Below are 56,455 nucleotides of genomic sequence, written 5' to 3' on the forward strand. Positions count from 1 at the left end.
CAGCAATACGGTACTGAACGAGTACGACACATACAGGAACATTAGCCGTTTCACTGCGGCGGTGCCGGCGGTCGGCTGGGCCGGGATGGCAGCTGCCTGGCTGGCGCGGCAGCCTCGGTAGCGGTGGGTGGTCGTGGTGTCCACGGCGGTGGGTCTCCTTCGTCTGCCAAGTCTGGGGGCTGCCGGGGGCCCGGTGTTACCGGGGGACCCAGCCGCGGACTTCCTGAGGTACTGAATGTCGGCGTCCTCCGACGGCGCGACCGGACTCCACCAGCCACGCCCGCATCGCCTCGGTGACGTCGCCGTGGTGGTCGGCGACGCGCTGGGACCACTCGGCGGCGTCGAACCCGCCCGTGGACGCGGAGCCATAGGTGCGCTCCTCCGTGCCGTCCGCGCGCGGGACGAACCCGCGGCGCAGACCCGGGGAGTCCTCCATCGAGCCGGCCGACATCGTGAACTGGTCGGCGCGCATCCGTACGGTGAAGGCCAGGCGGCCGCCGGCCTGACCCGTCGCGTGGGTCATGCGGTGCGCGAGGTGGGAGGCGCCGGAACGGATCGCCTGCTTCCCGGCGCGGCCGGCCATCGACTCACCGGGCGCGCCGACAACGTCCTTGCCCCGCACCCGCGCCTTCTCCCCAGTCCTCGTGCGGCGGCGTTCCACGTTCTCAGCCGCGATCCCGGACAACGCCTCGGTGTCACGTTCACCACCTCGCACCGCCCGCACGACCTGGCGCAACGCGTTGACCGGAGCCGCGGCCCTTGCCTGGTGAAGAACGGGAGAGGACGAGCGAGGCATCACGGCCCAGAATCCTGGCGACCTGACGCCGGGTGAAGCCCTGGTCGATCAGCTCCTGCGTCAGGCGTGCGGCCTCGTTCGGCCGGTCCGGGTCAGCGGGACTCACCCGTCACCCCCGGCTCCTGCTGTAGGGCGGCGCTACCGGGAAGCCAGACCAGACACTCGGCGGCACGGGTCGGCCCGGCAAGCAAATCCAGCGACCCCATCCCCCAATGCCGGGCCAAGGCATCCACCTCATCCAGCGACCACGGCTGCGCCCCGGCGGCGACGGGGAGAGTTGTCCTGTGTCAGCCCGACAGCGGCGGCCAGCTCGCGCTGGCTCTCCCCCGTGCGCTGCCTGATCGCGGCCACCGTCAGCCGCAGCGTCTCCAACGTACTCAGCACCATGCGACGCATTCTATCAATTTTTGATGGATATATCCCATCAATCATGGACAGAATAATTCATTTGGGTGATGTGGTCGTACAGCGGTCGACGGCGAAACCGTCCAGGAGCCATGGGAAGACGCAGACGGCCGGGCCCGGGAACGAGGGGTGGCGTTCCAACGGGGCCCGGCCGGCGGGAGGCCAGCAGCGCCGCAGGAGGGCGGCTGCTCTGCTCGGACGGCCCAGTGGGCGCTGTGGCGGGGCCGCCGTGCCGGGAATGCTAGACCCGCCGATCAGGCGATGGCCAGGGCTTTGACCTGCGGAATTTCGGCCGCGAACATGCCACCCGGTGGCGGTCGCAGCCGCCTCAATGACTCACCGCCCTTCCGTGCGACACCGGCGCTCAGGGCCGGCTACGCCAGAACAGCCATCGCGGCAACCGTCTCGAAGCCGCCAGGGTGCACCACAGCGGGACCGGGGCCGGCCGTGCTCACGCCTGACGGCTGCGCCCACCCGACGCGGGGCAGGTAGCCCAGCGGCCCCGGCTCTTCCGCCGGGGCCGGTGTCCGGTCCGTCACGGCGGGCGACGGTGGGGAACCGGTATGAGCTGAGATGAAGCTCAAGCAGGCCGCTTGTCCGGACACCCGCAGGAAGCGGCTGCCGGACCGGCCACCCGTCCTTAACCGCTCAGTGCTGTCGGCGAGGCGGCGGCGACGCGGGGCGCTTCCCGGTTCTGTTGCTGGGTTCCCGGGCGGATTGGTCACCGACGCGGCCTAGGGCCTTTGTGGCGCTGCGGATGAATTGGCCGGCGGAGCTGAGCGCCGTGGCCAGTGCCTGCTGGTCAGCTGGGGTCACGCCGTGGCGAGCGAGCCGACAGGCGTTGATCATGTTGGCCGCTGTCATTGTGGCGTCTTCCGCCGTCAAGGCACATGGATCGTCGGTATCTTCGTAGGTGCTGATCTCGGATGCGGTCCTCACCAGCCGCAGGGCCAGCAACCGAAGCCGCATCTCCTCGGAGTTGGTGAAGGTGTTGTAGCCGCGGATCAACGCAGTCAAGCCCTCAGGCGGATCCATTCCGGGGTCGGCACGCACCGCCGCATCAAGCTCTGCTTTCGCCAGCAGGACACCCAGCAGCAGCGGTGCGTCGTCTGGTCGCAGTCCGTGGGGGCGGCTTGTACGGTCCAGCGTCGGGGCAGCCCCCAGTGCGGTCAGCGCACGGTGCAAAGCCGCAGCGCTGGCCGGCCGGGGACCTGATGATCGTGTCGTCATCTCCGCGCCCGCCTGCCCGAAGATCCTTCGTTGTCATGTGGCGCGAGCCGTTGTCGCTGCGCCGCGGCGGCGGCTCTTGGCCTTGACAGGCTTGGGCATGGACATACTGGCCTTTTGCATCCTCTCGGACAGGCGAAGCATGTGGCCGATCTCGTCCTGGTACATCGCCAGGACCTCGTGGTTGGCCACGTCCTCGCCCAGCGGATTGATCCAGCCGGACAGCAGCCTGCGCAGTTCGGTGTTGATGCGGCGCAGTCGCCAGCCGACGCTCTCGGCGATCTTCGCCGGGTCCGTCGTGATCAGGTATCCGTTACGGAAGGACAGGAATGCCTTGCCCTTTTCCATAGTGATGTGGTCACGGACGTAGCCCTTGAGTCGCGTGAACTGGCTTTCGGTCGCGTTGATGCGGCTGCTGACCGTCTCCTTGGAGACGAGGACGTCTTCACCTGCGGCCTCGAAGATGTTCCACGCGAGTTCGGCCAGGTGCTGGGTGGCGACGGGTGGCGTACGCCCAGATTTGACCTCCTTGGGCTTGTGTGCGGTTGTGGCGGAACGGGGTGTCATCGCTATTCATCGCCTTCGTCGAGGATGCGCGCCAGCTCCTCGTCCATGGTCTTCTCGCCGGTCGTGACGACGGTGTCACACCAGTCCAACGCAGCGCGGATGCGACGGTGGTTGTCCAAGATCGCGCGGACCTCGCGGTCGGTGAACTCCGCCACGTGCAGGCCCGGGATTAGGCGTTGCATCTCCACGAGGAAGCTCGTACCAACGCCGATCAGCTCAAGCACCTCGCTCGATGCCCTGGCGTAGTCCACCGCTGGCTCACGGCGTCGCACCTGCCGAGCGGTCGCCGGGGCTTCTGCCTCATCTTCATCGTGATCTTCGGCCTCGTGCGCCGCTGCGAAGCGGGCTTCGGCAGCCTGCATCCGCTGCTCATGGTGGGCTCGGTAGAGGATGCGCTGGTTGGAAGTGTTGCCCATCACGCGATGTGCGACGTCCGGCCGGCGGATCAGTTCGCTGACGGCCTCGGCAGCGCTCTCGTCCTGTTCCAGCAGCACCCGTACCTGTCCCAGCTTCCTCGGCCTTGGTCAGCGGCCGAGAAGGGAGCCGCCCTGCGTAGCTGAGAGCTTTGTCTTCCGTCCATTGGTCGACGCCTCGGGGCGGATTGGTGATCAGGTCGAACCGGTCGTCCAGGGCGTCCAGGGCGCGGTGGATTGACCAGGAGACCCCTTCTGCCGCTTCTCGGGCGGCCAGGCAGTAGACACATGTCGGTAGCCGAGCAAGGTGTGGACGTTGATCCCGATCGCGTCGGCAAACCGGTCGAGCACGGGGAACACACCACGGGTGTGGTTACCAGGCCGCTGAACCGGGACCATCTTCAGAGTCAGGTCGCCGAGCCGGAACTGGACCCGGCTCTCCTCTTCCACCAAGTCCCGCCCCTGCTTAACGAAGCGAGCCCACTGCCGGTCCGTGAACTGCTGCGGAAACGGGCTGGTGATCTTCTTCGTGGCCATGAGGCCTCCTGCGCGCGAAAGATGCAGTGAGTGGGGCGAAAAAGACCGCGGCCATCTTCCCGCCCAAATTTCAGACAAAACGGCTGCTTTCAGTCTGTCCCTGCACCCGAATCCCATCAAGCAGTCCCGCTCCGGCGCAGGCGCGGCCGCTCCAAGGGCCACGTGAAGGCGGCGCCCTCGACCGGGCCGGCGTGACCGGCCCGCGCCCGCAGGGCCGAACGGCCTCGTGCGCTGGTGGGCCGGCGGCTGGTTCTAGGGTGGTCCGGCCGGGGGCGCTCTCAGGCGGCGCACCCACCTCGGCGGTCCGGCGGCCGCGTGAGGACGTCGAACGTGCGCTTCCCGAGGTACCGGGGCGGCGTCCCGGTACCTTCGTCGTCGACCACAGGGGGAAGATGATCGGCCTCGTGAGCGTTCGACCGGCGCGACTCGGAACGGCCCGGTCGCATCCGCCCGGAAGGCGGCGACGCTGAGCTCAGCTACATGTTCCTGCCGACAGTGTGGGGGCGGGGGTACGCAGCCGAGGCGTGCGAAGCGGCGCTGCGCTGGTTCGCCGGGGCGCTGCCCGGGGAGCCGGTGGTGCTGTGTACCCAAGCCGCCAACGACCGCTCGGTGCGCCTGGCGGTGAAGCTGGGGTTCACCGAGGTGGAGCGGTTCGAGGAGTTCGACGCCGAGCAGTGGTTCGGCGTGTGGTCCCTGACCAAGTCGGCCCGTTGAGCCGGCCGCCCGCCGGGCCCCTGACCGAGCCGGGCGCCGCCCTCCCGGAAGGCGGTGCCCGCGGATGAAGCTCAAGCAGGCTGCCCGTCCCCCACGTCCGAGCCGGCGGCCTGATCCGCGGGTAGCACCATCGGCCGGGCTCTGGAACGGGCGGCGATCCAGAGCCCGGCCGGCGGGCGGGAGGCAAGCAGCGCCGAGCCGCGGCGCGGCTGCTCTGGCCGGCGGCCCCGTGGTGCTGTGGTGGGGCCGCCGTGCCGGGAATGCTAGACCCGCCGGCTGGCATGTGGCCAGGGCTTTGACCTGCAGAGTTTCGGCCGCGCACATGCCAGCCGGGAGCGGTGGCGCATGGCCGGCCGGGCCTGCCCGTACTGCCCGAGCCCGACGGCCTCGGGGCGAACACCAGCTGGGTGTCCGCACCGAGGCCCTCCATCGGCCGCCGTGGGCTAGCGGGCGTTGCGGCGCACGAGGACCGTGAGTACCTCCCGGGCGTCGCGGCGGCGGTCGGCGTTGCGGGCGGCAACGGCGGTGAGGGCCGCGGCGGTGATCGCCACGGCGTACCAGGCGGTACCGGCGGCGGTGATGAGCGCGGCGTTGTGCAGGACGGGGGACACGGTTCTTCTCCTGGTGGTCGGGGCGCGTTGTTGGCGGTGCTACTGGCAGACGAGGTCGTGCAGCTGCTCGGTGATGGTCTCGGTGGGCAGGACGAAGGCGCCCAGGCGGTCGTCCTCGCGTACGGCGTCGAGGTCGTCGACCGTGCTGCGCCAGCTTGGGGTCGGGCCGGGCGAGGTCGGTGGTGTCGCCGGGCAGGTGCTGGCTGTGCCAGGGGATGTTGAAGAGGTAGAGGTCGATTGGCGGGACGCTGGGCGGGGGCGGTGCGGTGGGCAGGGAGCGGTTCGACTGGTCGGTGAGCCGGGCGGTCTCGTGGAAGTAGTGCTCGGCGTCCCTCAGCTCGCCGAGGGCGGCGTGGTGGAGGTAGAGGGCGTAGGCGGCGTTGCTCTCGCCGCCGCCGGCGGCGAACTGCCACCACCACTGGGCGTTGTTGGGGTGCCCGCTGAGGTAGAGAAGGGCGGCGAAGACGAGGGCGCCCTTGGGGTCGCGGGCGAGGCGCAGTCCGTCGAGGTGTTCGGGAGCGTCGTCCTCGTTGATGATGCAGGTGGCGAGGGTACGCAGGTCGCGTTCGGCGTGCTGCTGGAAGGTGAGGACCTGTTCCTCGTGCTCGGGCTGTTCGGCCGGGTGCGGCGGGTCGTTTTGCTCGGACGCGGCCTGCTGCTTGAGGGCGGCGATCTTCGCGGCGATGCGGCGGCGGCCGGCCTTCGGGTCGTAGCCGGTGAAGCGTGCGTAGGGGGCGGCGGTGTGTGTCAGGTGGTCGAGTTCGGTGTGCACCGGTCTACTCCTCGTCGGATTCTGAGACGGCGAGCAGCGTGAGCTTGCGGAGCTTGCTGTGGGCCTGGTGGACGAGCACGCGGACGGTGCCCGGGTTGATGCCCATGACGGCGGCGGTGTCGGCGGTGCTGTACTCGAGGAAGCGGTTGAACAGCAGTGCGTCGTACTGGCGCTCGGGCAGGCAGCTGATGGCGTGGTAGATCCCGAGCCCGTCTTCCAGTGCTTCGAAGACGGGGCGGGTGGCGCGGTTGGCGGCGTCCATGAAGACGGACTGCCTCGACCAGCATGAGGACCTCGCCGCGTTGGCGGCGCTCGGTCTCCACCGCGAAGCGCAGCAGCCCCCAGGCGTAGCCGGTCGGGTTGGGCCGGGTGAGGACCTGGTCCCAGTCGGCGCCGAGGTGGGCGAGACGTCCTCGACCAGGCCCTGGATCTGCTCCGGCTCGCTGAGGGTGAGCTGGGCGCGGGCGTAGTCGAGGTAGCGCTGGTGGAAGAGCGCGAAGAAGGCGTCGAACTCTATGGATACCAGCGGCTCGTGGTCGTCGTCGGCTGCGTGTCGGCGTCGTGGCCGTCGTGGTTCACGCGGCGGCCGCCGGGTCGGAGGCGACGCGGTGGCGCTCGGCGGATCCGGGGTGGTCGGCGACGGGCCGCACCCAGTCCTGGCCGGCCATCACGGTGGGCTGGGGGCGGACTGGGCGGATGAGGGTGTTCACTGCGGGCCTCTCGCGCTCGGTGCTGTCATTGCGTGGGGGAGACGTGACGTCAAGTGACAGCTTTCCGGCTCGAGGCGGGTTTCGTAGCCCGGACGAGAAGAAAGTTGCGGAGCGTGTCAATCCGCCTACCGAGTGGTCATGAGCAGGCCGAAGTCATGGGGAGGCCGTCGAGGAGTCGGCGCGGGCCGACCTTTCGGCGCGGTGTCCGCCGCCCGATCGGCAGACGCACCGGATGGGCTGGCCCCGCGCGGCTTGCAGGTCTTCGCCCTCGAGCGGCGCGGCCAGCTCCTCGGCCCACGCCCGTGCCAATGCACGCCCGTCCTGATGGGGTCGTCTGATGAACAGCCAGGCGGAGCGCCGGCTACTCCACGTTCCTTCAGATCCTCAACCCACAGCGTCGATGGGCCTTTCGTCGACCTTCCGCGGCTGGCCGGTCAGCGCGCGGCGTTCCGCAGGTGGAGCCCACCAGGACCGGTCTGGGCAGCTGGGTGTTGCCGGAGACGTCGGCGAGGCGCCAGCCCTCGCGCGCGCCGCACAGCGCGCATCCGGTCCGCAAGCTCCGCCGACGAGGGGACACGGCGCCGCGCCGCCCCTGCATACCGCGGTGCAGTGCGTAGCCTCCCCAACCGTGATCCCCAGCCCGGACGGCAGCCCCGTCCCGCCGCACCTGACCAAGGCGCTCGACTACCACGCCATCGAGATCGCCAAGCTCCTCCACCAGGCTCTCGAAGCCAGCAGGTGCACCTCCACTCCCCCTGATCACGACCTGCTGGAACATACGCGCCTCGTCGGCTACGCATCCTCTGACCTGCTCAGGTACGCGAAGCTCCTCTGCGGACTACAGGCCGTCCAGATGCAGGCAATCGGCTACTCGACTACCGCCGTGGCCCGCTACCTCCAGATCCCCGTCGCCGACGTCCCCCAGCTGGCAACCGAGGAAGCGCGCCAGCTTGTTCGCCGGCCTCATCAACTCCCCCGACCCCCACCACGACAGCTGCGCCCACGCTCTCGGCCGCAGCATCGCCTCCTGGGAATCGGCCGACCGCGATCGCACCGAGGTCGCCCTGGCCGCGCTGTTCCACAACCCCGACGATCCGGACTCCCTCCGCCATCTGCCCACCCGACTGCAGGACGCGGTGCAGGAGGTCGCCAAGGCCCTCGACACCGTCGCCACGTGAACTGCCTATCGCTCCGGGGCCTCGGCAACTACACCGACACGGCCGCCGACACAGTCTCCGGGGCCGCGCCGGCGCTGACGCCAGCCACCGAACTGACCCCACCGTTCGCGTCCGGCAGCCACAGCTCCGCGCTGCGCGCCCGCACCGCCGACCCCCGCCCGGTCACGGTCACGGTCACCCGCCGGCCCGTCAGCTGCCCCCACCCGTCCCCCAGCCCGCTCCACCGACCCGCGGTCACCTCCAGGTACAGCCGGGCGCCGGGCCAAGGGCCGGGGGTGATGAGGACGGTGCCGGTACGGCGCAGGTGGGCGGCGAGCCGGTCGAGGGTGCGCGGAGGCAGATGAGCAGGGGCGGCGGCCAGGACGACGGGGCAGGCCGCCGCGAGCGCGGTGACGACCTCGACGATGTGCTGCCCCGGGTCGTCGGCGACGAGGAAGCGGCGCAGGTCCAGGCCGTAACCGGCTGCAGCCGCAAGGCCGAGGTCGGGCAGGCCTACGGCCGCCGTCCAGGCGCATGGGTCGGCGATGGCGGACCCTGCGGCGATGGCGAGCAGCAGACTCGCATCCCCCACCTCGGTCACCGTGCCCCGGGCAAGTCCACCACCCGGCACCAGCGGGCGCAGCGGTTCCAGGACGGGGAGGGTGCCACTGTGCGCCTGGTGGGCGCGGGTCGCGGGCGAGGTCGCGTCCATGAGGTCGGCCAGGCGCCGGGCGGGGTCAGCGGCGTGGTCGGGGACCGCGGCGAGCGTCATCGGGTCCGCCCATTGGGGGGCGCGGAGTCTGCGGTGGGGTCGATCAGCAGCAGGGAAGTGTTGTCCACGACGATCCACGCGGCCTGCTTGTCCTCGCCCCAGCGGGCGTGTGCGATCCAGGGCGCGCCCGGGGCGGGGCGTCGGCGGACGGTGATCAGGGCCGAGCGCCAGGCGCCGCCCGCGCGGAGCCAGGCGAGCCGCCAGCAGCCCTCGCCCGGTTCGAGACCGGGCGGGCCCGCGAGCTCGGCCGGCACACGGACGGCATCGCGCGCGAAGCCGGTGTCCGTGGCGGTACGGGAGGGTTCCTCGATCGGACGGATGCGGGCGCCGTCAAACAGAAACCAGCCCCAGGCCTCCTCGCCCGGGCCGCCGGCCTCGGGCCCCCAGGCAACGTGGACCACCCACAGCGGGCTGCCGGGCGGGCGCCGCCACACGGTGAGCAGCGCGGGTTTCCAGTGGCCGTCGAGCCGGATCTCCACCAGGCGCCAGCGGCGGACGTCGTGGTAGCGGCCGGGCAGCGTCATCAGTTCCCTGGGCGCCCGCTCGGCATCGCCCGGCAGAGCGTCGGGGCGGGCGGCGAGGGAGAACGGAACGTCGGCGGTCACGCCCCCAAACTTAGGTCGAACGAATTTTCGATTCAAGTCTTCGGCCTTGCGACTCCCCAGGTCACAGCCGCTTTGCTCCAAGTCCCGGCCATCACAGGTCAGGATGGGATGGAGGGGATGCAGTAGGACCGGACCCGGAGGTGGCGATGCCGAAGGCGATCGCCAAGCTGTCGATCAGCTTCTCGTTGGTGTCGATCCCCGTGAACGTGTACGCGGCGACCGGTCGGCACACTGTGCCGCTGCACCAGGTCCACGCTGCCGACGGCGGCCGCATCCGCCAGCGCCGCGTCTGCGAGTACGACGGCCAGGACGTCCCGCCGGACCAGGTGGCCCGCGGCTACCAGGCCCCCGACGGGCGCACCGTCGTCCTCACCCCCGACGACCTCGACCAGCTGCCTCTGCCCACCACCCGCGAGATCCGCGTCCTCGGGTTCATGCCGGCCGAGCGCCTCGACCCCACCGTCTACGACAAGCCGTACTACCTCGGCCCCACCACGAAGGCCGCCGCCCGCCCGTACGCGCTGCTGCGCCAGGCCCTGCTCGACACCGGCCAGGTCGCCGTCGCCCGCACCGCCCTGCGCACCCGCGAAGCCCTCGCGGTACTGCGGGTGCGAGGGCGATCCAGCCGACCGGCACGCCCTCCCGCAGCAGCAACTGCACGCCGCCCGCGTCGGGTGTACTCCAGCTGCCAGCCCCGCCGAAGGCGGCGGTGACGTCGTCCTCGCGGTCCGGCTGGCGCGAAGCGGGATAGCGGGTCGACGACCGCTCTGCGCACCGGTGCGCGATCGTCTGCCCCGGCCGTCGCGGCCGGGGCGCCTCTCGCACTCTGGCAGCGGCGGCCCCGGAGGAACCAGCCGACATACGGACGGTTGGTGGTCAGCTCGAAAATGCTTTCAGGTGCTTGCGGAAGACGGCGTCGAGCTCGGTCACCGTGTTCTCGGTCAGGGCCTCGTCGTGCAGCCTGAACAGGGCGGATGAGGTTTTCGGCAAGGACAGGGTCCCCAGGACGCAACAGTGAACGCCGGCCCGCGAGACATTGTCTCGCGGGCCGGCGTCGGGCAGGGCGGGCCGGGTCAGCGTCGATGGGCAGTGACCCGGAACCGTGCCTCCGGCATCAGCTTGAGCACGAAGCCGAGCTGAATGGCCACCAGTGGCCACAGCAGCCATCCAGGCCCACTGATCATCAGGATGAACAGCAGCGGCCCTGCCAGTGTGATACCGGCGACGGCCCGCAGGTGCGGGAAGAACCGTAGCGGCGAGAGGGCCAGCAGGAGCACCAGGGAGGGCACGCCGAACAGCGGGAAGAAGATGTACCCCAACCCGAGCAGCCCGTAGGGCACTTGGTCGTACGACGGGCGGAACAGCAGGGTGAGCACGCCGGCCAGCACGAACCAGCCCACGGCGAAGGCCAGGATGTACCTGACCGCCGCCCGGAGGAACCAGCGCAGCGCACCCTCCTCCCGCGCCTCGGCACCCATCAGCAGTTACCGGAGCATTCGAACTTGGCGTCGCGGCCGCCTGCAAGCGGGGGCGACGCGCCGAGCCCGTCGTCGATGGGGAAAGAGGTCGCCCTGTCCACACCTAGCATGTTCGGCGCCATCCCTCGACGATACTGCACCACCTCCATGTTCGGGTACCTGTCCCCCTTGCGCTCCACCGAGACGGAGTGCGTGCCGAGGCTGACCGTCACCGTCGCGTTGACGGAGAACGTGTCCATCGCGGAGTTGATCCCGTGGATGTCCATCTTGATCTTGTCCGCGGAGAGTTCGAGCGGGTTGATGTTGTTGTGCCAGGCCAGCGTCGTGTCCTTGCCGCTGTACGGGCCGACGTCCAGCGGTCGGGCGGGAATCAGTTTGGACTCGAAGCGATAGGGCCCGGCACCCCACGGATTTGAGGTCGACGGCGCGACGGTGAAGCTGATCTCGCCGGTCGCGGTGTCCCAGAACAGCGCCATCCGGTAGGCGGCCTCAGGGTCGTCGGAGGGGCCGCGGTCGTCACCACGCAATTGGAGGAGCGCTGCGTATTGGGTGTGGATGTAGAAGCGGACCATGATGATGCCGTGGTCCTCCGAGGACTTCGCGGTGGACAGCACCCTGCGCTGCGCCTTCGCCGGTGGGATGCATCCGAAACCGAACTGGCTGGCGTCGTCCACCTTGTCGGCCGGCGGCGTGTACGGGGCGGGCGTCGATGTGGAGGGCGCGGTGTCCGGGCAGCTGTTGACCGCCCATGGGCTGTAGCTGCACGAAGCCGCACCACCCGAGGAGTTGGTCGCGTTGCAGCCGACCTGGAAGATGCTGCAGGTGGGGCCGCCGCCGCAGACATCCTTGACGCCGTCGGCACAGGGTGCGAGTCCGCTCGGGTCGGTCAGGTTGACCGGATTGTTCTCGCTGTAGGCGTAGGCGTTCCACTGCTGCGGGCTGGTGGGCTGGGTGATCGGGTCGGGACTGATGAACCGTCCGGTGCCCGGCTGGTACATCCGGGCACCGAGCGTGGTCAGCCCCGTCGAGTCGTCCTTCAGACCACCCACGAAGCCCTTGTCACCGGCCCAGGTGCTCGGCTGGCTGCCGCGCGGGTTGCCGAACGGGTCCAGCGGACGCCTGGTCTCGGCCAGCGTGGTCGCATCGATCGACAGGATGTTGCTGCCATGGTTGTCCGCGAACTCGAAGCACTGCGACTTGCTCTGACGCACCAGCGTCATACCGCCGGGGATGGTGTAGTACCGGGTCCCGGTCACCGCGCCTGTGGTGCTGCTGTAGTGGAGCTCGTCGTTGCCGAGGTACACCGTGGTGCCGCTCGGGTCCTGCTTCTCCAGTTGCTTGCCGGCGGCGTCGTAGACGTAGGTCACCTTGCCGGCCGTCGTGTTGGTGAACTGACCGAGCTGGCCCTCGCTGTTCCAGGACAGGGTGGTCTGCTTCCCGGCGGCGTCGGTCATCTGGGTGGTGTCACCCGAGGCGTCGTACTGCGTGCTGGTGACCGACGGGGTGCCAGCACCGGTGACGGAGCTGGCGGAGACCAGCGCGTGTGGACCCGCGACCGCGCCGTTGAGCCCGTTGACCGTCCCCGGGGCCGGGAAGGCCTGGGTGACGGTGCGGTCGGCGGCGGTGTTGCCCGCCGGGTCGTGCTGGACGAACTGGGTCCGGTTACCGGTGGCGTCGTACTGGTAGCTCTGCCAGTAGGCGGCCGGCCCGCCGACCGTGGTCAGTGCCGGAGCCTGCGCGCCGCTGGTGGGCGTGGAGTTCCCACACGAGCCCTGTCCGCCGACCGAGGGTTGCGCGGCCAGTGCGAGCGCGCCGGTGTCGCTCCAAGCCGTCGTGAGGCGCCCCAGGTAGTCGTAGCCGAAGCACTGCAGGTCAGTGGAGGAGGGAACGTTGTCGGGAATGTTCCGCACGCCGGTGATCTGCCCGCTCTTGTTGTACGCGTACGTGGTCTGCTGCACCGCGCCGGTGCCGGCGGTCTGCTTGTCCACGAACTGCGAGAGCATCCGTCCGGTCGACTCGTCGTAGGTGTTGGTCAGGACGATCTGTGTGCCCCAAGGGTTGACCGTGGCGCGGATGCTGCGGCCGTATGCGTCCCAGTCCGAGGACAGGTCGTAGGTGGCACCGCCGAGGGCACCGTAGGAGCGCAGCGGGCCGTAGGAGTCGTAGGTGTAGTGGACCGTCTCCTCGGCGATGTCGCCGACTGCAGAACGGTCGTCGTCGGTCAGTGCGCCGGTGATCGGGTCGTATTGTGCCTGGTAGGTGTAGGTGAACGGGGTCGTCGCGCTCTGGCCGATGTCCGTGCCGGGGATTGTGGTGGTGGTTGTGGTGGGGTGGTAGGCGGTGTCGTAGGTCAGCACGGAGCTGGTGTAGGCCGGGCCGCCAGCGCCGTTGGTGTACCGGGTGGAGGAGCCGGGCTGGCCCGTCAGCACGGTGTCGTAGGTGTAGGAGGTCAGCTGGTTGGCCGACGCCACCGAACCGTTGTAGGAACCGGTCTTGCGACCCAGCAGGTCGTAGGTGTAGGCGATGGTCTGGTGACGGCCGTCGGTCTGGCTCACCAGGCTGCCGCCCGGGTTGTAGACCTGGGTCACAGTGCCGCTGTCCGGGTCGGTCGAGCTGGTCTGGCGGCCGCGAAGGTCGTAGCCGTAGCTCCAGACGTTGCCCACCGAGTCGGTCCGGGTGGCTGGCTTGCCGCTGGGGGTGGAGGTGAACACGGTGACGTCCGCGTCGGACTGCTTGCCCGTGGCGGTGGCGGTGCGGTACTGCCAGATCTGCGCCACCTTGCCGCGGGCGTCGGTCACCGTGCTGGTCGGCGTGGTGCCGGTCGGCGGGGTGACGTCGGTGCGGTCAACACCCGGGTAGCCGGTGGTCGTGGTGGTCTGCACCACGCCGTAGGCCAGGAACTGGGTGGTGACCGGTCGGCCCTGGCCGTCGAAGACGGTGTAGGTCTGTGCCGGGACCTTCTGCGTGGTGGTCAGGAACGGCGTGGTGCTGGGTGCGGCGTCGTTGTTGTACCAGGCCGCGTTGGAGCGCATGGTACGGCCCTGCGAGTCGTAGTTCGTGTCGGTGATCATGCGGCCCTGGTAGGCCGAGATCGCCGGGTCGGCCTGTACCTGCACGGTCCGTGCCAGGCCGTCCATGATCTGGATCGACGTGGTGTAGGTGTCGTTGGGCAGCAGGCTCTTGGTCGTGACGGTCGGCGGGACCGCCGCATTGTTCACGACACCGGGCACCGAGTAGGCGAAGGTCTTGCTGGCGTTCTGGCCGGTGGTCCGGCCCGGCTGCCAGACCGCGGTGAGCCGGCCGAGAGCGTCGTACGCCTTGGTGGTGACCCGCCCGTTGGGGTCCGTCACCACCAGCGGCAGGGCACGCCCAGGAGCCATGGTGGTGGTGGTGATCCGGCCCGCGCTCTGCGCGTCCGGGGCGCCGGCCGGCGCCGGAGTGGTCACCGTCATCGAGTTGGGCAGCTCGCCCGGGCCCGCCGCGGAGTACGCCGTCGTGAAGGTGACACCGCTGTGTGTGCTGTCGGTGTGGTTCGGGTCAGTCACCGTGGCCGAGCGCCCGTAGGCGTCGTAGGTGGTGATCGCCGAGGTAGTGAAGGTCGGGTTGCCCGAGCCGTCGATGCTCTCCACGGCCTGGGCACTGGTCACATCATGGGCGGCGCCGAGCTGGTTGAGCGGCCGGCCGTCGTAGAACGAGCGGGTCCAGGTCACCGTGTTGGACGCGGTCGGGGTTGCGGTGCAGGCGCTGCTACCCGAGACGGTCTGCTGCTCGGAGGGCAGCGAGGACACCTGCGGGTCGGAGCCGGCCGCGTACGAGTCCCGCTCGCAGCTGTCCGGCAGGCCGTCCGCGCTGTTCAGGACGGTGAGCACGCGATTGGCGTGCGCGGGGTCGGTGGTCGTGGTGGTGCTGGTGGCCCGCCAGGTGCCGTCCGCCTTCAATGCCTTGGCCTTGGTGACTGCGGTGGTGGAGGTGTAACGGGCGATCAGGGGCGGCAGGCTGCCGCGGCTGTGGGTCGCGGTGGTGCTCGGACCGCTGCTGGTGTTCACCGTGTACGCGGTGATCGAGCCGCCGGCGGCAGAGTAGGTGTCGGTCTCCAGAGCCCGGCCGGAGAGCCAGTCGGAGTCGGTCACCGAGCCGCTCTTCGGTCCCGCCACCGAAACGCTGCGGGCCGTGCCTCCGCTCAGCAGGTCGCCGTCCATTCCCTGGTGGAAGGTGCTCGAACTCTGCGCCTGCGGGCCGTCGTTGCCGCTGCCGGTGACCGTGGTCACCGAGGCATAGCCGCGGAACTGGTCCCAGGTGCGGTCCATGTCCTTGACCATCGGCGAGTCGTTGCGGTGCCAGGCCGCGTTGCCGTAGCTGTAGGAGGTGGTCTGCGGCGTGGAGCCGGCCATGTTGGGGTTGACCGTCACGGTGCTCACCGGGTAGCGCAGGAACCAGTCGTCGATCGGCTGGGCGTTCGGCTGCTCCGTCGACGGATGCCACTTGACGTTGTAGCAGGAGAGCGTGTCGGTGTCGGCCGTAGCGGGCATGACGTTGTTCACCCGCGAACAGGCCGCCTGGGCGTAGTTGACGCCGATCGTGCCACCGGTCTCAGTGGTGATCAGCTGGATGCGCGGGCGGTTGAACGCCGGCCGGGCGGGGATCAGGTTGGTGCCGTCCACCCGGTTCGGCAGCAGCTGCTCGGTGAAGCTGACCGCAGGCAGCGAGACCGAGGTGCCCGAGACGGTGGAGTCCTGCCCGGTGCGCTGGACCGAGCCGAGCCATGGGACCTGGGTGTTCTCAGTGGCGTTCTGCACGTTCACAAAGCGGTGGTTGAGGGCATAGCCGTCCACCGGGATGTACGTGCCCTTCGACCGGATCTGGGTGGTAATGCCGGTCAGCCACTTGCTGGTCCAGAAAGTCGGCTGGTAGTTGGTGCAGGAGCCGGCGGCGTCGCACTGCTCGTCCATCGGGACATCCGGCCAGTTGGCCGCGTTCGCCTTCGTGCGCTGCGAGGGGTCGCAGGCGGTCGTCGACGTGACACAGCGCTCGGCCGAGTTGAAGACGATCTGGGCCGCGGCCTGGTAGTTGCCACCCGCGCCGAGCTGGTCGGAGAGGCGCTGGCCGTAGCTGATCGCAGAGAGCACACCGGAGCGGGTGTAGGCGGTGTTGGTCCCGGTGCCGTTGTTCTGGCCGCCGCCGAGCGCGTAGTAGTTGGTCTCGGGGGCGTAGGTGTAGGTGGTCAGGTTGCCGTGCGGATCGACGACGTAGTCGAGGTTCCACCGCCAGCCCGCGTTGCACCAGGACTTCTGGCCCTTGGAACTGTCGTAGCAGGGGTCGCCGCTCTTGGGCGAGTAGACCGGGACCGTCCAGGCCGAGTTGCTGGCCGGACCGGTGCCAGTCGGATTGCCGTTCGCGTCGGGCAGGTGGTTCAGACCCAGGTAGTAGGCGTTGCCCGCGGTGTCGGTCACCTTGAGGTAGGAGCCGTTCCAGGTGCCGTTGGTGGCGCCGGTCAGGAACTGCACCTTGATTCCGTCGTCGCTCTTCAGCCGCCAGGTGCAGTTGGACTGCTCAGTGGCGCCCGGGGCGTTCGCCTGGCAACTCGCGTCGTCCGGCACCAGTTCGCCGGAGTGCCCGCTTAGGGACAGGGTCAGGTTGGCGCCCGCCCAGCAGTCGTCCCCGGAGTTGGTGATGCCGTCGTTGTTGCAGGATTGGTATGAGCGCTCCACGTAGCCGGGGCTGTAGCTCCAGCCGTCGCCGATCCAGGACGCCTGGGCGTTGGTGGAGGAGGTCAGGCCGTCCACGGAGGAGGAGTTGTAGGAGAGCGCGACCTGAGGCGTTGCGCCACCGAGGGTGGGCGGCGAAGCGATCGGGTAGCTGTAGGTGAACGAGCCCGAGGAGCCGCCGGAGGTCCAGGCCTGCGACGGGTTCAGACTGGTGGCCGCGTAGGTGCCGGCGCCGCTGGAGGAGCCGCTGACGGCGGCCAGCACCATCGGCGCGGCGGCCGTGGCGAGCGCGTCGGCCCGCGCTGCGGAGTTCGCAGCACCACGCGGCAGGGCACCATTGTGGGTGCCGCTCGCCGGCAGGGTGACGTCGGCGACCAGCTTTTTGATGGCCGGGTCGTAGTGCGAGGGGACCGGCTGCTGGGCGAGGCAACCCGGCTCCTGGGGCGTCGTCAGCGAGCAGGCCGGAAGCTCCACCACATGGGCGCGGGAGGCCCAGTCGCCGCCGATGCCGGTACCCAGCTGCGTGGTGTCGAGCGCCACCTCGACCCGGCTGCCGGGGGCGGAGTCGGTGCGGGAGAGGGAGAGCGCGAGGCCCGACAAGCCGGCGGCCGAGGTGGTCTTGGCATCGGCCACGTCCACCCGCACGTTCTGCTTGGCGGCCGGCGCGGCGGCCTGGTCGCCGGGGGTCGCGGCCAACGGGGCGATGGTCACGGGCAGGTTCTGCGCCTGGGCCGGGTCACCGGCGGGTGCGGGCGGCGGCGTGCCGTCCGGCTGCGCCTGGGCCGTCCTCGCACCGGTGGTCGGCGCGGCGCCGAGCACGACGTCGGCCGTGCCGTGCGGGTGCGGCTTCGAAGCGGTGGCGGCCGGCGGCTGCCAGGTCGGCGGCACCGGGTGTTCCGGCTTCGGGGCCGCCACCGGTGCGGAGTCCTTCCCGCCACGGAGGGGGTCGTCGGCAGGGCGGTATTCGGCGGGGACCACTTGCGTGAGTAGCTCAGGCCCGTCCGCTGCCGCGAGCGGCAGCGGACCGAGCATCGAGCCGAGGACAGCAACCGTCGTGACGGCCGCCAGCCGTCCACGCAGTCTCCCCCTCCTGCCCCTTTTGTTCCTTAAAATCGGTGGTCGTCCAAATGGCATGCTATTTACCCCCACGCAGCTTTTGGCCCTCCGAATACGGAAGGCACGTCCTGTATCCGAACTGGCGGAAGGTACGCCCGTTGGTGACGGAACGTCAAGACCTTGTGACTGGTGAGGATTCTCATAGGGAGTCCACGAATCGGCTTTATCGATGCAAGTATGGACTTCGGCATCGAATTGAACTGGCCGATGTCAGTGCGTCCCCCTACGTTGCCTCTGTCCTGTGTTAATCCAGGCCTACCGTTTCCTTTGGGGGGAGATTCCCGTTTTGAACAGAAAACGCCGCTACAACGGCGTGCCGCTCAAGGCATTGACCGCGGCAGCCGTTCTCGCACTCACCACCGGCCTCTCAGGTCTCAGCGCCCATGCCGCTGACACACCGAACGTGCCGTCGCAGGCCGCGATCGACGCCGCCACCGCGCAGAAGATGCAGGAACGACCACCCGCCAACGCGGTCGATCAGGCCATCGCTCAGGCCAAGGCCACGCAAAAGAACGTCCCGGTCGACTCGCTCACGACCGAGTACAGCGAGACCGTCGCCACCCCTGATGGCCACCTCGCACTGACCAGTCACCTGGAGCAGCAGCGTGTGCGCCGTAGTGGTGTCTGGCAGGGGCTGGACGCCACCCTGGTGGCCAATCCGGACGGCACGTTCTCGCCCAAGTCCGCGGCGGGTCAGGTGGCGTTGTCCAAGGGCGGGGACGGGCCGCTTGCGACCATGACCAGTTCGGACGGGAAGAAGCTCGCACTGTCCGCCCCGTTCGCGCTGCCCTCGCCGACCGTCAGCGGTGACAGCCTGGTCTACCCGTCCGTCGCCCCCGACATCGACCTGAAGGTCACCGCCACCAAGCTCGGCGGCCTGACCACTGTCCTGGTCGTCAAGACCCAGGCCGCGGCCGCCAACCCCGCCCTGAAGAACCTGCATTTCGGGACGACTCTCGACGGCGTCACCGTCAAGACCGACGAGCACGGCAACATCACCGTCGTCGGCGCCGACAGCCAACCCCGCTGGGTCTCCCGCAGCCCTCAGATGTGGGACAGCACCACCGCACCCGCCGCCAGTGCCCCCGCGACCGTGACGAAGACCGCCCTGACCTTCAGAGCAGCCGCGGCAGACACGCCCACACCCGCACCGACGAATGCGGGCCAGGCATCTGTCGGCAGTTCCGACGCCGGGCCCGGGACGGCCTCCAAGGTCTCCACCATGCCGGTCAAGGCCACCGACGCTGGCATCGACCTGACACCCGACCAGGATCTCCTGGCCCACGGCACCGCCCCGTACTACATCGACCCCGACTGGCTGCCCTGGACCCTGACGGGCAACTCCTGGACCTGGGTTCAGTCCGCCCACGACGGCTCCAACAACTGGATGCGCCAGGGCGGCACGGATGCTGATCACCCGGGCGTCGGCAAATGCGGCATCTACCCCGACGGCAACAACTGCTCGCCCGCTGACATCGAGCGCAGCTTCTACCAGTTCGACATCAGCGCGCTCGGCGGGGCGGTCATCAACTCCGCGACGATGACCATGCAGGAGTACGTCTCCGCCGACCATTCCTGCACCAACAAGTACCCACTCAACCTCTACGTCACCAACGGTCCGATCGGAAACGGCACGACCTGGTCCAACCAGCCCGGACAGCAGGGGGGCCAGCTCGGCGATACGGCCTGGGTGACCGGCTCCGGCAAGGACCCGTGCCACGACAACGTGCCGTTCAGTTTCGACATCACCGGCGCGATGAAGCAGTACGTCAACTACGGGCAGCTGACGTTCGGCCTCTACGGCGACGAGAGCAACCAGTACGCCTTCAAGCGGCTCACCTACCAGCCCGCGCTGTCCGTGATGTACGACCGGGTGCCCAACGTCCCCACCAACCCGTCGGTGTGGCCCGCCCCCACCACGGTCAACCCCGCGGCGACCAATCAGGCCTGCGGTGACAGCAACGGCAACGACTGGGCCTGGCTTGGAGCCGGCTCCGCCCAGAACAACGCCGTCTGGCTCAACGCCACCGTCTCCAGCCCCGTCCAGTCCCAGGTCGCGACCTGGGACCACATCTGGGACTACAACGTCCCCGGTGTCCCCGACGTCGCGTCGGGCATGACGGCTCCTGTCAGCAACGGCGGCGTCACGAGCTTCCAGCTCCCCGCCAACGTCATCCAAGACGGACACGCCTACGGCTACGGCATGCTGGCCAACGACACCGTGCGCAATATGCCGTCGTCCGCCTCCACCCCGGCCTGCTACTTCAAGGTCGACCTCACTCCGCCGACCGTCACCTTCCCCACGACCGTCGCCGACACCAGCAAGCAGTTCCCGCCCAGCGGCAACGGCCAGACCCCCCAGCTTTATGCCGGCCAGAGCGGCGGCATCCCCTTCACGGCCACCGACCCCAACCCCAGCGGCGGCTACACCTCCGGGGTGGTCTGCCTGCGCTGGAGCTTCGACCCCCAGCTCGTCGACTCCTCCTGGCAGTGCGGCAGCTCCATGCCCACCGGCCAGATCCAGGTGACCGCAGGACGTTGGGGGACCAACGTCCTCTACGTCCAGGCCGAGGACAACGCCGGCAACCTTTCCCCGGTGGCGCAGTACGCCTTCTACGCACCGTGGAACCCCAACAGCCCCGCGCCGACCTTCGGTGACGTCACCGGTGACGCGCTGCCCGATATCGTCACCGCCGACCCCGCCGGCGACCTGCGCGCCTACAGCATCCCCGCCACCGCCGCGAAGGCGCCGCTGGCCGCCCCGCAGGCCAACTCTCCTGGCCACGACTCATGGGCGAACTACCGCATCACCCATCGCGGCAGCCTGCGCGGCGGCAATAACGTCGACGACCTCATCGTCCACCGAGACGGCGACCCGAGCCTCTACTACTACCAAAACCCAGGCAACGCAGGCGTCACCGGGGTCTTCGACGCCAAAAGCTCCTTGGCCAAGCCAGCCTGTGATCCCAAGCTGACCGACTGCACCGGCTACAACGCCACCGACTGGTCCACCACGCTGCAGATCGCCGCCAGCGGAGACCCCAGCACCACCAACCTCGACACCAGCAAGAAGTTCCTCAACCGCACCGGTCTGTTCACCGTTGAGACCAGCCCGGACGGCACCGGCGCCCTCTGGTTCTACCCCAGTATTGGCAATGGCCTGTTCGGCTCGCCCACCAAGCTCGCCGCCACCGGCTGGAAGGGCTGGGACCTCATCTCCCCCGGTGACTGGGCCGGCCAGGGCCACCCCGGCTTGTGGGCACGCAACGGGGGCAACGGCGACCTGCGCGGCTACACCTTCAACACCGGCACCGTCACCGTCAGCGGTCCCTTCGGGCACAGCACCAACTACCCCACCCTCACCGGCATCGCCACCGACACCAAGATCGGCTACGGCGTCACCACCGCCAACTGGCCCATCATCGGCTCCGACGGCGACCTCACCGGCATCGGCTCACCCACCCTCTGGGGCATGGCCTCAGGCGGCGTCATCCAGACGTTTACCGGGCACTCCACCACCACCGACCCCTATTACACCTGGACCAACGGACCGACCAGCGTCCTCAGCACCTACGCCGACAACAGCCCCATCGCCTACACCGCCCAGACCGGCAAGTGCGTGGACATCGCCGGTGCCAGCACCGCAAACGGCACGGCCGTCCAGCTGTACGACTGCAACAGCAGCAACGCCCAGAAGTGGACCTTCAAGCCCGACGGCAGCCTCCGCGCCCTCGGCAGCTGCCTCGACGCCACGGGACGCGGCACCGCCAACGGCACCCCCCTGCAGATCTGGGAATGCGGCAACGCCGCCCCCCAGCAAACCTTCGTCCCCAGGGCCGACGGCAGCCTCTACAACCCCGCCTCCGGCCGATGCATCGACCTCCCCGGCGGCACCGCAACCAACGGCGCCCGACTCCAACTCTGGGACTGCAACGGCACCCCCGCCCAGAAGTGGACCGCCCTCGTACGAAGCTGAACCCCAGAATGAAGCGATGAGCTGACCAAAAGTGCCCCTGACCGGTTTCCGGTCAGGGGCACTTCAGCACGCGTCAACTGTCGAAAGTTGGCTGAACCCCGCTACATCACACGCAGTAGCGCTCGTGGCGCACAGAGATCGCATTCAACAGAGAACTACACCAGCTGGCGCCGCCCGGCCGAGGATCGTTCCCCGGCCAGGCCATGCACCGTCAGGCCGAAGCCTGTCCCTGCGACGCGGCGTCACGCGGGGCCTCGACAGGCGCGGGCGAGGCGGCAGCAGCCGAAGCCGACACCAGGGCCCGGACCCGGGCCTCCTGGGCGGCCCTGGCCGCGAGCGGGTTGATGCCGGCCCGGCGTGCCTGCTGCATGGCGGTCAGCCGGTTGACCACGACGATCGCCGCGATCGCCGCCACGACCCGCAGTGCTGACCCTGCGGCCTCTACCCGGATGGTGTTGCGCAGGCTCTCGAGGTCACCGGGGCCCAACGGGTTCACGTGACGCACCATGGTGCCTGCGATCCGGCCGACGATCAGCGAGCCGATCCAGGTGCACCACCACAGGGCGAGGACCTTCTCCGACAGTGTGCGTCGCCTTCCCTCCGCGTCCAGCGGTGCGCTCGCCCTCCAGCAGTCCACCATCAGCTGCCAGGGGAACCAGAGCTGGACGATTGGGGTGAACCAGGCCCCGATGGTCCAGCCGCGTCCCAGGCGGTGCCCGTTCGGCACCAGCAGGTCGGCGTTCCGGCGGATGCGGTAGAACCAGACGATGAACACCCCGGCGGTGGCCAGCGCCAACGGGATGAACATCCCGTTCACCGCGTTCGCCACGGACTTCACGGCGTCGAAGTCGTCGAGGCCGACCTCGCCCGGCCCGTCCACCAGCCGGCCCAGGAGCACATCCGACCAGAGATCGATCGCGACGACCACCGCCGCCATCGCGGCATTCAACGCAAGCAGGGCGTAGACCGCCACGGCAAGGCCGTTCGCCGGGCGCAGCGCCGCCGCCCATCCGGGAGCCGCCTCCGCGCAGCCGAAGCAGCGGCCGCTGTCCGTCCCCACGGGGCGTGTCCCGCACGCCACACACACCATCAGATCGTCAACTCCTGGAATCGCCGCGTGCTTGACCACGCATGCCGGTACGCCACCGCCCCGACCGGGTGGGCGCGCCGACTCTAGGGGATCCATGGCGTCGCCTGCCAGCAAGAATTCGCAGCTCAGCGGCGGTATCGCCAGATAACCGACAGATCACCCCGATGTCCGGGCCCAGGAGCCGGGTCCAGCTCGGCACGCCTGTCCGGCGCAAGCCCCGTCCGATCTGCTTATGTGCTTGACGAGTCGCTCTTGGGCAGGAGGCGTGAGCATGGAGAGAACCCGCCTACGTATTGGTCAGTAGGAAGGACTGCGCCCACGCCACCGATCATTCGCGCGAGGCTGTCGGCACCGCCCAGGTGGCGCAGCGCGCGGCCGCTGGGCTTGGTTCGCCGCGTTGGCTGGTGGTCCTGGCGATGCGTGAGGTGCGCGGCCGGGGGCTGCACCAGGGGCGGCCTCGATGCAGCGGCGACGGCCGTCAGTTGGTGCGAGGCCCAGCCTGCGGACGCTCCGAGGGCCTGACCACTCGGTGACGCCGGGAGCCGGTCCGCCGCCCGCTCGGGGGTTCGGGCGCGGACCGGTCCCTCCAGCGTGCGCACGCAGGAGCCTCGCTGCTGCCGGGGTTGGTCCCGGTGGTGGTATCAGAGCTGCAGACGCGGCCGGTGGGCGAGGCGATGTGGGCGAAGGAGGCCGGGCTGCTGGGCCGGCTGTTCACGTGGCTGGTCGAGGGCGGCTACCGCGAGCAGGTCCTGGTGCGGTCCGGGGCGGGCGGGCGTTCTCCGCTGGTGCGGACCGTACGCCGGGGGATGGACATCCGGCACCTGACGCTGGAGCAGTAGGTGTACTTCCGCGACGTGGGGCTGGGCGGCAGCAGGCGGACGGCGGCACGGCCCAAGGGTTTCGGGGGTGGGCACTGCTGCGGAGCCGGGCGGCGGCCAACGTTGCGCTCACGTCGGGGATGCGCGCCCAGGAGTGGTCGACGCTGCTGCTGCCGGAGCTGGGGCTCCCAGGGCGCCAGCCGGAGGATCCGGCAGTGTTCCCGTTGCAGGCGTGCGCGAAGTACGGGCGGTGGCGGGAGGCATACGTGCCGCCGGGGGCGCTGGAGCTGTTCGTCCTGCTGGAGCGGGAGGCAATCGTGCGGGCGTCGGCACCGCAGCTGGCACGGCGAAGCGACGAACTGTTTGTGGTGGACCGGGTCGCCGCGGACGTGGGCTGACTGTACGGGCGGCTGGAGGGGGTGCGGCGCTCGTTCCGGATCGAGGCGATGGAGCCCCAGCTTCGGCACCGCACGGTGTGCAGCCAGGTTGTCCCCGTTGCATGCACAGCCGGTTGTCCCGCGTTGCGCATGCGCAACGGCCGGCTGCTGCGCAGCGCTGTGCCGTCGTGTAGCAAGGGTCGCCTTGCTGCACCGTGTAGCAGCTCGCCCGACAGCCGCAGCCACCGGTGCGGTCGCGGCCAGAGCCGACGCGGCTAGCGCCGTTGCGGCCGCCTCCCGCGCGGCGCGCGGGAACGAGCACGAGGAAGGGCCGCACCCGGTGGGTGCGGCCCTTCCTCGTGCCGTCGGACGGGGGATCAGGCGCGGGCCGCGCGGAACACCAGGGTCCTGGTGCCCCAGAACCGCAGGGCGGTCGCGAGGGCCATGCCGATCACACTGCTGGAGACCAGGTCCGCGGTCGGGCCGGTGAGGCCGAGCAGGTAGTGCGAGAAGCCGAGGCAGCCGAGCTGGACCAGCGCGCCCACCAGGTTGACCGCGAGGAACAGCGCGGTCTCCCGGCCGGTCTCGCCGGCCGGCCCGTCGGCCCGGCGCTCCCGGAACGTCCAGTACTTGTTCCCGACGAAGGCGACCGCGGTCGAGGCGCTCAGCGAGAGCACCTTGGCCAGGACCGGACCGAGGGCGTCGCGCAGCAGGACGAACAGGACGACGTCCGTGGCGTAGCCGAGCCCCCCGATCACCCCGAACTTCAGCAGCTCCGGCAGTGCGGAACGGAGCTGTCCACGGCCGGCCATGTCAGACGGCACCCAGGACGGAGAAGCCGTACAGGCCGGCCCAGATCGCGCCGAGCATGAGCAGCGGGCGGTCCTTCAGCACGACGTTCTCCGGGGCCTCGGCGGTACCGCGGTCGGCGAAGATCGCGTACCGCAGGATGGCGAAGATGAAGGGGAGGACGGTGATCTGGCGCAGCGCGGTGTCCGCGTTGGTGGTGTGGTCCGAGGACCAGAGGCAGTAGCTGAGCACGGTGACGGCGGCGGAGGCCTGCCAGACGAAGCGGAGGTAGGTGTTGCTGTACTCGCCGAGCAGTTTGCGCGAGCTGGCGGCCTTGTCGCCCATGCTGACCAGCTCGGAGTAGCGCTTGGCCGCGACCATGAAGAGCGCGGCGAACCCGGTGGTGATGAGGAACCACTGGGACAGCCGGATATCGGCGGCGAGACCGCCGATCATGGCGCGGATCAGGAAGCCGGAGGTCACGAAGGCGAGGTCGACCACCAGGACGTGCTTGAGGCCGGTGCAGTAGAGGAACTGCATGATCAGGTAGCAGCCCAGTGCGATGGCGGTCGGGGTGTTGCAGAGCAGCAGGGCGCCGGCGATGGCCCCGCCGCCGAGGAGCGCGGCGCACACGTACGCGACCGGCAGCGGCACCACGCCGGAGGCGATCGGGCGGTGGCGTTTGGTCGGGTGGGCGCGGTCCGCCTCGACGTCGATGGCGTCGTTGAGGAAGTAGATCGAGGACGCGGCGGCGCAGAAGAGCACGAAGACGATGCCGACCTGGCGGAGCACCGCGGTGTGGGTAAGCATCCCGGCCGCGCCGGGGGCGGCGAGGACGAGCACGTTCTTGACCCACTGGCGGGGTCGGGCGTTGCGGAGCAGGCCGCCGGGCAGTGCCTTGAGCCGGAACGGGCGGACGGTCGACGCGGTGCCGGCCTCGACCGCGGGTTCGGTCTCGACGGCGGCGACGGCCTCGACCCCGGTGTCGGTCTCGACGGCGGCGACGGCCTCGACCGCGGGTTCGGTCTCGACGGCGGCGACGGCCTCGACCGCGGGTTCGGTCTCGACGGCGGTGGGGACCGCGACCGCGGCGGCTGTGTCAGGAGCGGTCGCGGTTCTGGACTCGAGGGTCGCCTCAGACATCGGCCTGCTGCCCCTTGACGATCCAGGAGCGGCCGGCCGCCGCGACGGCGGCACCGAGCGCGGCACCCCCGACCACGTCGGACATGTAGTGGACCCCGACGACCAGGCGGGAGAAGCACACCGCGCCGGCGACCGGAGCGATGGTGGCGGCCGGCAGCAGTGGAGCGAAGGCGACGACCGCGGCCGCGGAGGAGGTGGCGTGCGAGCTCGGGAAGCTGTGCTTCCCGGCGGTCTTCACGAGCGGCTCCATGCCCGGGCCGTTCGGGCGGGGGCGGCGGACGACGCGCTTGATGGCCATGCTGGCGGCGTGGGCGCCGGCGACGGCGGCGGTGGCTCGGAGCCAGTTGCCGCGGCGGTCGGAGTCGACGATCGCACCGGCGACACCGAGCGCGAGCCAGCCTGCGGCGTGCTCGCCGGTCCAGGACAGGGCCTTGCTGACGTCGACCGAACGCTTGTCGCCGAACCGCTCGCGGACCGACCGGTGAACCTGGTCGTCCACTCGTTGCAACGCCCGGAGAATCTGGGCCATTCTGGTTGTCCTCTGACGAAGAAGTGGGAAGCGCGCCTCTGATGCGGGGGGCACGAACCTCACCTCGATGCCACAGACCCCTGGTAGTCCTAGGCGCCCCCCCAGCGACACGCGGTGCCCGGCAAGGATACAGATGGTTCTCGAACGGTCTTCGAGCACCCCCTGCACGACTTCTCCGCCATCCCTCCATAAGTGGACGGTCGTTGACTATTCGGACATTTTACCTGTGGTTGGGTAATCGATTAATCGTTTGGTCACCTCTGGTACGGTCGCGCAGATCACTGTCAAGTGCCGTATGAGGCTGAGTCGTGGATGGGTTGAGGATTTCTCGTGGGCGTATTGGGGCTGTTGGCAGCTCTGTTGGCGACAGCCATCGGCACGGCACATGTGATCGGAGCGCTGGGACCGTGGCGCGCCGCTGAAGCGCTGTCGGGCTGGATCATGGCGGCGGTGACCCAGCTGATCGGGCTGGCGCTGCTGGTCGGTGTGCCGGTCCACGGCCTGAAGCCGGCTCCGATGCTCGCTGCGGCAGTCCTGGTCGGCGCGGCCGAGGTGGCCGTGGTGCGCACCCGGGCCGAGCTGCTGGGGCGTCACCGCGAGACCGTCTCCGGTGTCCTCGGCGCGTTCCGCCGCTGCGGGTCGCTCTGGCGCAACCCCGCGGTGGTCGTCTTCGCCCTGTTGGTGCTCACGGTGTACGGCTGGCGGATCGCGCTCGGCGCGTTCACCCTGCCCAGCGAGTGGGACGGCATGTGGTACCACCTGGTCGGCCCGGCCCAGTGGATCCAGGGGGGCCGGATCGGGCACACCCCGGCCGCGTTCTGGTCCGACGTCTACCCGCAGGGCCAGGAGGTCCTCGGAGCCTGGGCCGGCGTGTTCACCCACACCCTGCGTTGGTCCTGGGCCGCGGGCCTGCCGTTCCTGCTGCTCGGCTTCACCTCCGCGGTGGGCCTGGCGGTGCGGTTCGGTGCTCGCCGGGACCACGCGCTGCTCGCCGGTTTCGGCTTCCTGGCGGTCCCCGCCGTCATCGCCCAGTCCTCGACCTCGTACGTCGACGTGGGCGCGGCGACCACCGCGGCGGCGGCGTTCCAGTTCGTGCTGGCCCTGCCGAACGGTCGTGGCGCCGTCGAGGGGCGGCTGAACCACCTGTGGCTGGCCGGTGTCGCGCTGGCCCTCGGCACCAGCGTCAAGGCCTCGAACCTGCTGACCATGGCCTGCGTCGTCGCGGTGGGAGTCGGCCAGGTGGCCGTCGCGCTCGTCGCGGAGCGTCGCGCGGGCGAAGGCCCGTCCGGCGGGGTCCTGCGCCGGGGGACCGGCCGGCTGGCGGTGCTGGGCGCGGCCCTGGTGGTGCCCTCGGTGCTGCTGTCCTCGTACTGGTACGTGCGGACCTGGATCAAGTACGACAATCCCTTCTACCCGTTCACCATGTTCGGGTTCACCGGTAAGGGGACCGTGCAGGACCTGATCATGGTCAACAACACCCCGAAGGAGATCAAGGCCGCCGGCGGCGTCCCCGCGCAGCTCTGGGAGTCCTGGACCACGGAGGTCCACAGCCCCTTCTCCTACGACCAGCGCCTGGGCGGCCTGGGTGCCGGGTGGCTCTGGGTGCTGTTCCCGGCCGTGGTCGCGGGCCTGGTCGTCTTCGTCTGCCGCCGCCGGTGGGCGCCGCTGCTGGGCCTTCTGCTGCCGATGGCGGTGATGGCCGCGGCCAGCCCGGGCCCCTGGTGGGCGCGCTACACCGTCTACCTGCCGATCCTCGGCGGCGTCTTCCTCGCGGTGTTCCTCACCTGGCTCAGCGGGACGGACGAACGGCCCGCGGGCCCGGCCGGGTACGCCCGGTGGGCGGCCGCGGTGGCCGTCGGATTCGTCCTGGTGGGAACCAGCGCCAACTCGATGTGGCGGACCAGCGAGCCCGCCTACGTGGCATCGGCGGGCTGGAAGCCGCACTACTACTCGATCGACGAGACCGTCGACCTGATGCGCGACCGCAGCACCCAGCAGGACAAGATCTGGCCGTGGAACGTCTACCCCACCGCGCGGAAGCTGCCCAAGGGGTCGCTCATCGCGATCTCCGACCAAGGACCCGACATCCGGCTGCCGTTGATGGGCCTGAAGATGGAGCGCAGGCTCGTCCAGGTGACGGCCGACGACGACCTCAAGACGTTCCGGGCCAACCTGAGCCGCAGCGGTGCGCAGTACCTCGCGCTCGACTCGGGCGGCGTGCGGGACAGCGAGATGATCGAACTGGTCGAGTCCGACCCGGCCCGGTTCCGGCTGATCAGCGGGAAGGACCCGGTCCGCATCTACGCCCTCGACGGCCGCTGACCCGGTCCCTGTCGCCGCCGGGGAGGACGCCCTTTGCCGAAGGGCGTCCTGAACCCGGGGATCCGCCGGACCTTGCCTCGCGACCCCACCTGGCACTCGCAGTTCCGCGAGGCCGAGGAGCACCCACGGCTATCGCGGTCAGAGGACGACGAGCGCCTCCTCACGCAGGACGTCCCATGCGGTGCCGGTCCAGTCCCCCGGCGTTGGGGCGCCGTCGGGATCTGTCGCCACCACCCGCTTGTCCGGGTAGACGAGAGCGGCCTCCGGGAACTGCACCAAGCGCGCCCCCGCCCCAGCGGCCTGACGCATCAGCGCCCGGACCTCCTCGCCCGCTGCCAGTGGTGTAGGAAGAGCTTCAGGTACCGGCCGCGGATCCCGCACAGGGTGCGGCTGCTGCCCCCGGCGTGCTCGACACCGGGCCCGCCTTCGACCTCGACTGCGGGGAACTCGGCCGGCTCACGTGCGGTCGCGAACGACCATGTCCCGCCCAGGGCGTCGAAATCGGAAGTGTCGATCACGCCAGGCAGCATGCCACGCCGAGCAGCTCGCCGCCCGCGCGAGGGCCGCATCCCGCCACCGCCACCACCCGGCCGTCCATACCTTCCTCAACCACACAGCCAGAGCGCTCGGCCTTCCCAGCTCGCCAGCAAAACCCACTACCGAACCACCGACCCGTCACAACACCACGGGCGCGGCCGGGACGGCGCCCAGGGCGCCGACGTGCGGGAGCGGATAGGTATGGGTCCACGCGCCCCGGCGATCCCTCAGCCTGAATCAGTGAGGATTGCTGAGAGCACGCGTCGCGCGTCACGGGCGTCAGCGCCGTCCTGACCCAGGCTGTTGGCGCACGAGACGAGCGTCTTCCACAGCGCCCAGCCACGTCCGCGCGCCCACGTCGCATCGTCGACGCCCAGCCGCTCCCGGAACACATCGCGGCCGTCGGCCGAGAGCAACGTCCACGCGATCGCGAGGTCGCAAGCGGGGTCCCCCACGCCACACGTACCGAAGTCGATGACGGCGGCGAGCTGCCCGTCCTCAAGGAGCAGGTTTCCCTTGGCAAGGTCGCCGTGGAACCAGACGTCGGTCCCGTCCCACCGCGCCTCAAGCGCCTGAGTCCACAACTCCTGCGCCGGCGCGACGTCGATGTGGCCGCGCAGCTCGTCCAGCGCACCGAGCGCCTGCGCCTCGTAGGTGCGCAGCGTCGCTCCACGGAACCAGTTGTGCTTACCAGGCTGTGGCCCTTGTGAGGCATCGATGCTCCGCAGCGCGGCGACGAAGCCGGCCAGGCCCTCGGCGAAGCGGATCGGATCGACGACTGAATCGAACGACGCGGGCGTGCCGTCGATCCACCCGTAGACCGACCACGCGAACGGGTAAGCCGCACCAGGACTCCCCTTCGCCAGCGGCACCGGGATCGGCAGCGGGAGAGCTGGTGCCAGCTCGGGCAGCCAACGGTGCTCCTTCTCCACCGCCAAGGCGTACTCCTGCGCGCTGGGCAGGCGCAGCACCATGGTGTCGCCCAAGCGGAAGGTCCGGTTGTCCCAGCCGCCGCTCTCCACAGCCGTCACCGGTAACGCGGCCCACTGCGGGAACTGTTCGGCCACGAGCCGCCCCGCCTGCTCGGCACTGACGGTCACCCGCCGGGGCATGGGCCCAAGCTCTGGAACATCGTTCAACAGGTACCCCCCTTGTCCAGCCTCCAGTGTGAGCTGACTTCCTCCTTCCTCGCCCGCCAGTTCTGGTAGCCGAACAGCACACCAGGCGGCCGGAGGTCACGCCCCACGCCACAGCACCCAGGACGGCACGGGCCGCAGACCCGCCCGATGCCCACGGACCGTCCGCCGCGTCCACGGCGGCCGGTCCGTGGGCATGGAAGCCCTCCACGGCTCGGGTGTCAGGACCCTGCGGGGCCGGGCTCTCCCGCCTCCGCTGTCACCGGAAGCCGATACCCTCCGGCGGGAAGGGGCGGCTGACGGGAGTGGACGTGGACATTGAGGAGATGCTGGACCGGCTCGGCGCGGTGATCGGGCCGCCGCCCGCGGGCGGCGTGGTCCCGGTCCCGTGGGAGCGGCACACCGACCAACGCCCCCGACCCGCCACCACAACCACCACCAGACAGGGGCCCAGGACGGTAAGTCGAGGTGGTGAGTTCGGCCCGCCACCCCCGATGAGCAGCACAAACAGGCAGCAAGCGGAGACGGCGGCCGGTGACCGAACCGAACCGCGAACCGAACCCGGAACCGGCCCCCATGCCGAACCACGAACCGACCCCCCAGCCGAACAGCGGCGCCTGCCACGGATCTGCCGAACTCACCCCGGCGATCGCCTGACCGTCCCGCCCACCGGCCTCCACCCCGGCCGACTCCCGCGCTGGCAGGACCCGACCACTGGCTGCGAGCATGGACCGGGCAACCGCGACCGATCGCGGCGACCAAGCCCACCCGGCCAGTTACTCGTTACCGACCCACGCTCCTAGCCCGACAAGCGAGGGCAACTTCTTTCCGGACTTCCGGGACTTCTTCAACTCGGTGCAGTTCGACGGGCCGGGAGGCCCGAGCTGCGGCACACCGCCGGGCGAAGGCGACTGACGCTGCTCAAGCTCCCGGCTCCCACGTCTGGTGATCGAGCAGCGTCCCTCGGCCAGGCGCATCAGCGGGGCCAGGACGCGGCGGGTCGGCTGCCGGCGCGACTCGGGAGCCGTGGCTGTACCGGGGGCTCGGGGCCGACTCTCGTCACTCACCGTAGCGCCGGGTATGGCCAGCTGACTCCCCGGCAGGTGGCCATACCCGGGGAATCGCAACTGGCCGCTGACACCCGATGAGCAGCGCAAACAGGCGGCAAGCGGAGACTGCGGCCGGTGGCCGAACCGAACCGCGGACCGAACCCGCCCCGGACCCCCGTGCCGAACGACGAGCCGAACCCCCGGCCGAACAAGGCGCACGGTGCGTCGGCGACGGCCGGGCCGGGTGAGGTGGGCCTTGCCCATGTTGGCGCAGCGGATAGGGACCGGGCGGGGCCGGCCGGTGTGCTGCCGGCCGGCCCGCCCGGGAGCGGTGCCCGCTGGGCCCGGGGTCGCCGGGGGGGTGTGCGGTCCCGAGCAGAAGGAACGAGGCGATCCGCCGCGCGTCCTGGTGGAGACGCGCGTCTGGCTCAACGATCGGACTTGACCGAAGGCACGCGCGTGGCGGCACGGCCCCCGGGGCAATGGGTCCACGGTGCAGCCTCTCGGCCAGGAGCCGTGTCTGGGCGGTGCGCAGTTCTGCCACTTGGCAGTCGCCCCAGCTGTCGGCGGCGTGGGCCTGGCAGGGGGCCGGGGTCTTCTTCGTCGTCATCATGGCGCCACCCTGGCCGGGGTCGGCTGTGGACAGCCGGGCTCGCTATCGACAAGCCAGCGCGGCCCAGCCGGTGACCTCCGGCTGGGCCGCGCGTGGAGAAGCGGCGCAGGCAGCTGGTGCTGCGGGCTGGATCAGGACGTTCGCGGCGATCCGAGGCGGGTCACGGGGTACCGGGCGACATTCACGATCTCGACCACCTGATCGCCCTGGGGCATCGCCACAGTGACCTTGTCGCCCTTCATCGCGTTCATCAGCCCCTTGCAGGAGCGCGGCGACGGCGTGAAGTACGTCCGGGTCACTAATACGGGATGGGATCGGTTCGCGCTGGAGTGCCCGCCGCTGGACCGCCATTTCGCCATCACGGAGGCCCAGGGTGTGCTCTGGGAACGGCTCAAGAAGGTTCTGCCTGGCTGGCAGGCCGACTTGATGTAGTCGCGCGGTCGGGCCGGCCTTGTCCCGGATGTCCTGTGCGGCGGCGTAGGCGAGGGAGCCGTAGCTGGGCAGCCGCAGGGACAGCTCGTGGGACGCGGCGGCCGGGTCGCCGTTCTCGGTCTCCTCCAGGAAGGCGGTCAGCTTGCGGCGCAGCGCGTCGGCGAGACCGATGGGGTGCCGGCCGTCGTCGCCCCATCGATCACCGGCCCGATGGGCGTAGCAGCGGAGCCTGTGCGCCCCTGGAGTTTCTCGGATTACTTCGACATGATCGCCCGCGGCGAGAAGACCGTCGAAGTACGTGTCCAGGACGACTCCATGAAACGGGTCCGCGTCTGGGCCGGGAAGGGGTCGGCGTCCACCCAGGACTGCCAGACGCGACGGCTGTTCGGCAGTTCGGGGCGGTCGAGGAGCATCCGCACGTACCCGGCGTGGCGGCAGGCCCACGGGTCGTCCGACGCGGCCGCGCGGTCGAGCCTGGCACGCAGGTCGGCGCTGTCGACGGCGCGGGCGATCCGCACGTACTCGCGGTCCTTGCAGCGGTACGGGCGGTTGACCACGATCTCCACCAGGTCGGTGAGCTTCGCCCGGCTCGGCCCGTCCAGGCGGGCGCGGGACAGATCGCGGAGGAGAACCTCCTTCGTCCCCCACGCCTTCGCGTGCCGCGTCCACTCCTCCGGGAACCGGGCCTCCCACTCCAGGAAGAGCAAGGCGTAGGGCAGCCCTGGCCAGGCGCCCAGGTCACCGACCTCGAACCGACTCCACAGGCCGTCCGGCAGCGAATGCCGCCGGGCCTCGCGGATCAGCTGGTACGCCCGCAGAACCTCGGGGTGTCGGTACCGCTCGTCCGTCCCCAACGGCAACGTCAGCCGCCACACCGCGTTGTACCGGTCGAACGCACCGTGGACCTCCTGCCGGGCCTTCACCAGCCTGGCGAGCGCGCCCGCCCGCTCGGCCGGATCGTCCGCGACCAGCCCGAACGCCCAGCCCAACCGCTCGTCCCACGCCCGGGCGTCGTCGCCCGCCACCGCATCCTCAGCCACGCCGGAGATCATCCCCCGGCACCGCCCGGCCGCTCCACCGATAAATCCGGTCGATCCGGAAGCCGCACGGACCGTCAGTCGTCGGCCGATCCGCCGTGCTCCGCGAGCCACGCGCGGGCGATCGCGCCCAGTTCGGCATCGCGGCCGGAGAGCACCATGCCGATCATCCGCGCGTCCCCGCGCAGGGACCAGCCCACCTGACCCGCCCGCGGGACAACCCACAAGCCGGGCACCCGAGACCGGACAGCACCCCGCCCCAGTCCCCACCCGACAACCCGGCTGGCACCAGCCGGACGCGAGAACAAGAGCAGCCAGCTGGCCTCGTCGGCGCTCCGGTCGACGGGCCGGCTCTTCCCCGTGGCCATGTCGTGAGCCCAGACCAGGTCCGACAGGACTCGGCGGGCGTGGGCTCCTCATCAGGGGCGGTCCGGTCGGCGGACGATCAGCAGGCGCGGTGAGGGCAGCAAGAAGGCGGCGCAGCCGTCTCGGCGACGGGCGAATTGTGACCGCTGAACGGCGGATGAAACGGGACCCACCGGAGTAGATCCGACCCTTCTTGCGATCGTCTGATCATCCTGATCCCCATCGAGGGTCAGGAGGAGAGGGTGATTCCCGTGGAGGACTGGGCTGAGATCCGTCGACTGCACCGGGCCGAGGAGATGCCGATCCGGGCGATCGCCCGGCACATGGGCATCTCGAAGAACACGGTGAAACGGGCCCTGGCCACCGACCGGCCGCCGGTCTACCAACGCCCGCTGAAAGGCTCGGCCGTGGACGCGGTCGAGCCGGCCATCCGCGAGCTGCTCAAGCAGACCCCGACGATGCCCGCCACGGTGATCGCCGAGCGGATCGGCTGGCAGCGCGGGCTGACGATCCTCAAGGAACGCGTGCGCGAGCTGCGACCGGCCTACCTGCCCGTCGATCCAGTCTCCCGCACGGTCTACCAGCCCGGTGAGCTCGCCCAGTGTGACCTGTGGTTCCCGGCCGTGGACATTCCGCTCGGCTACGGCCAGTCGGGCCGACCGCCGGTGCTGGTGATCGTCTGCGGGTATTCGCGGGTGATCACCGCCAGAATGCTGCCCTCCCGCCAGACGGGCGACCTGATCGACGGCCACTGGCGCCTGCTCACCGCTTGGGGAGCCGTCCCGAAGACGCTGGTCTGGGACAACGAGGCGGGCGTCGGCAAAGGCAAACTGACCAGCGAGTTCGCCGCGTTCGCCGGCCTGCTCGCGGTCAGGATCCATCTCTGCCGGCCCCGCGACCCGGAGGCGAAGGGCCTGGTCGAGCGCGCGAACGGCTACCTGGAGACCAGCTTCCTGCCCGGACGCACGTTCACCGGCCCCACCGACTTCAACACCCAGCTGACCGCCTGGCTGCAGATCGCCAACCGGCGCCGGCACCGCTCGATCGACGCCCGTCCGGTGGATCGCTGGGAGAGCGACCGCGCCGCGATGCTCACCATCCCACCCGTCGCCCCGCCCAACTGGTGGCGCTTCCACACCCGCATCGGCCGCGACCACTACATCCGCGTCGACACCAACGACTACTCCGTCCACCCCCGCGCCATCGGCAAGACCGTCATGGTCCGCGCCGACAACGAGGAGATCACCGTCATCGCCGGCAACGACATCGTGGCCCGCCACACCCGCTGCTGGGCCAAACACCAGAGCCTGACCGACCCCGAACACGCCGCCGCGGCCGACCTCCTGCGCGGCGAGGTGATCCACCAGCAGGCCGCCCGCGTCGCCACCGCCCGCACCGCCCTCCTGGCCCCCGACAGCCTCGGCATCGAGGTCGAACAACGCGAACTCGGCACCTACGACCGCATGTTCACCCTCATCGAGGGCGGCGCCGGAAGGGAGGAGGGCGCCTGATGGCCCGCACCACCACGACCGACGCGGTCAAGCCTGATAGCGAGGCGGCCCGCACCGGCCGGCAGACCGCCGCCGACCTGGCCTTCCTCGCCCGCGCCATGAAGGCCCCCGCCCTGCTGGACGCCGCCGAGCGCCTGGCCGAACGCGCCCAGGCCGAGTCCTGGACCCACCTTGAATACCTCGTCGCCTGCCTGCAGCGCGAGGTCTCCGCCCGCGACAGCCACGGAGGCGAGGGCCGCATCCGAGCTGCCCGCTTCCCCGCGATCAAGACCATCGAAGAGCTGGACGTCACCCACCTGCGCGGCCTGACGCGCCAACAACTGTCCCATCTGGGAACATTGGACTTCATAGCGGCCAAGGAGAACGCGATCTTCCTGGGGCCGCCGGGCACCGGCAAGACCCACCTCGCCACCGGTCTGGCCATCCGGGCCTGCCAGGCCGGACACCGGGTCGCGTTCGCCACCGCCTCCCAGTGGGTCGACCGCCTCGCCGCCGCCCACCAGGCCGGCCGGCTCCAGGACGAACTGGTCAAGCTCGGCCGCTATCCGCTGATCGTGATCGACGAGGTCGGCTACATCCCGTTCGAGGCCGAGGCCGCGAACCTGTTCTTCCAACTCATCTCGAACAGATACGAAAGAGCCAGTGTGATCGTCACCTCGAACAAGCCCTTCGGCCGCTGGGGAGAGGTCTTCGGCGACGAGACCGTCGCCGCCGCCATGATCGACCGACTCGTCCACCACGCCGAGGTCCACTCCCTCAAGGGCGAGTCCTACCGCATGCGGGGCCGCGAACTCGGCCGCACCCGCACCACCGACAACGACTGAACAAGACCACCGACGACGCGAGGGTCAGAACTCAACCGTCCAAAGTGGGTCACGGTTCAGCCGCCGCCGACAAGCCGATCTGGAACAGAATGCCGATCAGCGCCCACCCGCTGATGAACAGCACGAACATCGGCGGCCCGCACCACAGGACGGTGACGACGGGCCGATGGAGTTCGCTCTCCCTCTTCGGCGCGGAGAGAAGGAGCAGCAGCAGCGACGGCACGCCGAACCACCCGAACAGGAGCAGCCCCAGGTCGATGAAGCCGGTCAGGAACTCCGATCCGGAGAGCTCACCGGCATGTGCCAGCCAGAGCGCGCAACCACCGGCCGTGGCACTCCATCCACAGCCAAGGGCGAACAGATAGCGGACGGCGGCTCGAATGAACCACGCCAGGGCGCTCTCGGTTCTCAGCACGGCACCCATGGCCGCTCCACCCCTTCGGCAGCTTCAACAGGAGCATCGTCCTCGCAGTATATTTGAACGCGTTCAATAGCTTCCCCTGGGTGGCCTCTGTTCGAGTGACGGGGTTACTCATGAGCCACCCCAGCCATCTGAACCGGCATCAACCGGGACAGATCCTCTGTACGACGTCGCCCTGGCTGGTAGCTGACGTGCGCCCAGGCGGCCGGCGGCCTGCAGGGTCGGCAGGTCGGTCGGATCGGTGTCCTCGGTGATTCCCTTCTCGGCGAGCAGCGGGGCGATCTCTCGCCACATCTCGTCGGCCAGACCGGTGCGCTGCCGGGTGGCGAGCAAGGCGGGAGGGTTCGAGCGCGCCGACTCTCCTGCTCCTCTTCTTCGGCGCTCCGGTGCCCGGACTTCCCCCGGGAAACGGTAGGTGTCACCGTCCCGTCTCCACGTGGTCAGAGCAACAAGCCGCCCAGCCAGCTGGAGGGGAACCAGCCCTGAAGGGAGCGCAGTTCGGGTTCGGTGGCGGGATGGGCTGCCAGGATGGCCTGGCGGACCTCGCCGCCCCCGCTGAGGGTGCTCAGCGCGCCGCCGGAGCCGGCCAGCGTGATCGTGAGGCCGTCGCGCTGCAGAACGTATCGGTTCGCTCCATCGGACCACAGGCCGCCCGGCTCCGGCAGGCAGGGGGTGAACGGGCTGGTGGTGAGGTTCTCTCCGTCCGCGGACAGCATCGGGCGGCCGCAGGGGTCGTTGTAGCCCAAGGAGACCGTCTCGACCGCGGCCTTGTCGAAGCCGTCGCCGAGTCCGCCGCTGCCGGCGTAGAGGTCCGCCGGGCCGCTGAGCACGAAGACCGCCCGGTGTCCGTCCCCGCTGACCCCGGTGACCAGCACATCCGCTGAGAGGACCGGCCGCAGCAGGGACCGGGACGGGATATCGGCCCCGCGCAGCAGGTCCTGGACCCCCACCTCCCGCTGCATCGCCCGCAGCGGGAACGCGAGCACGAACACGCCCAGCAGCGTGCCGACGGCCGCCAGCAGGGCGGCACGTGAGCGCAGCACCACGGCGCCGGCCAGGGCGAAGGACGGGAGGGCGAACACCAGCACGCTCAGCAGGCCCGGGCGGAAGGGCAGCAGAAGGGCCAGAGCGTGGGTAGCGGCGAGGCCGAGCGCCATCGGCGCGGGCGCCAGCAGCCAGCGCCACCGGGGGGCGGTCGGCTGCAGGGCGTGGACGCTGACGAAGTACGCCGGTATGACGCCCGCGAGCATCACCACCAGGTGCAGGATTCCGGGGACGCGCCCCCCGCCGCCGAGCTCGAAGTGCTGGGCGACACTGCCGATGGCCACCGAGATCAACGACGGCAGGGCACAGGCCGCACCGAGGATGGCGACCCGCCGACGCCGTGTCGAGGTTGGACGAACCGGTACGCGCCCCCGTGCTGTGACCGTTTCCGGATTTTGCGGTTCGACCGCGGCCATCGCTTCCCCCTGGCGTTCGGCACCTTCGAGCCATCAGTGGGACGAGCGCCGTGCCGATCTTGGTTGCGGCAGGCGGGCGGGTGTAGCACGAAGTCTCGAGAATTCCCTGGCTTGTTCCGCCGAGCACCTGACGGCCGCTGCGTCGGAAGGTCGTATCCCGTGGGTCCGACTACCGTCCGTGCGAATCGCCGGCACGATGCGCGGCGACCGACTTGGGCAGCGCAAGACGGTGGATAAAACCTGACGGGCTCATCGACCGTCCACGGCAGCACCAGATCGGCCAGTACTCGGACGCCGGACTGGTCACCCTGGCGGTGATGCAGGCCTGTTCGGCCATGCCTTCGAACCACCGTGGATCTGCTGTGCACGCCCCCCGGAGCTACTCCCCAGGGAGTAGCGGAACCGCCTCCACGGGTACGACGACGCCGCACGGCAGTTCCGGGTTTGCTGGGCAAGCCGCGACAGCAGGGGGTGCGACCTCTGTCGATGCGGGCGCTCCTGTGGGGTCGGACTCGGAATGTGGGGGGACATGGAGAACAGAAATCTACGCCGGGGGTGGCGACTCGGCGGCCCGGTCTTCGTGGTCGGCTTCATCGCCAGCCTGGTTCTCGGAGCGGTGCTGGCCAGGGGCTCCGTCTTCCTGCCCACCGCTACCGTGGGCCAGTTGCGGGACTACTGACGAGCACAGCGGTACGGCGGTTGCTGTGTCGTCGCTGCTCCAGCTGGTCGCCGCTGCAGGACTGCTCCGGTTCGGCCTCGGGGTATCCGCCGCAGTGGATGCCGATCGCCACGCGCGGTACGCGATCTGGCTCGCCGCCGGAACCTTCGCGGTGTCGAGCGCGCTGGCACTGGCCCTGGCAGCGGTCGCGAGCCGTGCGGACGACGCCACCCTTGTCGTCCTAGCCAGGCTCACGCTCGCGGTGGGCGGCCCGTTCCACCTGACCGGGCTCGCCGGGCTGCTGTGGTACGTCTCGCGACGCGCGCAGGCCCAGGGACGCGGGCCACGGTGGCTACTTCTCTTCGGTGCCGCCGTCGGCCCCCTGCTGCTGTTCTCCCTGATCTCGATACCGGTGCCCGTGGTGACCAGGGTGGAGCCGCTGTGGCGGTTGCTCGCCGCGGTGTGGATCACCGGTGTCAGCGCGGGCGGGCTCGCTCGGGCCGCCTCCGGCGCCCCCGGCGCTGTATCACCTCGCACCGAGAGGGAGTCGTCGGCCGAGGGCTGAGGCCTTGTCAGTGGCGTCAGGTGCCGGGAACCGCCGGGGCCACGGCCGGCAGGCGGCGAAGCGGAGACCGCGGCGATACACCGGACCCGAGCCGGGCCAGGAGACGGAGCGGATGCACAACGAGGTCGACAGGACCATACGAGCAACAGCCGCATGGCGCCCCGCGGCGCCCGGCACCGGAGACAAACGGCCATCAGTCAAACTTCGCGGAGACAGGTCAGCGGCGCGCGCTGCTCTACAAGCCACACAGCCTCACAGGCCGCCCTACAGGCAGGTGTGGACGGTCACGTAATTCGGCTCTGTCGCTGATCTTGTGACGGCTCCACCTGGCCGGAGTGCCTCGGGCCCGGCACCTCTGCCCCACGGTCAGTAGATGTAGTCGGGCCAATGTGGATCTTCCCAGCGGGCGGGCCCGGTGAGGCCGATCAACCTCAGACGGTGGAGTAGATCCTCCGGTGCGTTGTGTGCCCTCAGTCGGGCGGGGGCATGGCGGGTGAGCCAGGAAGTGAGCACGGCCACCATGGCGTCCCTGTCGTGCCGCGTGCGCCAGGGGAGCTTGTCGGCGAGTAGGTCGTAGTCCCATGAGTCGACGGCCTCCGCGAGGTTCTGGTCGGCCATCGGGTGCTCCAGCGCCTCCCAGACGTCGAGCCAGGGGCTCAGTACGCCGGACGCCTCGACACATAGGACGAGGGTCTGGTGCGTGGGCGCGACGGCATCGGGGGTGACGAGGCTGTGGACCCAGATTGCGTGCAGGAACTCCCGCACAGCCGCGGCCTGCTCCCGGGGCCATTCCTGCCAGCGCCCGCGGGCGAGCGAGACACCGATCTCGTCCCGGTACCCGAACGACTCGGATCGGCTGTCGACGACGGCGCACGCGAGCTGAGGCAGGATGCGGCGGAGCACCGCGCCGTGGTCGGTCCAGTCGGGGGCCCACCAGGTCCGTCGGAGAAGGTCAGGATCGAGCCTCACACCCGGGACCTTGAGGAGGGCGAGCTCTTCCGCGCTGCCCCAGTGGCACTCGCAGTTCGACTCCTCGGGGTGCGCAGTTGCCCCGCGGAAGACGAGTGCGAGGCCCTCCAGGGCCGCGTTGAGGCGAAGCTTCGCACGTCGGGCGTGCAAGTCGGTCATCGGCGTTCACCTTCAGGACTCCGCCAGCCCGCTTCTGGCGAAGATCACTACGCTACCGGCCCACGGGCCGGTACGACCAACCGGCTGCCGGGTCAGGGCGTGAGGAGTATGCGCTTCTGAGGTTGAACCAGCAGGGTGATTGCGGGGGTTGAAGTATCAGGCCGGTCTCGGCGATGAAGCCATCGATGAGGGCGGGGCGGTACTGCATCTTCTTGAGTCGGGTCCGGATGACGGCGGCGAGCTGGTCGGTGGAGTGGGGCGCGAGGTTGGCCAGGCTCTTCTTCAGGTGCGCCCACACGCCTTCGGCGGGGTTCAGGTCCGGGGCGTACGCGGGGAGGCGGAAGACGGTCAGCCAGGACCGGGCCGCGATGAGCTCGCGCATCGCGTGGTCGGTGTGGGTGGTGGCGTTGTCCCACACCAGCACGATCGGGCTGCCGAGTTGCTGGTGTGCGGCGTCCAGCAGACGGGCGAGCTCCTTCTCGCGGAAGCCCTTCTTCTCGCCCTTGCGGCCGTGGGGGACGAGCATCCGGTAGATCAGCCGGGAGGACCGGCCAGGTCGGGTGCACACGAGCCCGGCGAGCGAGACACGGCCCGAGCCCTTGCCGGCGACTTTCACGATGGGTGTGACCCCTTTGTGGGACCAGGTGCGCGCCTTCGGCGGCCTCAGCGACTGACCGGCCTCGTCCTCGAAGACCACCCATGCGCCCTGGTCCCGTGCCGTTTTCCCACCTCAGGCCAGGTCCCCTCCCGCCAGTCAGCCACCGCCGCCTCGTCGCGCTCCACCGCGCGGTGCACCGGAACCTGAACGCTCCAACCGATGCGATGCAACACCAGCGACATGCCCTTCAGACTGTAGGAGACCTTGAACAGCCGGTGGACGAGCACCACGATCCGCGCCAGGGTCCAGCGCTGGTCCTCCGTCCAGCCGTGTACCGCCGGCCCTCGCTCCAACTCGGCCTCAAGCCGAGTCAGTTGTGCCGCGTCCAGCCGACACAGCGGGCCCTGCGATCCCTTGGAGACCAGGGCTTCGACCCCGCCGTCCCGCGCTGGCATACCAGGCATAGGCAGACTTCCTCGACACCCGCAGACGCCGCGCGACCTCCGGCGGCTGCACCCCCTGCTCAAACAGCTCCGCGGCCTCGAAACGCACCCGTTCCCGCTTCGCCCGCCCCACAGCGGTCAATCCGCCGCCATCCGCGTACCTCATACCCATGGAGTAGCGAAAGGATCACCACTTGTCACCCCCTCAAGACAATCTCAGTTGCGGAGGAAGTCGAGGTTGGCTCGTCCGAGTCCTTGCCTTTTAAGTAATTTCGTCCGCCGGTTCCGGTGTCGCGAACCGTCGTGCCCGAGGGCCGCGTTCGTCGAGCAGGCAGCCGGGCTGACGTTCCGCCACGGACGGCGAACCCAGGGACTGCACGCCGCGTTGCAGCGCCTGGCATTGATGCTGGCTGGGCGAGCCGGATCGCGCCTCGCGGACACGCTCGCCGTTCCGGTGAGCCGCTCGACGCTGCTGCGGCTGATACGTGCCCTGCCCGAGCGGGCAGCGGCGACGCCGCGAGTGCTGGGCATCGACGAGTTCGCCCTGCGCAAAGGGCCCAACTACGGCACCATCCTGATCGACATCGAGACGCGCAAGCCCGTCGACCTGCTGCCGGACCGCACGACGTCGACGGTGGCCCGGTGGCTCGCCGAGCATCCCGGTGTCGAGGTGATCTGCAGGGACCGGTCTCCCGCCTTCGCCGAGGCCGGTCGCCTCGGTGCCCCGGAGGCGGTCCATGTCGCAGATCGCTGGCACATCTGGTCGAACCTGGCCGAGGCTGTCGAGAAGACCGTCGTCCAGCACCGAGCCCTGCTGCGTGAGCCGAGCGACAACACCACCGCCACGGCCGCCGCGGTCATGGAGAACCTGGACCTCGAAGCGGCATCGCCGATGGAACCGCGGACCACCGGCCGGCTGTCCGACCGGGTCCGCGAACAGCACGCGGCCGTCCACGCCCTGCTTGACCAGGGCATCGCACTGCGGGTGATCACCCGCCAGCTCGGGCTGGCGCGGAACACTGTCCGCCGCTACGCGCATGCGGCGTGCGCGGACGAGCTCCTGGTCGGGCGGTGGACCGGCCGCGCCAGCATCCTCGATCCCTACAAGCCATACCTGCACCAGCGATGGGCCGAAGGCTGCACCGTCGCCCACCGGCTGTTCGAGGAAGTACGCGAGCGCGGATACCCCGGCGGCGAGAACGTCGTGAAGGTCTACGCGGCCAAGCTCCGCGAGAGCCTCCCGCACGTCCCACCCCGCAAGGCACCATCGGTGCGGGACGTGACCAGCTGGCTCACCCGCCGCCCCGACCGCCTCACCGAGGGCCAGGCCCAGCAGCTCAAGGCGATCCTGGCCCGGTGCCCGGCACTCGACCGAACCGCCCACCACGTCCGCGCGTTCGCCGAGCTGATGAACAACCGCGAAGGCCGGCAATTGGACAAGTGGATCGTGGCCGTCCAGGCCGACGACCTGCCCGCTCTGCACACCTTCGTCACCGGCCTCGGCCAGGACCTCGACGCCGTCATCGCCGGCCTCAGCCTCCGTTACAGCTCCGGCGCAGTCGAGGGCCACAACAACAAGATCAAAATGCTGAAGCGGCAGATGTTCGGCCGCGCCAACTTCGACCTGCTCCGCCTTCGCGTCCTCCACGCGGCATGACGTCGCCGGTGGTTGCGGCGTGGATGGTCACGTGCTGGTGGTGGATGGTGATGGTGTTGAGCGCGACGTTGTCGGTGTGGTGGAACCAGAGGTTCTGGAGGAGAGCGTGAGCCACGACCGTTCATGATCTCGGTTCTGGTGACGCTCCGTGGCTCTGGCACGGAAAGTGATCCAGAACCACGGTTCAACCGACGCCGACATTCGGACCAGACGAGTCGACGAACGTCACATCGTGGAGATCCAGCGCCAGCATCGGAGGCGCCGGCCGGGCCGCCACCATGCGATGCGCGACATGTCGGAAGACGGGGACCTGGTCCATGTCCAGCTCGCCCACACGCCAAAATCGGCCGGGCGAGGCTGTCCCGGGCCGCGACGGTGAACACGCCGACGTCGTCGATCTCAGCGCTCCCCTCGATCCGTGCGTCCCTGCTGGCGTGGCCCCTGGACGTCGCGGTGCGGGTGCCCTCCTGCCCTCTCGCTCAGGTCACGGAGTCGGTGCCGGGTACGAGGTCGGTGATGCACAGGTCGACGGCGCGCACACAGAGGCCGAGATCACGGTGGGCGGTGGTGAGGATGGTGCGGCGAACGGTGTCGGCCTGTTCGGGCAAGGGGCGGTCGTAGGTGGCCAGAAGCGTCATGGTGATGGCCACTTCGCCTCCGGACAGAGGTGTGAGGCGGCAGCTGGCGGCGAGTGCCTCGCAGGTGGTGTCGACGGCGTGGCGTAGTGCTTTGGCTGCGTTCGCTTCGGTGATGTGGGTGGGCCTGATCGTGGGAAGTGGCAGAAGGCGGCCGGGGTGGGGGTGGGCGCGGACGGCGGCCAGGACGCGGGGCATGAGTCCGGCTGGGGGGCTTGGGGGCGTCGCGGTGAGGGCGTGGACGGCGCGGTTGGTTTCCGCCAGGCCCTGGCGGGCTTGGCGGCAGGAGGGGCACGCGGCGGCGGTGGTCTGGTCGTCCCAGGCGTGGCTCAGCAGGTGTCCGCAGGGCAGGAGGCTGTCGCCTGGCCAGCGCGGTGGCGTGTGGCGGGGAGGGTGGGCGGGGAGGTGGTTCAGCGCCATGGGGCCATCGCCTCCTGAAGGGACCGGCGGGCGCGGAAGAGGCGGCCGCGGACGGTCGGTTCCGGGACCCCGGTGATGTGGCAGATGTCGCGGTAGGACAGGCCGTGCAGTTCGTAGAGCACCCAGCAGGTGCGCTGGTGATCGGGCAGGCGGCCGAGAGCGGTGAGGAGGGCGCGGGCCAGGGCGGCGGTTTCGGCGGCGGCGCTGGGGGCGCAGACGGGGTCGGGGTCGGTGGGTTCGGGCACGGTGTGCAGGGGGAGGGCGGAGCGGTGGCGGCGCTTGGCGTTGAGGCAGCAGTTGACGGTGATGCGGTAGATCCAGGTGTGGAAGGACGCCTGGTGACGGAAGGAGGGGAGGCATTGCCAGGCGCTGGTGAAGGCGTCCTGCACGGCTTCCTCGGCGTCCGGGAGGCTCCCCATCAGGTGGTAGGCGAGGGCGAGCAGGGCGGGTGTGTGGCGTTTGACCAGGAGCGCGAAGGCGTCCTCGTCGCCTTCGGCCGACCGTATTGCCAGGACGTCGTCCGGCAGAACGGGGGCGCTGAGCGCCGCACGGTGCGAAGAGCGTGCGGACGTGGTTGCTGGGGTGTCGGTTCCCGGCGGAGAAATGCTCCGCGGGCGCCGCAGGCTGGTTGGGAAGGTCATCCCGCGTCCCCTTCGCGACCTGTCCGGGAGGGCCCGCTTGGTGAGTCGACCTCCTATCCGTTCGCCTACCTTCCAGCGTGCGCCTGTCCGGCCCGGTGGTCTTGTTCTCCCAGTCGAGCGTGAGGACCTTACGGCCGCTGGTGTCCAAGTCTTCGCGGGGCCCGCACGGGTCCCCCGCAGAGAAGAGGTCGAGCATCATGACCGAGAGCACACCGGGGGGCAGCCCGGATCAGGGGGCACCGACGTTCGCGCCGGCCCGTGACAGTGGAAGGCCAGCCGAGTCGCGCGGCAAAACGATCATTTCGGACGGGGTGGTCGCGAAGATCGCGGGCATTGCGGCCCGCCAGGTCTCCGGCGTCCATGCCTTGGGCAAAGGGATGGCCCGCACGCTGGGCGCCGTGCGCGAGCGTGTGCCCGGTGGCAGGCCTGATGTCACCCAGGGCGTGAAAGTGGAGGTGGGCGAGCGCCAAGCCGCCATTGACCTGGATGTCGTGGTCGAGTACGGGCCGTCCATCGCCGACCTGGCCGGGGAGATACGCGTCAGCGTGATCGACGCCGTGGAGCAGATGACCAGCCTGGAAGTCGTAGAGGTCAACGTGACAGTCGACGACGTGCATCTGCCCGAGGACGACGAGGACTCCCGAAGCGAGAGCCGCGTCCAGTGACATCCCCGCACCTGTCAGGCGCGAGCGAAAGAGAACGGTGAGAAAGCATGAGCGCTGCGAAGGTGGGCCTGCTGGCAGGCATCGCATTGGGATTCGCCGGCTTCTTCGGAGGCTTCTGGGCATTCCTCCTGACGGCCGTACTAGGTGCCGTCGGCCTGGCCATCGGGCTGATAGCAGACAGCGACACCGCGATCGCAGAGATATTCCGTCCCCGGAACCGAAGATGAGCCACCCCCTCCCGCCCCAGCGGCACCCGGCAACACCACCACGGCCAGACGCACCGCACCGCGGCGCCACCGTCATCCCCGACCGGGTGGTGGCCCGGCTCGCCGCGCATGCCGCCCACCAAGCGCTGGCCGGCCTCGCCGAGAAAACCGCCGCCGCCTCGGCTCCCAGCGCGCAGGCCACCGTCCGGGCCGGTACCGCCCGCCTGGAACTGACGATCGACCTGCCGTACCCGCTCGACATCCTCGCCACCGCCCGCACCGTCCAGCACCACGTCACCGACCAAGTCGGTCGCCTCACCGGCCTCCTCATTGGCGAGGTATCCCTGAGCGTCCGCCATCTCCATGTGGCGAACTCACCGAACCGAGTCCGCTGACCTGAGAGCGAAGGAGGACCATCAGATGACACCGGACCCTCCGCCTACCACGCCTGCGCGCCCCGGCGACTCCACGGCCACTTCGCCCGCCGGAGACCTCTCTGCCGGCGCCACCGCCCCGAACCCTTCCACCCGGGCGGAAGGAAGGCGGCGCCCGCATCGCGAACGCTCCGCGCGGCGCTGGCCAGCCGCCGTCGCGGCCGCCCTCATCGCCGCCGGCACGAGCCTGCTCCTCTACGACCTCTGCACGGTCCGCGCCGGCCACCATGCTGCCACCTGGCGCATCAGCCTCGCCCACGAACTCGCCACCCGCCCCATCGACGACGTCTGGGTGGTGCTCGGGGCCACCGTCGCCGCACTCCTCGGCCTCCTGCTGCTCCTGCTCGCTCTCACTCCCGGCACCAGCCGACTGCTGCCAATGCACACTCCCGCCAACGACGTCCCCGCCCGTGCCGTCCTTCAGCGCAGCAGCGCACAAACCGCCCTCCGCGACGCCGCCTGCCACGTGCCCGGCGTCACTCGTGCCCGCATCCTGGTCAACTCCCGGCGCATCAACGCCCGCGCGAGCGCCCGCTACCGCGACCCACGCGAAGTCCACGATGACCTGACACACGCCCTGACAGCGGCCTGCGCCGACCTCGGGCTCGCCCGGACCCCACGCGTCAAAGTCAGCGTGCACATGTCCCCTAAAATCCCAGCACGAAGGCCGCGGAGATGAAAGCGCTCACCGCGACGAACCGCACTCTCCTGGCGCTCACCGGCCTGATCCTGCTGGCCGGCGGCCTCCTCACCCTCATGGGAGGTCTGGATCTGTACCGGCGCTGGCACCTCACACCACCCGAGTACTGGCCCCTCACCGCACCCACCGACGTCCTCCTGCCCGCCCCCGACCGCACCCGCTACACCACGGACAGCTGGTGGTGGCCGACCCTCATCACCACCCTCACCATCATCGCCCTCCTCGCCCTGCTATGGCTGCTGGCCCAGCTGCGCCGCCACCAGCCCCGCACCCTGACCCTCGACCCCGCCTCCTCCCAACCGCCCATCAGCCTCCACACCCACGCCCTCGCCCAAGCCGTAGCCACCGACACCGCCCGCCTGCCCGGCATCGACCACGCACACGCCCGCATCACCGGAACCGCCACCCGCCCAGAGCTGTCCCTGCACCTCACCCTCGACCCCGCCGCCCCGCCCGCCGCCACCCTGCAGGCCGTACACGACGGCCCCCTGACCCGTCTGCAGACATCCCTGGGCGGCCTACCCGTCCGCACTCACCTGCGGATAGCCCACCACCCCACGCGCCACCTCGACTGAAAGACAGCCGAGACCAAGAATCAGCGAAGAATCGGGTCGCCGTCGGCGCCGCGACAGCCGTACTGGTGTCGGAACGACAACAGCCACTAACGAGCCCTGGAGCCTCGCGACCCGCTGATCAGCGGGGAGATGATCAGCACCCGGGCGAGCGACAGGGCTTCAGCGCCCCGGGGTGAAGGCGGGCGCGTCCGTTGCGGGCCTCTGCGCTGCCGGTGTCGCCGGTGCGGGCCGCTGGGCCGCCGGTGCGGGCAGGCGGGGAGGTGCGGGGACGGCGGGTGGGCGCTGCGTGTCCAGCGTGCCCAGTGGCGCTCCCAGGGCCTTGGCACGGGAGAGGCGCCGGCTGCGACGGGGTCGAGGTGTCGTCATGGACGACAGCGTGCCCCCGCCGGGAACGGTCATGCGGGCCACGACACGCCCCCGTATCGCGTCGGCCGCGCGATGCGGGGAGGTCAGCGGTGACCGGGGAAGGAGACGGTCCGGGTCATCCGTGCTCGAAGACGTCCTCGCGATGGCCGGGCTCGCACGCCCAGGCGGTGGCATGGGACCTCGGCGCCGGCCGCCCGAGCCCGGCCGGTCGCGGGCCCGCCGCCCCCGGGCGATGTCCGGGGGCGGCGGTAGGCTGCCGAGGCCCCGAGAAGGCACAGGAGGCCGCCACCCGCAGGTGGCGGCCTTCCGGCATCTCAGACAGGGACGGCGACGACACGGTGATCCGGGTGCCGCACCCGGCGATGCCACTCGACCGGCTGGCGGTGAGGCGAGGGCAGGGACGCGAACAGGCCCCGGCGGGTCAGCCGTCCAGTTTCACGTACAGACCGCGGCCCGGGCGCTGCGCCCGGCCGGCCTTGGTCAGACGCTCCAGCGCGGTGCGGACCGCGTTCACGTTGTCCGCCGACTCCTCGATCCCCAGCCGGGCGGTCACCTCCCGGGCGCGCAGCGGTCCCTGTGCGCCGGCCAGCACGGCCAGCACGCTGTCGGCGGTGGCACCGGTCGTTCGCCGCCCGGGCGCGGGTGCAGCCGTTCCGCGCTTTGCGGTGGGCGGCTCGGCGCCGGTGCGCACGGGCCCGGCCCCCTTGGCTGCGGCGGTCTTCTTCGCTGCGGTCTTCTTCGCGGGGGCCGCCTTCTTCCCTGCGGCCTTCTTCGCGGGTGTCGCTTTCTTCGCTGCGGTCTTCTTCGCAGGGGCCGCCTTCTTCCCAGCGGCCTTCTTCGCCGTCTTCGTGACCGTGTCCGTGCCCAAGGTGCCCTCTTCGGCCGGCTCCCCGCCTCGCTCCAGCGCCTCCTCGATTTCGGCCGCGAGCTGCTGCGGCCGAACCCCGACGATGGCGTCCGCCTCCGCCTGCACACCGCCCACCGGCGTCATGTCCTGCGAGGCCACCAGTTCGGTCAGGGCCCGCAAGCTCTCGATGGCGCCGCGGACGGCGTTCTCCCGCGCCACAGCGGCGGTCAGCTCGTCTTCCAGGCGCCGGCGCCGGGCCTCGATGCCGGGAAGTTCCGCCTCCAGCTGGGCGATGGTCTCACTGAAACGGCTCTCTGCCACGGTTCCTCGTCTCCTCCGCCCCTGCGATCTGCCGCAGGGACTGTGCGATCTCTACCCCGCCACCGCGTCCGCCAACAAGAAGCCGCGCCGATCCGCCCAGCCTGCACCGACACCTACGCCCGGGACACACTGGCCGATGGGCAGGGCCCCCAGCTGACGCGCAGCTCAGGCTGCCTCCGTGGCAACGTTCGGGACACAGACTCAGGAACCGGCCCGTTCGACCGCGCGGCCCGACACCTTCGCGCCCTCTCTCGACCGGTACTCCCGGCTTCCTTCTGCCCGCCGCCCTCGCGCCCGGCTGCTCGGCACCCCGCGCTGGAGAAGTACGACCCCGCGCTGCGCATGCACGTCACCGGCCGTGCGCATCAGCCGGTTTCGTCGGCGAGCAGATCACGCCCGCCCCCCGGCCGAACAGCCACACCCACGTCAGCGCGGCGCGGCGGCGGCCGGTTGCCGATGGGGTGATCATTTGGTGGCCGGTAGGGGGCGCGACCAGGTCCTGAGCGTGACCGCCACGGCGGCCGCGCTCACCAGCAGCAGGGGGGTCAGGACACCGAGGGCCAGGGCGTTGTTCAGGCCATGGAAGATCTTGCGGGCGCCTGAGACGGCGAGCAGACCGGTGGTCAGCGCGGTGACGCAGGCAAGCGACGGCGCCCTGCGAGATCCCTGCTCCAGCCGGACGGCGGTGTACGCCCAGGCCCAGACAGCCGCCGCTGCCACGACGACGATCAAGAAGCTGGTGAACCCCGCAACGAGGTCGTTCAGCTGGGACGTCTCCGCATCGACGTATCCCCACTGGTCCCGGGGCGGCTCGACGGAGGGCCGCACGGCCAGGGCGTAGAGGGGCGCGAAGACCCAGAGACAGGCCCCGGCCCGCATCAACCGGACGGGCAATCGCAGACGGGCCAGGGGGACGTGCGCTGCGGTCATCGCGGTTCCTTGGGGCGAAGTGCGTGGTGAGGATGGGTAGAGCCTCGCCGACGCGGCCCGCCTGCCGCATGAGTACGGCTACTCACTTCCGGCCGGTCAGTCGGCGGCGGTCTCTGGAACAGATCCGGCGGGATCCGGCCGACATCGCGCATCGCGTAGAGCGGCACGCCGGCCTGGAAGATGCGCCCGGCGTCACGGGCCTGCACGTCCTCGTCGAGGACCCCGAGGAACCTTGTCTTGGTGAGGGTGCGCTGTTGGAAGGCGAGGACGAATTCCGGGGCCATGGGCACCCCCAGGTAGGCCCGGGACGCCCCCTCGGACCACGCGGGATCCAGCACAGTGCCATCGCCGGTCGCGCACCACGCGTGCGCCCGCACCGTCCCCTCGGTGGTGAGCGCATATCCCTCCACGTAGGCGCCCGGCAGGAGCCGGGCGAGGCGAAGTGCGTTGCGGTGACAGCGTCCGGGCGCGCCGCGTCGCGGGGCGCCGGAGCGCGGCCAGGGCGCGGGAGTGAACAGGCGTCCCTGGGCGAGCACGACGTGGGCAGCCGGGCAGACCGCCCCGGTGGTCAGGGCCGCGACGGCCTCAACGAGGGCGCACTCGTCTGCGGTCAGCAGGTCGGCAGGCACACGTCGAGTGTCCACCCGGTCTATGGGCGCGGCCCGTTGACAGGGCGACAGGGTGACGTCAGCTGAGGACTCGACACTCGTCGGCGTCACAGGGCCAGTGCGGCCAAGGCCGTCAAGGAGACCCCGGCGCAGGACCCCGCGCGGGAAAAGCACGACCCGGCGCTGCCGTACACACGTCGCCGGCCGTGCGTACCAGCCGGCAGCCGTTACCAAGGCCGGCCCCGGCCAGGGCGAACAGGTCACGCCCGCTATCCGGAGTGCCGGCGCGCAGCCGGTGAAGGGGGGCTAACCAGGTGCGGGCGTGACACATGGACCTACCCGGTTTCGACCTCGTGGCCGGCCGAAGGCTCTTTCCACGGCATGACGAGTGTGGCCTGGCCCTGCGGGCCCCAGGCGACGCGCAGGTCGCGGTTGTCCGCGTGGGCCCGCCAGCCGTGCATGCCCGCGTCGTAGTCGGCCCAGACCAGCGCGGCCCGCACCCGGGCCGGGCGACGCGGGCTGACACTCTCGTCCCAGTCCAGAACATCCAGGACCGCGCAGCCGCCGAGCACCGCCCAGCCCGCAGCGGCCACTTGGCGCGCCCACGTACGGCGGACCGACAGCTGGATGAGAGGCGGCCCGCCGTACTCGGCTTTGTACGTGAAGAACATGCCCGGTGTGTCGTCGGTGGTCCACGACTCCACCAAGGCCTTCGGTACTTCGGGCACGCGTGAGGAGTCGTGCCCGGCCCGCTCCCGCCCCGCCTTGAACGCCGGCTCCGGCGCCGGACGCTCCGCGTAGCCCATCATCTCGTGGTCACGGGCGAAGCCCGCGCGCACCGCCCCCACCACCGCCTCACCGATCCACTCCCGCGCCTCGCCCACCCGCATCGAATCCACCGCCACCTCTGCCGCCCAACCACTCCCAAGCTCCCGGTATCGCACACCGACACCCCGGCCCGCCCGAAAACCACGGAACATCACCCACCCACAGGCCAATCCCGCCCTGAAGGACCCGGCCGACCGCTACACGGTGGTGCGCAGGGCCCGGTCGGCGGCCTCCCGAGCGGTCGGCGACATCACGGCGGTGGCACTGGGCGCCGCGCCCGTCGCCGAAGGAACAAGTCCACTCGGCGCGTACCGGGATGCGACGCCGAAGCCGTCCAGAGTTGTGGCGCAGGCGGCCGGGCCCGGGAACGAGGGGGTGCGTTCCGCGCGGGCCCGGCCGGTGGGAGGCCAGCAGCGCCTGCGGGAGGCGCGGCTGCTCTGCTCGACGGCCCGGTGGGCGCTGTGGTGGGGCCGCCGTGCCGGGAATGCTAGACCCGCCGATCACCCGACACCAGGCCTTTGACCTGCGCGATTTCGGCCGCGAACATGCCATGCGGCAGCGCACAAACGGCCGGCGAGCAAGGCCGTCGACGGGTCCGGGAAGCGGCGCGCGGATGCGGAGCACCGGTCCGCTGCCCGCTCGGGGGTTCGGACGCGGACCGGCCTGTACCAGTCTGTGCGAGCCTGCGGCCGCCTGCCGCCGGGGTTGCTCCCGGCGGAGTCACCCGGGGGTGTCCCCGATCAGTAGTGGACCGGCTCCGCAGGGCGGGCATCGAGGCTGCGTTCCGCCGGGCCCCGCCGTCAACGGCCTTGTCCTCCCGGCTTGTCCGTGAGCGGTTTCACTCCTCTTGCGCGTCGCCGATGGCCACCCGCAGGTCGTGCATGCTCTGCTGGACCTCGATCACGGACGCCTCCGCCCGCCCCAGGGCCTGCCGGACACCATCGATGTCACCGGATTCGAAGTTCAGATCGGCGTCCAGGGTGTCCGCCGCGGCGACCACGGCCATGGACGACGCCATCCGGCCCGGCGACGTCTCTCCTCCTTCTTCGTCCTCGTCCAGTCCCATCAGCTGGACCGCGGTGCGCTGCAGACGGTTGGCCAGCACGTTGGCGAACAGACCAGGAGTCGATCCCACCTGGTCGCTCCACCCCAGCAGCACTTCGGCGACATCGGTGTCCTGGTCGCTTCCCAGCCGGGTGGTGGCGGTGATCTCCAGCTCCACCACGGCCAGTAGGACTCCCAGCAGCCTGCGCAGGTCGTCCTGCCGAGGGCCGTCCGGCCACAGATCCGGGTCGAGAATCGGTTCCCTCCTCAAGGCCACCAGCGCCGCGTACACCTGCTCAGAACTCACCGGGTCCCCGCTCATGATGCTCACGCACCCAGCCTCGCCGCGTGGCCGCGCCAGTGCACGCACCCGCGCCCGCCTACCGCGCGCCGGGATTCTGGGCGACGGCCAGGCGCAGCGACGTGAGGGCGCCGGCGAGGTCCGCGGACGGCAGCAGGTCGGCGTCTACGGCGCCCGCGACAGGGCGGCCGCCAACGAGGGCGGTCCAGTTGCCGAGGTCGTCGTGGGGCCTGAACGCCGGAGACACTCGTCCGGATGAGGTGGACCAGGCCGTCGCCGAGGCCGTAGTAGCGGTCCGGGTGGCCGCAGCGACCAAAGCGACCAAAGCCGCACATCGGTTGGCCGCTGCGCCGGGCTCACGCCCCAGACGGCTCGGTAGCCCGCATGGACCTCTTCACCGTCTTGGTAACGCGGGGGTATGCCGGGGAAGGGAACGGGAACTCGTGGGCGGCGTCGACCGCAGTGTGGTTCGACGACCCTGATCACCACTGGCGCCCGCTCATCACGTGTTCAGGCACAGCAGAGCGGCTGGGTGGCCAGAGGCGGACCCGGCTCGGCGGCGGCCGTCTTGCGGTTCTTAGTAGTTGCGCCGGTCGCGGTGCCACAGCGGTGTCCGGGCCCACTCCAGGCCTTCTGGCGCTTGTCCGTGGGATCGGGGAGGCCGGCGACTAGGATGTCAAGTGCCCACCAGGGAAAGGGGATTGCTTTATGACCGGTGGCGGTGAGTCGTCGTTTCTCGGCGACGGAGACCTGGGTGATTGGCGGCTGAAGGACTCGATCCGGGTAGAGGTCGCGCTGGGCATTCTGGATGAGCTCGAACGACTGACGGAACGCGACCTCGACGCGGTGCAGAGCGGGACCAGCCCGGACGTGCAAGTCAGTGAGAGCCTCGCACAGTTCCGGATCACGCTGCAGACCGAACGGCGGGCGCTGCGGGCGGGCAGCGACGAGCAGGTCGCCGTCGAGGCGGACCGAGTGATCGCCCAGTACACACCGGTACTGCGGGCTCGTGAGGTCACTCGATGAGCCCTCAGATCCCGGGCAGCAGTCTCCACGATGACTACGTCCTTACTCCCGAACAGGCCCGCAAACGGTTCGAGGACTGGGTGGTGCCCGTCAAGCTGGCCGGTCCCCGCCGCCAGGCGGACCCGCTGGTGTTCGTCGTCGAGGGTGGCCCGGGGGCCGGCAAGACCTACACGCAGAACCGGATCCAGGCCCGGCTGGAGGCGGCCGGCCGGGGGGCTGGGCTCGGACTGGACGTGGATGCCTTCCACAACGCCCATCCGCGGTTCGAGGAGATCCGCGCCGCTCACGGCGTGAGCTACAGCCGCTACACGGGCGTGGACGCCTCCCGGTTCTTCACCATGGCCGTCGAGTACGGGACGGCGAGCGGCTTCGACATCCTGCGGGAGGGCGAGCTGCGGCCCGACACCGTCCGCGACGTCCTCGCCCCGTTCGACGCCAGTGGCGTCTACCGCAGCGAGGCCGCGTTCATCGCGGTCGCACAGGCCACCAGCGGTATCGCCGCGCTCTACCGATGCCAGCAGGAGCGGCGTGAACTGGGCGTGGGACGCGCGGTGCCGCCGGACTCGAGGGCCAGGATCCTGGCCAGGGTGCCCCAGAACCTTGCCGTGATCGAGGACCACGCGCTCTGCGACGTGGTCAACGTCTACGACCGCAGCGGTCACCTGCTCCACCACAGCGCTGCCGTACGAACCGGTGAGGAGAACGGGCGGATCACCCGGGCCTGGCAGCAGCCGGGCGGGGCTGTGCTGGCCTACCAGCACGAAGCCACCCGGCCCTGGACCGCACAGGAGAGCGGGCAGTTCACCGCCATCGCGGCCGAGCTCGCCCACGACAGCGAGAATCCCCTTGAACCGGTGCTTCTCTACGACTTGGCCCACACCGTCCTGCAGTCCGCACCGCACATCGACGACCGCCCCGCCACCGCACCGGTCGCCGCCGTCCTCGCCCACCCGCCCGCGCCGTTCCCCGGCGCCGATGTCGCCGCCGTACGGCATCTCACCCTGACGGTCCAGCACGCCATCGACGAACTCGCGGCCGGCCGCGCCGGGAACTGGACCACCTCGCTGGCGGGAGCGATCGCCCGCATCACCCCGCCGCTTCCCAGCACTGCGCAGCATCCCGCACGCCCAGTACCGGAAACCCGTCCGCAGGCCCAGAGCCAGCGCCCCCAGGCCAGGCCACACCGCGGCTCCGGCCCGCTCACGTGACCGGCACGGGGCCGACTCTCGCACCTCCCGCACGCGGCCACAGGGGGCGCACCTCGGTGGCCACGCACCACAGCGTGGGTGAGGGCGTGCGAAACGAGGCGCGGACCAGGCCGAGGAGACTACCTCCCGGAGCCGGGTGGGCTCACCGTCCTATCGGCGGGCCGCCCTGACTCCGCCGGGCGCAGCGGGTCGGTGAGGGGCGGGAGCGGGCGCGGCTGCCTCCGGGCGCCGACGACCCCGGCGGCCGAGATCGCCTCGCCCATCCGGCGCGGAAGCCGTCCGCGCTGGCTGCCCGGGCGAATCCGTCTCGCGGACGGCCGCACCGCCATCGCGGCTTCCGTTCCCGCCCAGCGGGAACCACCGGGCAGGCGCCTTGCACACCGACGGTCTCGCCATGGGAACTGACTACCGGGCACCCGGTTCAGCGGTTGCCGCGACCCGGGTGAGGCGGCCTTGGCGAACGTGATGTCCGGCGGCGACGAGCAGTGGCCCGATCCGGGTACGCAAGATGATCGCGAGCTGCGGATCGCCAACCTGCAGGGCCTGGTGCACGCCTGGCCGTACGACGCCGGGGTTCGGTGGGAGCTGGGCTGCGAGCTGATCGGGGCGCAGTGCTGGCAGGAGGCGGCTACTGTCCTGGCCGAGGCGTGCGAACTCGCGCCCACCGACGGGGACATCCGTCTGGACCTGGGCCGCGCGCTCGTGTCGCTGTCCTGTTGGGCTCAGGCGCACGAGCAGCTGGTCCGGGCGGTCGAGCTGCGCCCGTGGTGCGCCCTCGCGCGGGCCGAGCTCGGTTATGTGCTGCTGCGGCAGGGACGGCTGGAGGAGGCCGGGGCCGCGGGCCGGGCGGCGGTGGCCCGTGACGTGGGCAGTGCGCTCGGCCGGCTTGTCCTGGCCGAGGTGCTGCAGGCGCAGCGCCGGGGAACGGCCGCGGCCGTGGTGCACGCCCGGGCCGCGGTGGCGGTGTGGCCGGACTCGGCCTGGGGGCACACGGTCCTGGCCGAGGTGCTGCTGGACACCGGGGACTACGCCGGCGCTCGACAGGCGGCCGCGCACGCACACGAGCTCGCCCCCGGCTGGGACCGAACCGCCGTAGTGCTGTGCTCTGCACTCGGCGAGGTGCAGCAGTGGCGGGAGGCGGCCAGGACCGCCGAGCGGGCGGCCGCGGCGAGCGCGACACCGTGGACGCTCAACGCCTTGGGCTGGGCCCTCATCGGACGCGGGCGCCTGTACGGCGCCGAGCAGGCGCTGCGCCGAGCCGTGGTCCTGGGCCCCGGGGTCCGCATCTGCCGGTGGAACCTGGCCTGGCTGCTGGTGCGGGCCGGCCGGCTGCGGGAGGCCGAGGCCCACCTCGCGTGCCTGCTGCGCGAGGACCCCGCCGACGGTCAGGCTCACGGGCTGTCGGGCTGGATCCACCTCGCGTCGGGGCGCAGCCCGCAGGCCTACCAGGAACTGCGCCTGGCGGTGCGCCTGCTGGGAAGGACGCGAAGTGCCGCGCACCCGCTGCTCCTGCTCGGTGCGCTGGAGCGTGCCCGCGAGCCGGCGCTGGCGCGCCGCCACTTTGCAGCCGCTGTCGCGATGACCGGCCGCGCCGCGGCCCCGGACGTCTACTCCCACCCCTGCGGGACGGGCGAGA

General features: G+C 70.4%; 55 protein-coding genes and 2 pseudogenes (1 of these 57 cut by a window edge). 22 read left to right on the forward strand and 35 right to left on the reverse strand.

Annotated elements, in window-relative coordinates; translation table 11 throughout:
• Positions 1-196: 196 nt before the first annotated feature.
• From BOQ63_RS00005 to BOQ63_RS00035, 7 genes are all read right to left on the reverse strand, one after another.
• Positions 197-622 (reverse strand): hypothetical protein, encoded by a 426-nt coding sequence (locus BOQ63_RS00005; protein ID WP_499503170.1) that lies wholly within the window; start codon positions 620-622, stop codon positions 197-199.
• Between the two features lie 408 nt (positions 623-1,030).
• Positions 1,031-1,183 carry a hypothetical protein gene (locus BOQ63_RS00010; RefSeq protein ID WP_499503172.1) on the reverse strand — a complete coding sequence of 51 codons (153 nt, stop codon included), beginning with the start codon at positions 1,181-1,183 and terminating at the stop codon, positions 1,031-1,033.
• 666 nt (positions 1,184-1,849) lie between these two features.
• On the reverse strand, positions 1,850-2,386 hold the full coding sequence (locus BOQ63_RS00015; RefSeq protein WP_143174548.1) for a hypothetical protein: 537 nt from the start codon (positions 2,384-2,386) through the stop codon (positions 1,850-1,852).
• A gap of 78 nt (positions 2,387-2,464) precedes the next feature.
• Positions 2,465-2,995 (reverse strand): hypothetical protein, encoded by a 531-nt coding sequence (locus tag BOQ63_RS00020; RefSeq protein ID WP_030286754.1) that lies wholly within the window; start codon positions 2,993-2,995, stop codon positions 2,465-2,467.
• Positions 2,996-2,997: 2 nt separating this feature from the next.
• A complete protein-coding gene (locus BOQ63_RS00025) occupies positions 2,998-3,483 on the reverse strand; it encodes a DUF6192 family protein (RefSeq protein WP_499503638.1) in 486 nt (161 codons plus the stop codon).
• Positions 3,365-3,685, reverse strand: coding sequence for a DUF6192 family protein (locus tag BOQ63_RS00030; protein WP_499503640.1), 321 nt, complete (start codon positions 3,683-3,685; stop codon positions 3,365-3,367). Before BOQ63_RS00030 ends, BOQ63_RS00025 begins: the two co-directional genes overlap by 119 nt.
• A complete protein-coding gene (locus BOQ63_RS00035; protein ID WP_499503175.1) occupies positions 3,604-3,945 on the reverse strand; it encodes a hypothetical protein in 342 nt (113 codons plus the stop codon). The genes BOQ63_RS00030 and BOQ63_RS00035 overlap by 82 nt, the downstream gene beginning before the upstream one ends.
• A 289-nt stretch (positions 3,946-4,234) precedes the next feature.
• Here BOQ63_RS00035 and BOQ63_RS00040 point away from each other — a divergent pair.
• A pseudogene (locus tag BOQ63_RS00040) lies at positions 4,235-4,659 on the forward strand (GNAT family N-acetyltransferase); the annotation flags it as partial.
• A gap of 443 nt (positions 4,660-5,102) precedes the next feature.
• Here BOQ63_RS00040 and BOQ63_RS00045 read toward each other — a convergent pair.
• On the reverse strand, positions 5,103-5,270 hold the full coding sequence (locus tag BOQ63_RS00045; protein ID WP_167395607.1) for a hypothetical protein: 168 nt from the start codon (positions 5,268-5,270) through the stop codon (positions 5,103-5,105).
• 142 nt (positions 5,271-5,412) lie between these two features.
• Here BOQ63_RS00045 and BOQ63_RS00050 point away from each other — a divergent pair, with 142 nt between their 5' ends.
• Positions 5,413-6,084, forward strand: coding sequence for a hypothetical protein (locus tag BOQ63_RS00050; RefSeq protein WP_499503178.1), 672 nt, complete (start codon positions 5,413-5,415; stop codon positions 6,082-6,084).
• Here the strand turns inward: BOQ63_RS00050 and BOQ63_RS00055 are convergent.
• A complete protein-coding gene (locus tag BOQ63_RS00055; RefSeq protein ID WP_499503180.1) occupies positions 6,047-6,304 on the reverse strand; it encodes an RNA polymerase sigma factor in 258 nt (85 codons plus the stop codon). The genes BOQ63_RS00050 and BOQ63_RS00055 overlap by 38 nt on opposite strands.
• Positions 6,305-6,617: 313 nt before the next feature.
• The gene (locus BOQ63_RS00060; RefSeq protein ID WP_318277766.1) at positions 6,618-6,752 is read right to left on the reverse strand and encodes a hypothetical protein; all 135 of its coding nucleotides are present in this window, start codon (positions 6,750-6,752) and stop codon (positions 6,618-6,620) included.
• Positions 6,753-7,702: 950 nt separating this feature from the next.
• Here BOQ63_RS00060 and BOQ63_RS00065 point away from each other — a divergent pair.
• The gene (locus BOQ63_RS00065) at positions 7,703-7,930 is read left to right on the forward strand and encodes a hypothetical protein (protein ID WP_499503182.1); all 228 of its coding nucleotides are present in this window, start codon (positions 7,703-7,705) and stop codon (positions 7,928-7,930) included.
• 28 nt (positions 7,931-7,958) lie between these two features.
• Here BOQ63_RS00065 and imuA' read toward each other — a convergent pair whose 3' ends face one another.
• Both imuA' and BOQ63_RS00075 read right to left on the reverse strand, forming a co-directional pair.
• Positions 7,959-8,681 (reverse strand): DnaE2-dependent mutagenesis accessory factor ImuA', encoded by a 723-nt coding sequence (gene imuA' / locus BOQ63_RS00070; protein WP_072652932.1) that lies wholly within the window; start codon positions 8,679-8,681, stop codon positions 7,959-7,961.
• Positions 8,678-9,286 carry a hypothetical protein gene (locus BOQ63_RS00075; protein WP_072652933.1) on the reverse strand — a complete coding sequence of 203 codons (609 nt, stop codon included), beginning with the start codon at positions 9,284-9,286 and terminating at the stop codon, positions 8,678-8,680. The genes imuA' and BOQ63_RS00075 overlap by 4 nt, the downstream gene beginning before the upstream one ends.
• A gap of 146 nt (positions 9,287-9,432) precedes the next feature.
• Between BOQ63_RS00075 and ku the strand changes: the two genes are divergently transcribed.
• A complete protein-coding gene (gene ku / locus BOQ63_RS00080) occupies positions 9,433-9,999 on the forward strand; it encodes a non-homologous end joining protein Ku (protein ID WP_072652934.1) in 567 nt (188 codons plus the stop codon).
• Positions 10,000-10,359: 360 nt separating this feature from the next.
• Here the strand turns inward: ku and BOQ63_RS00085 are convergent, their stop codons facing one another.
• Together BOQ63_RS00085 and BOQ63_RS00090 are read right to left on the reverse strand one after the other, a co-directional pair.
• Positions 10,360-10,764: a hypothetical protein gene (locus BOQ63_RS00085; RefSeq protein WP_072652935.1), complete on the reverse strand. Its 405-nt coding sequence runs from the start codon at positions 10,762-10,764 to the stop codon at positions 10,360-10,362.
• Positions 10,764-17,384: an RHS repeat domain-containing protein gene (locus BOQ63_RS00090; protein WP_143174549.1), complete on the reverse strand. Its 6,621-nt coding sequence runs from the start codon at positions 17,382-17,384 to the stop codon at positions 10,764-10,766. Before BOQ63_RS00090 ends, BOQ63_RS00085 begins: the two co-directional genes overlap by 1 nt.
• A 487-nt stretch (positions 17,385-17,871) precedes the next feature.
• Here BOQ63_RS00090 and BOQ63_RS00095 point away from each other — a divergent pair, with 487 nt between their 5' ends.
• Positions 17,872-21,561 (forward strand): ricin-type beta-trefoil lectin domain protein, encoded by a 3,690-nt coding sequence (locus BOQ63_RS00095; protein WP_143174550.1) that lies wholly within the window; start codon positions 17,872-17,874, stop codon positions 21,559-21,561.
• A gap of 211 nt (positions 21,562-21,772) precedes the next feature.
• On the opposite strand, the gene BOQ63_RS00100 is transcribed toward BOQ63_RS00095, so the two are convergent.
• On the reverse strand, positions 21,773-22,621 hold the full coding sequence (locus tag BOQ63_RS00100; protein WP_072652938.1) for a DUF4328 domain-containing protein: 849 nt from the start codon (positions 22,619-22,621) through the stop codon (positions 21,773-21,775).
• A gap of 662 nt (positions 22,622-23,283) precedes the next feature.
• Here BOQ63_RS00100 and BOQ63_RS00105 point away from each other — a divergent pair.
• Both BOQ63_RS00105 and BOQ63_RS00110 read left to right on the forward strand, forming a co-directional pair.
• The gene (locus tag BOQ63_RS00105; RefSeq protein ID WP_143174552.1) at positions 23,284-23,490 is read left to right on the forward strand and encodes a hypothetical protein; all 207 of its coding nucleotides are present in this window, start codon (positions 23,284-23,286) and stop codon (positions 23,488-23,490) included.
• A gap of 119 nt (positions 23,491-23,609) precedes the next feature.
• Positions 23,610-23,867: a hypothetical protein gene (locus BOQ63_RS00110; RefSeq protein ID WP_072652940.1), complete on the forward strand. Its 258-nt coding sequence runs from the start codon at positions 23,610-23,612 to the stop codon at positions 23,865-23,867.
• A 356-nt stretch (positions 23,868-24,223) separates the two neighbouring features.
• On the opposite strand, the gene BOQ63_RS00115 is transcribed toward BOQ63_RS00110, so the two are convergent.
• From BOQ63_RS00115 to BOQ63_RS00125, 3 genes are read right to left on the reverse strand one after another with little or no spacing between them, the layout of a single operon-like run.
• On the reverse strand, positions 24,224-24,658 hold the full coding sequence (locus tag BOQ63_RS00115) for a GtrA family protein (protein ID WP_072652941.1): 435 nt from the start codon (positions 24,656-24,658) through the stop codon (positions 24,224-24,226).
• 1 nt (position 24,659) lies between these two features.
• Positions 24,660-25,778 carry a decaprenyl-phosphate phosphoribosyltransferase gene (locus BOQ63_RS00120; RefSeq protein WP_360467231.1) on the reverse strand — a complete coding sequence of 373 codons (1,119 nt, stop codon included), beginning with the start codon at positions 25,776-25,778 and terminating at the stop codon, positions 24,660-24,662.
• Positions 25,771-26,307, reverse strand: coding sequence for a phosphatase PAP2 family protein (locus BOQ63_RS00125; RefSeq protein ID WP_072652942.1), 537 nt, complete (start codon positions 26,305-26,307; stop codon positions 25,771-25,773). The genes BOQ63_RS00120 and BOQ63_RS00125 overlap by 8 nt, the downstream gene beginning before the upstream one ends.
• A gap of 450 nt (positions 26,308-26,757) precedes the next feature.
• Between BOQ63_RS00125 and BOQ63_RS00130 the strand changes: the two genes are divergently transcribed.
• Complete coding sequence (locus BOQ63_RS00130; RefSeq protein WP_167395608.1) at positions 26,758-28,629, forward strand: hypothetical protein; 1,872 nt, start codon at positions 26,758-26,760, stop codon at positions 28,627-28,629.
• Positions 28,630-28,767: 138 nt separating this feature from the next.
• Here BOQ63_RS00130 and BOQ63_RS00135 read toward each other — a convergent pair whose 3' ends face one another.
• From BOQ63_RS00135 to BOQ63_RS00145, 3 genes are all read right to left on the reverse strand, one after another.
• Positions 28,768-28,938 (reverse strand): hypothetical protein, encoded by a 171-nt coding sequence (locus BOQ63_RS00135; RefSeq protein ID WP_167395609.1) that lies wholly within the window; start codon positions 28,936-28,938, stop codon positions 28,768-28,770.
• A complete protein-coding gene (locus tag BOQ63_RS00140) occupies positions 28,938-29,147 on the reverse strand; it encodes a hypothetical protein (RefSeq protein ID WP_143174553.1) in 210 nt (69 codons plus the stop codon). Before BOQ63_RS00140 ends, BOQ63_RS00135 begins: the two co-directional genes overlap by 1 nt.
• Positions 29,148-29,393: 246 nt before the next feature.
• Complete coding sequence (locus BOQ63_RS00145) at positions 29,394-30,278, reverse strand: aminoglycoside phosphotransferase family protein (RefSeq protein WP_499503642.1); 885 nt, start codon at positions 30,276-30,278, stop codon at positions 29,394-29,396.
• A 1,908-nt stretch (positions 30,279-32,186) separates the two neighbouring features.
• Here BOQ63_RS00145 and BOQ63_RS00150 point away from each other — a divergent pair.
• The gene (locus BOQ63_RS00150) at positions 32,187-32,396 is read left to right on the forward strand and encodes a hypothetical protein (protein WP_072652947.1); all 210 of its coding nucleotides are present in this window, start codon (positions 32,187-32,189) and stop codon (positions 32,394-32,396) included.
• A 254-nt stretch (positions 32,397-32,650) separates the two neighbouring features.
• Here the strand turns inward: BOQ63_RS00150 and BOQ63_RS00155 are convergent, their stop codons facing one another.
• Positions 32,651-33,436: a hypothetical protein gene (locus BOQ63_RS00155; RefSeq protein WP_465395785.1), complete on the reverse strand. Its 786-nt coding sequence runs from the start codon at positions 33,434-33,436 to the stop codon at positions 32,651-32,653.
• 605 nt (positions 33,437-34,041) lie between these two features.
• Between BOQ63_RS00155 and istA the strand changes: the two genes are divergently transcribed.
• Both istA and istB read left to right on the forward strand, forming a co-directional pair.
• Positions 34,042-35,310 carry an IS21 family transposase gene (gene istA, locus BOQ63_RS00160; protein ID WP_072652949.1) on the forward strand — a complete coding sequence of 423 codons (1,269 nt, stop codon included), beginning with the start codon at positions 34,042-34,044 and terminating at the stop codon, positions 35,308-35,310.
• A complete protein-coding gene (istB, locus tag BOQ63_RS00165) occupies positions 35,310-36,134 on the forward strand; it encodes an IS21-like element helper ATPase IstB (RefSeq protein ID WP_072652950.1) in 825 nt (274 codons plus the stop codon). The genes istA and istB overlap by 1 nt, the downstream gene beginning before the upstream one ends.
• Before the next feature lie 49 nt (positions 36,135-36,183).
• Here istB and BOQ63_RS00170 read toward each other — a convergent pair whose 3' ends face one another.
• The 3 genes from BOQ63_RS00170 to BOQ63_RS00180 all read right to left on the reverse strand — a co-directional run bounded on the left by BOQ63_RS00170 (position 36,184) and on the right by BOQ63_RS00180 (position 37,892).
• Positions 36,184-36,558: a hypothetical protein gene (locus BOQ63_RS00170; protein WP_072652951.1), complete on the reverse strand. Its 375-nt coding sequence runs from the start codon at positions 36,556-36,558 to the stop codon at positions 36,184-36,186.
• Positions 36,559-36,666: 108 nt separating this feature from the next.
• Complete coding sequence (locus tag BOQ63_RS00175) at positions 36,667-36,888, reverse strand: hypothetical protein (RefSeq protein WP_143174555.1); 222 nt, start codon at positions 36,886-36,888, stop codon at positions 36,667-36,669.
• A 107-nt stretch (positions 36,889-36,995) separates the two neighbouring features.
• Positions 36,996-37,892 (reverse strand): hypothetical protein, encoded by an 897-nt coding sequence (locus BOQ63_RS00180; protein ID WP_072652952.1) that lies wholly within the window; start codon positions 37,890-37,892, stop codon positions 36,996-36,998.
• A 652-nt stretch (positions 37,893-38,544) separates the two neighbouring features.
• Here BOQ63_RS00180 and BOQ63_RS00185 point away from each other — a divergent pair.
• Positions 38,545-38,694 carry a hypothetical protein gene (locus tag BOQ63_RS00185; RefSeq protein WP_499503192.1) on the forward strand — a complete coding sequence of 50 codons (150 nt, stop codon included), beginning with the start codon at positions 38,545-38,547 and terminating at the stop codon, positions 38,692-38,694.
• A gap of 25 nt (positions 38,695-38,719) precedes the next feature.
• Positions 38,720-39,238, forward strand: coding sequence for a hypothetical protein (locus BOQ63_RS00190; RefSeq protein WP_499503194.1), 519 nt, complete (start codon positions 38,720-38,722; stop codon positions 39,236-39,238).
• A 366-nt stretch (positions 39,239-39,604) separates the two neighbouring features.
• Here BOQ63_RS00190 and BOQ63_RS00195 read toward each other — a convergent pair whose 3' ends face one another.
• On the reverse strand, positions 39,605-40,366 hold the full coding sequence (locus BOQ63_RS00195; RefSeq protein ID WP_072652954.1) for a hypothetical protein: 762 nt from the start codon (positions 40,364-40,366) through the stop codon (positions 39,605-39,607).
• A 142-nt stretch (positions 40,367-40,508) separates the two neighbouring features.
• Positions 40,509-41,573: pseudogene (locus tag BOQ63_RS00200) on the reverse strand (IS630 family transposase); the annotation flags it as partial.
• Between the two features lie 72 nt (positions 41,574-41,645).
• On the opposite strand from BOQ63_RS00200, the gene BOQ63_RS00205 reads away from it, so the two are divergent.
• A complete protein-coding gene (locus BOQ63_RS00205; RefSeq protein ID WP_072652956.1) occupies positions 41,646-43,064 on the forward strand; it encodes an ISL3 family transposase in 1,419 nt (472 codons plus the stop codon).
• A 479-nt stretch (positions 43,065-43,543) separates the two neighbouring features.
• On the opposite strand, the gene BOQ63_RS00210 is transcribed toward BOQ63_RS00205, so the two are convergent.
• Both BOQ63_RS00210 and BOQ63_RS00215 read right to left on the reverse strand, forming a co-directional pair.
• Positions 43,544-44,119 carry an anti-sigma factor gene (locus BOQ63_RS00210; protein WP_454131614.1) on the reverse strand — a complete coding sequence of 192 codons (576 nt, stop codon included), beginning with the start codon at positions 44,117-44,119 and terminating at the stop codon, positions 43,544-43,546.
• Entirely contained in the window at positions 44,110-44,760 is a 651-nt protein-coding gene (locus BOQ63_RS00215; RefSeq protein ID WP_454131616.1) for an RNA polymerase sigma factor, read from the reverse strand. The genes BOQ63_RS00210 and BOQ63_RS00215 overlap by 10 nt, the downstream gene beginning before the upstream one ends.
• 197 nt (positions 44,761-44,957) lie before the next feature.
• Here BOQ63_RS00215 and BOQ63_RS00220 point away from each other — a divergent pair, with 197 nt between their 5' ends.
• Genes BOQ63_RS00220 through BOQ63_RS00240 form a run of 5 tightly spaced genes read left to right on the forward strand, consistent with a single transcriptional unit; the run spans position 44,958 to position 47,340 of the window.
• On the forward strand, positions 44,958-45,425 hold the full coding sequence (locus BOQ63_RS00220) for an Asp23/Gls24 family envelope stress response protein (protein ID WP_072653778.1): 468 nt from the start codon (positions 44,958-44,960) through the stop codon (positions 45,423-45,425).
• 47 nt (positions 45,426-45,472) lie between these two features.
• On the forward strand, positions 45,473-45,652 hold the full coding sequence (locus BOQ63_RS00225; protein WP_072652958.1) for a hypothetical protein: 180 nt from the start codon (positions 45,473-45,475) through the stop codon (positions 45,650-45,652).
• Complete coding sequence (locus BOQ63_RS00230) at positions 45,649-46,026, forward strand: Asp23/Gls24 family envelope stress response protein (protein WP_143174557.1); 378 nt, start codon at positions 45,649-45,651, stop codon at positions 46,024-46,026. The genes BOQ63_RS00225 and BOQ63_RS00230 overlap by 4 nt, the downstream gene beginning before the upstream one ends.
• A 25-nt stretch (positions 46,027-46,051) precedes the next feature.
• On the forward strand, positions 46,052-46,744 hold the full coding sequence (locus tag BOQ63_RS00235; protein WP_072652959.1) for a DUF6286 domain-containing protein: 693 nt from the start codon (positions 46,052-46,054) through the stop codon (positions 46,742-46,744).
• Entirely contained in the window at positions 46,741-47,340 is a 600-nt protein-coding gene (locus BOQ63_RS00240) for a hypothetical protein (RefSeq protein ID WP_072652960.1), read from the forward strand. The genes BOQ63_RS00235 and BOQ63_RS00240 overlap by 4 nt, the downstream gene beginning before the upstream one ends.
• A gap of 787 nt (positions 47,341-48,127) precedes the next feature.
• On the opposite strand, the gene BOQ63_RS00245 is transcribed toward BOQ63_RS00240, so the two are convergent.
• The 6 genes from BOQ63_RS00245 to BOQ63_RS00270 all read right to left on the reverse strand — a co-directional run bounded on the left by BOQ63_RS00245 (position 48,128) and on the right by BOQ63_RS00270 (position 52,832).
• A complete protein-coding gene (locus BOQ63_RS00245) occupies positions 48,128-48,874 on the reverse strand; it encodes a type IV toxin-antitoxin system AbiEi family antitoxin domain-containing protein (RefSeq protein WP_454131619.1) in 747 nt (248 codons plus the stop codon).
• Between the two features lie 465 nt (positions 48,875-49,339).
• A complete protein-coding gene (locus BOQ63_RS00250; RefSeq protein WP_072652962.1) occupies positions 49,340-49,804 on the reverse strand; it encodes a hypothetical protein in 465 nt (154 codons plus the stop codon).
• Positions 49,801-50,433 carry a hypothetical protein gene (locus tag BOQ63_RS00255; RefSeq protein ID WP_072652963.1) on the reverse strand — a complete coding sequence of 211 codons (633 nt, stop codon included), beginning with the start codon at positions 50,431-50,433 and terminating at the stop codon, positions 49,801-49,803. Before BOQ63_RS00255 ends, BOQ63_RS00250 begins: the two co-directional genes overlap by 4 nt.
• Positions 50,434-50,747: 314 nt before the next feature.
• Positions 50,748-51,311 (reverse strand): hypothetical protein, encoded by a 564-nt coding sequence (locus tag BOQ63_RS00260; RefSeq protein ID WP_143174559.1) that lies wholly within the window; start codon positions 51,309-51,311, stop codon positions 50,748-50,750.
• A gap of 767 nt (positions 51,312-52,078) precedes the next feature.
• Positions 52,079-52,615 carry a hypothetical protein gene (locus BOQ63_RS00265; RefSeq protein ID WP_072652965.1) on the reverse strand — a complete coding sequence of 179 codons (537 nt, stop codon included), beginning with the start codon at positions 52,613-52,615 and terminating at the stop codon, positions 52,079-52,081.
• 49 nt (positions 52,616-52,664) lie between these two features.
• Positions 52,665-52,832 carry a hypothetical protein gene (locus BOQ63_RS00270; protein ID WP_167395610.1) on the reverse strand — a complete coding sequence of 56 codons (168 nt, stop codon included), beginning with the start codon at positions 52,830-52,832 and terminating at the stop codon, positions 52,665-52,667.
• Positions 52,833-53,293: 461 nt separating this feature from the next.
• On the opposite strand from BOQ63_RS00270, the gene BOQ63_RS00275 reads away from it, so the two are divergent.
• The 3 genes from BOQ63_RS00275 to BOQ63_RS00285 all read left to right on the forward strand — a co-directional run.
• Positions 53,294-53,611 (forward strand): hypothetical protein, encoded by a 318-nt coding sequence (locus BOQ63_RS00275; RefSeq protein ID WP_072652966.1) that lies wholly within the window; start codon positions 53,294-53,296, stop codon positions 53,609-53,611.
• Complete coding sequence (locus BOQ63_RS00280; RefSeq protein ID WP_079183287.1) at positions 53,608-54,819, forward strand: zeta toxin family protein; 1,212 nt, start codon at positions 53,608-53,610, stop codon at positions 54,817-54,819. The genes BOQ63_RS00275 and BOQ63_RS00280 overlap by 4 nt, the downstream gene beginning before the upstream one ends.
• A gap of 462 nt (positions 54,820-55,281) precedes the next feature.
• Positions 55,282-56,455, forward strand: the 5' portion of a protein-coding gene (locus tag BOQ63_RS00285; RefSeq protein ID WP_454131645.1) for a tetratricopeptide repeat protein. It continues 176 nt past the right edge of the window; the window shows 1,174 of its 1,350 coding nt (coding positions 1-1,174); its start codon is at positions 55,282-55,284; its stop codon lies off the right edge, out of view.

Origin of the sequence: Streptomyces viridifaciens, assembly GCF_001888885.2 — a bacterium.
Classification (GTDB): Bacteria; Actinomycetota; Actinomycetes; order Streptomycetales; family Streptomycetaceae; genus Kitasatospora; species Kitasatospora aureofaciens.

Coding starts and splice junctions, on each gene's coding strand:
- BOQ63_RS00125 (WP_072652942.1), bottom strand. CDS start 26,307: ATGGCCCAGATTCTCCGGGCGTTGCAACGAGTGGACGACCAGGTTCAC.
- BOQ63_RS00235 (WP_072652959.1), top strand. CDS start 46,052: ATGACACCGGACCCTCCGCCTACCACGCCTGCGCGCCCCGGCGACTCC.
- istB (WP_072652950.1), top strand. CDS start 35,310: ATGGCCCGCACCACCACGACCGACGCGGTCAAGCCTGATAGCGAGGCG.
- BOQ63_RS00280 (WP_079183287.1), top strand. CDS start 53,608: ATGAGCCCTCAGATCCCGGGCAGCAGTCTCCACGATGACTACGTCCTT.
- BOQ63_RS00055 (WP_499503180.1), bottom strand. CDS start 6,304: ATGGACGCCGCCAACCGCGCCACCCGCCCCGTCTTCGAAGCACTGGAA.
- BOQ63_RS00275 (WP_072652966.1), top strand. CDS start 53,294: ATGACCGGTGGCGGTGAGTCGTCGTTTCTCGGCGACGGAGACCTGGGT.
- imuA' (WP_072652932.1), bottom strand. CDS start 8,681: ATGACGCTCGCCGCGGTCCCCGACCACGCCGCTGACCCCGCCCGGCGC.
- BOQ63_RS00110 (WP_072652940.1), top strand. CDS start 23,610: ATGCGCGCCCAGGAGTGGTCGACGCTGCTGCTGCCGGAGCTGGGGCTC.
- BOQ63_RS00220 (WP_072653778.1), top strand. CDS start 44,958: ATGACCGAGAGCACACCGGGGGGCAGCCCGGATCAGGGGGCACCGACG.
- BOQ63_RS00195 (WP_072652954.1), bottom strand. CDS start 40,366: ATGACCGACTTGCACGCCCGACGTGCGAAGCTTCGCCTCAACGCGGCC.
- BOQ63_RS00170 (WP_072652951.1), bottom strand. CDS start 36,558: ATGGGTGCCGTGCTGAGAACCGAGAGCGCCCTGGCGTGGTTCATTCGA.
- ku (WP_072652934.1), top strand. CDS start 9,433: ATGCCGAAGGCGATCGCCAAGCTGTCGATCAGCTTCTCGTTGGTGTCG.
- BOQ63_RS00120 (WP_360467231.1), bottom strand. CDS start 25,778: ATGTCTGAGGCGACCCTCGAGTCCAGAACCGCGACCGCTCCTGACACA.
- BOQ63_RS00225 (WP_072652958.1), top strand. CDS start 45,473: ATGAGCGCTGCGAAGGTGGGCCTGCTGGCAGGCATCGCATTGGGATTC.
- BOQ63_RS00010 (WP_499503172.1), bottom strand. CDS start 1,183: ATGGTGCTGAGTACGTTGGAGACGCTGCGGCTGACGGTGGCCGCGATC.
- BOQ63_RS00085 (WP_072652935.1), bottom strand. CDS start 10,764: ATGGGTGCCGAGGCGCGGGAGGAGGGTGCGCTGCGCTGGTTCCTCCGG.
- BOQ63_RS00230 (WP_143174557.1), top strand. CDS start 45,649: ATGAGCCACCCCCTCCCGCCCCAGCGGCACCCGGCAACACCACCACGG.
- BOQ63_RS00185 (WP_499503192.1), top strand. CDS start 38,545: ATGGAGAACAGAAATCTACGCCGGGGGTGGCGACTCGGCGGCCCGGTC.
- BOQ63_RS00250 (WP_072652962.1), bottom strand. CDS start 49,804: ATGACCGCAGCGCACGTCCCCCTGGCCCGTCTGCGATTGCCCGTCCGG.
- BOQ63_RS00240 (WP_072652960.1), top strand. CDS start 46,741: ATGAAAGCGCTCACCGCGACGAACCGCACTCTCCTGGCGCTCACCGGC.
- BOQ63_RS00145 (WP_499503642.1), bottom strand. CDS start 30,278: ATGCCCCGGCGGGTGACCGTCAGTGCCGAGCAGGCGGGGCGGCTCGTG.
- BOQ63_RS00210 (WP_454131614.1), bottom strand. CDS start 44,119: ATGGCGCTGAACCACCTCCCCGCCCACCCTCCCCGCCACACGCCACCG.
- BOQ63_RS00115 (WP_072652941.1), bottom strand. CDS start 24,658: ATGGCCGGCCGTGGACAGCTCCGTTCCGCACTGCCGGAGCTGCTGAAG.
- BOQ63_RS00035 (WP_499503175.1), bottom strand. CDS start 3,945: ATGGCCACGAAGAAGATCACCAGCCCGTTTCCGCAGCAGTTCACGGAC.
- BOQ63_RS00135 (WP_167395609.1), bottom strand. CDS start 28,938: ATGCGTCAGGCCGCTGGGGCGGGGGCGCGCTTGGTGCAGTTCCCGGAG.
- BOQ63_RS00020 (WP_030286754.1), bottom strand. CDS start 2,995: ATGACACCCCGTTCCGCCACAACCGCACACAAGCCCAAGGAGGTCAAA.
- BOQ63_RS00215 (WP_454131616.1), bottom strand. CDS start 44,760: ATGACCTTCCCAACCAGCCTGCGGCGCCCGCGGAGCATTTCTCCGCCG.